Annotated in this window: 53 protein-coding genes (1 of these 53 running past the window's edge); 18 read left to right on the plus strand and 35 right to left on the minus strand. The window is 61.7% G+C overall.

The annotated features are described in order from the left end of the window. Window positions 1–336: 336 nt before the first annotated feature. A complete protein-coding gene (locus LPW39_RS06770; RefSeq protein ID WP_021028139.1) occupies window positions 337–1,110 on the plus strand; it encodes an enoyl-CoA hydratase/isomerase family protein in 774 nt (257 codons plus the stop codon). 352 nt (window positions 1,111–1,462) lie between these two features. Continuing rightward, the gene (locus LPW39_RS06775; RefSeq protein WP_230772954.1) at window positions 1,463–2,110 is read left to right on the plus strand and encodes a TetR/AcrR family transcriptional regulator; all 648 of its coding nucleotides are present in this window, start codon (window positions 1,463–1,465) and stop codon (window positions 2,108–2,110) included. A 66-nt stretch (window positions 2,111–2,176) separates the two neighbouring features. Here LPW39_RS06775 and LPW39_RS06780 read toward each other — a convergent pair whose 3' ends face one another. From LPW39_RS06780 to LPW39_RS06835, 12 genes are all read right to left on the minus strand, one after another. Continuing rightward, entirely contained in the window at window positions 2,177–3,370 is a 1,194-nt protein-coding gene (locus LPW39_RS06780) for a porin (RefSeq protein ID WP_230772904.1), read from the minus strand. Between the two features lie 195 nt (window positions 3,371–3,565). After that, complete coding sequence (locus LPW39_RS06785) at window positions 3,566–4,141, minus strand: nuclear transport factor 2 family protein (RefSeq protein ID WP_230772905.1); 576 nt, start codon at window positions 4,139–4,141, stop codon at window positions 3,566–3,568. Beyond that, a complete protein-coding gene (locus tag LPW39_RS06790) occupies window positions 4,138–6,255 on the minus strand; it encodes an acetate--CoA ligase family protein (RefSeq protein ID WP_230772906.1) in 2,118 nt (705 codons plus the stop codon). Before LPW39_RS06790 ends, LPW39_RS06785 begins: the two co-directional genes overlap by 4 nt. An 11-nt stretch (window positions 6,256–6,266) precedes the next feature. Then, a complete protein-coding gene (locus LPW39_RS06795) occupies window positions 6,267–7,418 on the minus strand; it encodes an acyl-CoA dehydrogenase family protein (RefSeq protein ID WP_230772907.1) in 1,152 nt (383 codons plus the stop codon). Window positions 7,419–7,421: 3 nt separating this feature from the next. Continuing rightward, entirely contained in the window at window positions 7,422–8,600 is a 1,179-nt protein-coding gene (locus LPW39_RS06800) for an acyl-CoA dehydrogenase family protein (RefSeq protein WP_230772908.1), read from the minus strand. A 63-nt stretch (window positions 8,601–8,663) separates the two neighbouring features. Further along, window positions 8,664–9,647, minus strand: a complete 984-nt coding sequence (locus tag LPW39_RS06805) for a Bug family tripartite tricarboxylate transporter substrate binding protein (protein WP_230772909.1) — start codon at window positions 9,645–9,647, stop codon at window positions 8,664–8,666. Window positions 9,648–9,699: 52 nt separating this feature from the next. Beyond that, window positions 9,700–10,530, minus strand: a complete 831-nt coding sequence (locus tag LPW39_RS06810; protein WP_230772910.1) for an SDR family NAD(P)-dependent oxidoreductase — start codon at window positions 10,528–10,530, stop codon at window positions 9,700–9,702. Then, a complete protein-coding gene (locus tag LPW39_RS06815; protein WP_230772911.1) occupies window positions 10,530–11,753 on the minus strand; it encodes an ABC transporter substrate-binding protein in 1,224 nt (407 codons plus the stop codon). The genes LPW39_RS06810 and LPW39_RS06815 overlap by 1 nt, the downstream gene beginning before the upstream one ends. Window positions 11,754–12,203: 450 nt before the next feature. Next, window positions 12,204–13,370: a mandelate racemase/muconate lactonizing enzyme family protein gene (locus LPW39_RS06820; protein WP_230772955.1), complete on the minus strand. Its 1,167-nt coding sequence runs from the start codon at window positions 13,368–13,370 to the stop codon at window positions 12,204–12,206. A gap of 35 nt (window positions 13,371–13,405) precedes the next feature. Next, entirely contained in the window at window positions 13,406–14,104 is a 699-nt protein-coding gene (locus LPW39_RS06825) for an SDR family NAD(P)-dependent oxidoreductase (protein ID WP_230772912.1), read from the minus strand. Further along, window positions 14,094–15,068 carry a Bug family tripartite tricarboxylate transporter substrate binding protein gene (locus tag LPW39_RS06830; protein ID WP_230772913.1) on the minus strand — a complete coding sequence of 325 codons (975 nt, stop codon included), beginning with the start codon at window positions 15,066–15,068 and terminating at the stop codon, window positions 14,094–14,096. Before LPW39_RS06830 ends, LPW39_RS06825 begins: the two co-directional genes overlap by 11 nt. Before the next feature lie 86 nt (window positions 15,069–15,154). Beyond that, window positions 15,155–16,093, minus strand: coding sequence for a dihydrodipicolinate synthase family protein (locus tag LPW39_RS06835; protein WP_230772914.1), 939 nt, complete (start codon window positions 16,091–16,093; stop codon window positions 15,155–15,157). Window positions 16,094–16,216: 123 nt separating this feature from the next. Here LPW39_RS06835 and LPW39_RS06840 point away from each other — a divergent pair, with 123 nt between their 5' ends. Together LPW39_RS06840 and LPW39_RS06845 are read left to right on the plus strand one after the other, a co-directional pair. Next, entirely contained in the window at window positions 16,217–17,218 is a 1,002-nt protein-coding gene (locus tag LPW39_RS06840) for a LysR family transcriptional regulator (protein ID WP_230772915.1), read from the plus strand. A 29-nt stretch (window positions 17,219–17,247) separates the two neighbouring features. Beyond that, window positions 17,248–17,805: a GNAT family N-acetyltransferase gene (locus LPW39_RS06845; protein ID WP_230772916.1), complete on the plus strand. Its 558-nt coding sequence runs from the start codon at window positions 17,248–17,250 to the stop codon at window positions 17,803–17,805. Window positions 17,806–17,935: 130 nt separating this feature from the next. On the opposite strand, the gene LPW39_RS06850 is transcribed toward LPW39_RS06845, so the two are convergent. From LPW39_RS06850 to LPW39_RS06875, 6 genes are all read right to left on the minus strand, one after another. After that, window positions 17,936–18,559 (minus strand): ANTAR domain-containing response regulator, encoded by a 624-nt coding sequence (locus LPW39_RS06850; RefSeq protein WP_230772917.1) that lies wholly within the window; start codon window positions 18,557–18,559, stop codon window positions 17,936–17,938. A 2-nt stretch (window positions 18,560–18,561) separates the two neighbouring features. Further along, window positions 18,562–19,707, minus strand: a complete 1,146-nt coding sequence (locus tag LPW39_RS06855; protein WP_230772918.1) for a transporter substrate-binding domain-containing protein — start codon at window positions 19,705–19,707, stop codon at window positions 18,562–18,564. Window positions 19,708–19,847: 140 nt separating this feature from the next. Beyond that, a complete protein-coding gene (locus LPW39_RS06860) occupies window positions 19,848–21,650 on the minus strand; it encodes a nitric oxide reductase activation protein NorD (RefSeq protein WP_230772919.1) in 1,803 nt (600 codons plus the stop codon). Window positions 21,651–21,663: 13 nt separating this feature from the next. Continuing rightward, a complete protein-coding gene (locus tag LPW39_RS06865; protein WP_230772920.1) occupies window positions 21,664–22,506 on the minus strand; it encodes a CbbQ/NirQ/NorQ/GpvN family protein in 843 nt (280 codons plus the stop codon). A gap of 5 nt (window positions 22,507–22,511) precedes the next feature. Continuing rightward, window positions 22,512–22,994, minus strand: a complete 483-nt coding sequence (locus LPW39_RS06870) for an AmiS/UreI family transporter (RefSeq protein WP_230772921.1) — start codon at window positions 22,992–22,994, stop codon at window positions 22,512–22,514. A gap of 74 nt (window positions 22,995–23,068) precedes the next feature. Next, window positions 23,069–24,106 carry an aliphatic amidase gene (locus LPW39_RS06875; RefSeq protein WP_230772922.1) on the minus strand — a complete coding sequence of 346 codons (1,038 nt, stop codon included), beginning with the start codon at window positions 24,104–24,106 and terminating at the stop codon, window positions 23,069–23,071. 415 nt (window positions 24,107–24,521) lie between these two features. On the opposite strand from LPW39_RS06875, the gene LPW39_RS06880 reads away from it, so the two are divergent. Next, the gene (locus LPW39_RS06880; protein WP_230772923.1) at window positions 24,522–24,950 is read left to right on the plus strand and encodes a hypothetical protein; all 429 of its coding nucleotides are present in this window, start codon (window positions 24,522–24,524) and stop codon (window positions 24,948–24,950) included. 87 nt (window positions 24,951–25,037) lie between these two features. Here LPW39_RS06880 and LPW39_RS06885 read toward each other — a convergent pair whose 3' ends face one another. After that, window positions 25,038–25,955 (minus strand): LysR family transcriptional regulator, encoded by a 918-nt coding sequence (locus LPW39_RS06885; protein ID WP_230772924.1) that lies wholly within the window; start codon window positions 25,953–25,955, stop codon window positions 25,038–25,040. A gap of 135 nt (window positions 25,956–26,090) precedes the next feature. Here LPW39_RS06885 and LPW39_RS06890 point away from each other — a divergent pair, with 135 nt between their 5' ends. Together LPW39_RS06890 and LPW39_RS06895 are read left to right on the plus strand one after the other, a co-directional pair. Next, entirely contained in the window at window positions 26,091–26,840 is a 750-nt protein-coding gene (locus tag LPW39_RS06890; RefSeq protein ID WP_230772925.1) for an SDR family oxidoreductase, read from the plus strand. Between the two features lie 132 nt (window positions 26,841–26,972). Then, window positions 26,973–27,464 carry a hypothetical protein gene (locus LPW39_RS06895; protein ID WP_230772926.1) on the plus strand — a complete coding sequence of 164 codons (492 nt, stop codon included), beginning with the start codon at window positions 26,973–26,975 and terminating at the stop codon, window positions 27,462–27,464. A gap of 62 nt (window positions 27,465–27,526) precedes the next feature. Here the strand turns inward: LPW39_RS06895 and LPW39_RS23505 are convergent, their stop codons facing one another. Further along, complete coding sequence (locus LPW39_RS23505; RefSeq protein WP_230772927.1) at window positions 27,527–27,649, minus strand: ASCH domain-containing protein; 123 nt, start codon at window positions 27,647–27,649, stop codon at window positions 27,527–27,529. Continuing rightward, window positions 27,597–28,043, minus strand: coding sequence for an ASCH domain-containing protein (locus tag LPW39_RS23510; RefSeq protein WP_330166593.1), 447 nt, complete (start codon window positions 28,041–28,043; stop codon window positions 27,597–27,599). The genes LPW39_RS23505 and LPW39_RS23510 overlap by 53 nt, the downstream gene beginning before the upstream one ends. 367 nt (window positions 28,044–28,410) lie before the next feature. Here LPW39_RS23510 and LPW39_RS06910 point away from each other — a divergent pair, with 367 nt between their 5' ends. Continuing rightward, window positions 28,411–28,851 (plus strand): hypothetical protein, encoded by a 441-nt coding sequence (locus LPW39_RS06910; RefSeq protein WP_230772928.1) that lies wholly within the window; start codon window positions 28,411–28,413, stop codon window positions 28,849–28,851. Window positions 28,852–28,992: 141 nt separating this feature from the next. Here LPW39_RS06910 and LPW39_RS06915 read toward each other — a convergent pair whose 3' ends face one another. The 3 genes from LPW39_RS06915 to LPW39_RS06925 all read right to left on the minus strand — a co-directional run bounded on the left by LPW39_RS06915 (window position 28,993) and on the right by LPW39_RS06925 (window position 33,297). Further along, the gene (locus LPW39_RS06915; protein ID WP_230772929.1) at window positions 28,993–30,585 is read right to left on the minus strand and encodes an aldehyde dehydrogenase (NADP(+)); all 1,593 of its coding nucleotides are present in this window, start codon (window positions 30,583–30,585) and stop codon (window positions 28,993–28,995) included. Window positions 30,586–30,719: 134 nt separating this feature from the next. Beyond that, window positions 30,720–32,051 carry an MFS transporter gene (locus tag LPW39_RS06920; RefSeq protein ID WP_230772930.1) on the minus strand — a complete coding sequence of 444 codons (1,332 nt, stop codon included), beginning with the start codon at window positions 32,049–32,051 and terminating at the stop codon, window positions 30,720–30,722. 112 nt (window positions 32,052–32,163) lie between these two features. Continuing rightward, window positions 32,164–33,297, minus strand: coding sequence for an iron-containing alcohol dehydrogenase (locus LPW39_RS06925; RefSeq protein ID WP_230772931.1), 1,134 nt, complete (start codon window positions 33,295–33,297; stop codon window positions 32,164–32,166). Window positions 33,298–33,401: 104 nt separating this feature from the next. On the opposite strand from LPW39_RS06925, the gene LPW39_RS06930 reads away from it, so the two are divergent. From LPW39_RS06930 to LPW39_RS06940, 3 genes are all read left to right on the plus strand, one after another. Further along, complete coding sequence (locus tag LPW39_RS06930) at window positions 33,402–34,343, plus strand: LysR family transcriptional regulator (RefSeq protein WP_407928802.1); 942 nt, start codon at window positions 33,402–33,404, stop codon at window positions 34,341–34,343. 316 nt (window positions 34,344–34,659) lie between these two features. After that, window positions 34,660–35,265 (plus strand): nucleotidyltransferase family protein, encoded by a 606-nt coding sequence (locus LPW39_RS06935; RefSeq protein ID WP_230772932.1) that lies wholly within the window; start codon window positions 34,660–34,662, stop codon window positions 35,263–35,265. Continuing rightward, window positions 35,252–36,223, plus strand: a complete 972-nt coding sequence (locus LPW39_RS06940) for an XdhC family protein (RefSeq protein WP_230772933.1) — start codon at window positions 35,252–35,254, stop codon at window positions 36,221–36,223. Before LPW39_RS06935 ends, LPW39_RS06940 begins: the two co-directional genes overlap by 14 nt. A 58-nt stretch (window positions 36,224–36,281) precedes the next feature. Here LPW39_RS06940 and LPW39_RS06945 read toward each other — a convergent pair whose 3' ends face one another. From LPW39_RS06945 to LPW39_RS06955, 3 genes are read right to left on the minus strand one after another with little or no spacing between them, the layout of a single operon-like run. Then, the gene (locus LPW39_RS06945) at window positions 36,282–38,468 is read right to left on the minus strand and encodes a xanthine dehydrogenase family protein molybdopterin-binding subunit (protein WP_230772934.1); all 2,187 of its coding nucleotides are present in this window, start codon (window positions 38,466–38,468) and stop codon (window positions 36,282–36,284) included. A gap of 18 nt (window positions 38,469–38,486) precedes the next feature. After that, complete coding sequence (locus LPW39_RS06950) at window positions 38,487–39,479, minus strand: FAD binding domain-containing protein (RefSeq protein WP_230772935.1); 993 nt, start codon at window positions 39,477–39,479, stop codon at window positions 38,487–38,489. Next, a complete protein-coding gene (locus LPW39_RS06955) occupies window positions 39,466–40,287 on the minus strand; it encodes a 2Fe-2S iron-sulfur cluster-binding protein (RefSeq protein ID WP_230772936.1) in 822 nt (273 codons plus the stop codon). Before LPW39_RS06955 ends, LPW39_RS06950 begins: the two co-directional genes overlap by 14 nt. Before the next feature lie 397 nt (window positions 40,288–40,684). On the opposite strand from LPW39_RS06955, the gene LPW39_RS06960 reads away from it, so the two are divergent. After that, the gene (locus LPW39_RS06960; protein WP_230772937.1) at window positions 40,685–41,617 is read left to right on the plus strand and encodes a LysR family transcriptional regulator; all 933 of its coding nucleotides are present in this window, start codon (window positions 40,685–40,687) and stop codon (window positions 41,615–41,617) included. 8 nt (window positions 41,618–41,625) lie between these two features. Here LPW39_RS06960 and LPW39_RS06965 read toward each other — a convergent pair whose 3' ends face one another. Beyond that, window positions 41,626–42,231: a TetR/AcrR family transcriptional regulator gene (locus tag LPW39_RS06965; protein ID WP_230772938.1), complete on the minus strand. Its 606-nt coding sequence runs from the start codon at window positions 42,229–42,231 to the stop codon at window positions 41,626–41,628. Beyond that, the gene (locus tag LPW39_RS06970) at window positions 42,228–42,824 is read right to left on the minus strand and encodes an NAD(P)H-dependent oxidoreductase (protein WP_230772939.1); all 597 of its coding nucleotides are present in this window, start codon (window positions 42,822–42,824) and stop codon (window positions 42,228–42,230) included. The genes LPW39_RS06965 and LPW39_RS06970 overlap by 4 nt, the downstream gene beginning before the upstream one ends. A 523-nt stretch (window positions 42,825–43,347) precedes the next feature. On the opposite strand from LPW39_RS06970, the gene proP reads away from it, so the two are divergent. The 3 genes from proP (at window position 43,348) to LPW39_RS06985 (ending at window position 48,883) form a co-directional block, all read left to right on the plus strand. Next, window positions 43,348–44,919, plus strand: coding sequence for a glycine betaine/L-proline transporter ProP (gene proP, locus LPW39_RS06975; protein WP_230772940.1), 1,572 nt, complete (start codon window positions 43,348–43,350; stop codon window positions 44,917–44,919). A gap of 317 nt (window positions 44,920–45,236) precedes the next feature. Further along, window positions 45,237–46,202, plus strand: coding sequence for a hypothetical protein (locus tag LPW39_RS06980; RefSeq protein WP_230772941.1), 966 nt, complete (start codon window positions 45,237–45,239; stop codon window positions 46,200–46,202). Between the two features lie 638 nt (window positions 46,203–46,840). Continuing rightward, a complete protein-coding gene (locus LPW39_RS06985; RefSeq protein WP_230772942.1) occupies window positions 46,841–48,883 on the plus strand; it encodes an autotransporter outer membrane beta-barrel domain-containing protein in 2,043 nt (680 codons plus the stop codon). Window positions 48,884–49,433: 550 nt separating this feature from the next. On the opposite strand, the gene LPW39_RS06990 is transcribed toward LPW39_RS06985, so the two are convergent. Further along, complete coding sequence (locus LPW39_RS06990) at window positions 49,434–49,601, minus strand: hypothetical protein (protein ID WP_230772943.1); 168 nt, start codon at window positions 49,599–49,601, stop codon at window positions 49,434–49,436. 170 nt (window positions 49,602–49,771) lie between these two features. Between LPW39_RS06990 and LPW39_RS06995 the strand changes: the two genes are divergently transcribed. Continuing rightward, the gene (locus LPW39_RS06995) at window positions 49,772–50,062 is read left to right on the plus strand and encodes a hypothetical protein (protein ID WP_230772944.1); all 291 of its coding nucleotides are present in this window, start codon (window positions 49,772–49,774) and stop codon (window positions 50,060–50,062) included. Window positions 50,063–50,569: 507 nt separating this feature from the next. Then, complete coding sequence (locus tag LPW39_RS07000; RefSeq protein WP_230772945.1) at window positions 50,570–51,121, plus strand: CHRD domain-containing protein; 552 nt, start codon at window positions 50,570–50,572, stop codon at window positions 51,119–51,121. 711 nt (window positions 51,122–51,832) lie between these two features. On the opposite strand, the gene LPW39_RS07005 is transcribed toward LPW39_RS07000, so the two are convergent. The 3 genes from LPW39_RS07005 to LPW39_RS07015 form a co-directional block, all read right to left on the minus strand. Then, complete coding sequence (locus LPW39_RS07005; RefSeq protein WP_230772946.1) at window positions 51,833–52,078, minus strand: hypothetical protein; 246 nt, start codon at window positions 52,076–52,078, stop codon at window positions 51,833–51,835. 110 nt (window positions 52,079–52,188) lie between these two features. After that, a complete protein-coding gene (locus LPW39_RS07010; RefSeq protein WP_230772947.1) occupies window positions 52,189–52,353 on the minus strand; it encodes a hypothetical protein in 165 nt (54 codons plus the stop codon). A gap of 34 nt (window positions 52,354–52,387) precedes the next feature. Further along, window positions 52,388–52,663 (minus strand): hypothetical protein, encoded by a 276-nt coding sequence (locus LPW39_RS07015; protein ID WP_230772948.1) that lies wholly within the window; start codon window positions 52,661–52,663, stop codon window positions 52,388–52,390. Between the two features lie 1,016 nt (window positions 52,664–53,679). On the opposite strand from LPW39_RS07015, the gene LPW39_RS07020 reads away from it, so the two are divergent. Beyond that, entirely contained in the window at window positions 53,680–55,038 is a 1,359-nt protein-coding gene (locus tag LPW39_RS07020) for a DUF5979 domain-containing protein (RefSeq protein WP_230772949.1), read from the plus strand. 1,196 nt (window positions 55,039–56,234) lie between these two features. On the opposite strand, the gene LPW39_RS23570 is transcribed toward LPW39_RS07020, so the two are convergent. Together LPW39_RS23570 and LPW39_RS07025 are read right to left on the minus strand one after the other, a co-directional pair. Continuing rightward, the gene (locus LPW39_RS23570) at window positions 56,235–56,555 is read right to left on the minus strand and encodes an FHA domain-containing protein (RefSeq protein ID WP_407928803.1); all 321 of its coding nucleotides are present in this window, start codon (window positions 56,553–56,555) and stop codon (window positions 56,235–56,237) included. Window positions 56,556–56,852: 297 nt separating this feature from the next. Beyond that, window positions 56,853–56,903, minus strand: partial view of a hypothetical protein gene (locus LPW39_RS07025; protein ID WP_230772950.1) — the final stretch only. Its footprint extends 489 nt past the window's final position; only the last 51 of its 540 coding nucleotides appear in the window; its start codon lies beyond the right edge, outside the window; the stop codon is at window positions 56,853–56,855.

Below are 56,903 nucleotides of genomic sequence, written 5' to 3' on the forward strand. Positions count from 1 at the left end.
TGGCATATTCGCCTCCTAAACGCATCATGTCATTCGATGTGTCCGGAAAACCGGGGGAAGCCCACTAGCGTGCCAACGACGAATGCGAGTTCCCTGAAGCCTCTAAACGCGCATACGTCCAGTTCAAATCCTGGCGCGAAAAAATCAAATATCTTCAAGCGTTGGCGCGCATAGCCACCCAGACGACACCCTGCTTCGGCCCGCCTGCAGTACCCCAATCACCTGAGCGACACCCCCACCCCTCCCCCGTACCAACCCGCTTGAGCCCTCCGCCGTTATTCGCTAATATTTACTTGCCGACCGGTAAATTACTAGTATTCAACCAGGAGACCCTGCATGGCCTACAACACGCTCATCGTCGACATCAAAGACAAGATTGCCGTTGTCACCCTCAACCGCCCTCCCGTCAACGCGCAGAACAAGGAGTTCCGCAACGAGATCATGGAGCTGTTTGACGAGCTGTCTGACCGCGACGATGTGGCCTGCATCGTGCTCACGGGCACGGGCAAGGTGTTCTCGGCCGGTGCCGACATTCGCGAGCGCCCCAACCTGGCGGGTGAGCCGGGTGCCTATGGCCGCCACAACCGCCTGGTGCGCGAGTCGAACAACGCGATCATGGAATGCTCCAAGCCCATCATTGCGGCGATCAACGGCCCAGCGCTGGGGGCTGGATTTGGGCTGGTGATGGCTTCGGACATCTGGGTGGCCTCGGAAGACGCCTATTTCTCGATGCCTGAAATCAATGTGGGGCTGGCTGGGGGTGTCACCTTCTTGCAGCGCTATTTCAGCCAATCGCGCGCACGCCGCATGTTCTTTACCGGCATGAAGGTGTCGGCGCAAGAGATGTACCGCCTGGGCCTGATCGAAGCCTGCCTGCCCGCCGACCAGCTGATGCCCTATGCGATGGAGATGGCGCGCGAGATTGCCTCCAAGAGCCCTATCGCCTTGCGCCTGGCCAAGGAAGCCGCGCGCATGACCTTGTTGATGCCCACGCGTGATGCCTACCGCTATGAGCAAGGCAACACGGTGGCGCTGTCCAAGACGGAAGACACGCGCGAGGCGCAGCAGGCGTTTTTGGAGAAGCGCGAGCCTGTCTACAAGGGCCGCTGAGACTAGCCGGGTACCGCTGAGAGCCGCTGACACAGGCCTTGATAGGTTGTTGCTTCGCCGGCCGCGCCCTGTCTTGTCGGGGGGCGAGCCTCAACTGCAAACCATCGGTTTGCTGGGCCTTGTTAGCGGCCCCCCTTTCCCCCGTGCCGAGAATCATCGATCGCTGCCGCCCCTGGGCTACAACCCTGGGGCAACGCAGCCTTTGCGCCCCCTCCCTACAGCGTTGGGCTGGGCCCGGTGGATGGATGATTTTCGTTGAACTATGATGGTGCCACCGCCCAGAAGCCACAAGCAGCCGGGTGCGGATCGACCGTCTCCCGGGCGATATCAGGGCACATAAATTTTGGTGACTATGCAAAAAAACACGACGAAAACCTCCGACGCCCCCGAAGAAGGCAGCAGCACACGCATGCGTGTCGAAGACCGGAAAGAGCAACTGATAGAAATAGCGATGCGGCTGTTTGCCACCAAGGGCTTTGACGGCACCTCGCTGCGCGACATTGCCGAAGAAGCCCAGATCACCAAGGCCGCGCTGTACTACCACTTCCCCAACAAGGATGCGCTCTACGAGAGCATCCTGGTCGATGGCATGCGCACCCTCGTCAACTATGTATCTGCCGCCATGGGCAAGGTGACCAGCCCCGAGGCCAAGGTGCGCGAGTTCATGCTGTCCTCGGCCGACTATATGGAGCGCAACCGCGACTCCTGGATCGCCGGCTCCAACATGTTCTGGTTTGGCGACAATGCCAAGCCCCGCACCGAGAACCTGGCCCTGCGTGACGAGTATGAAAAACTGCTGCGCGACGCGGTCAAACAGGCCATTGACAGCCAGGTGTTCCAGAAGGTGGACCCCACCATTGCCAGCCGCATGCTGCTGGCGGTGCTGAACCAGCTGCCCCGCTGGCACTCGCCCACCGGGCGGCTCAGCACCCGCCAGGTGGTGCAGCAGTACATTGACATGATTTTCCAAGGGCTGCTGGCTAGCAATCCAACACGCTAAAGCTACTCCCCATCAAACAAGGCCCAGGCGCTTCAAACGCCTGGGCCTTGTTGCGTATTTCAGCCTTTAGAAGCTGTGGATGATGCCCACCCGGTAGGCATTGCTGTTGCCGTTGTTGGTAAAGCCCGCAGCGGTCACCGCACCGGTCAAGGTGTAGCCGGCGCCGTTCTTGTTCTTCACATAACCATAGTCCGTGTACAAGGTGGTGCGCTTGGACATGGGGTACAGGTAGGCCACGCCGTACTGGCGCGCATCGCGGTTCAGCGGGCCGGTGTCGTTCAGGTCGATGGCGTTGAGCAGCAAGGTGCCTGGGCCGAGCTTGACGGAGGCGCCGATCGAGAAGCTGCGGTCGTCCTGGCCTTCGTAGTAGCCCACGGAGGGGAAGCCGGCGAGCTGGCCGCTGTTGTCCAGGCCAGTGTTCACAGTGGGCGTGATGGCCGCGCCGGGGTTCTTGAAGGTGGCGAACGAGCCAAACAGCTTGAAGGCCTTGAAGTCATAGGCCAGCGCCGAGTTGAAATAGCGCACCGCCGATCCATCGCTGGGGTTGGTCATGCGCGTGGCCGATACGGCTGCGCTCCAGGCATCGTTCTTGTAGAACAGCGCCAGGGTGTACTGGTGGGCGCGGTGCTCGATGTCGATGTTCTGGCGCGTGTACTCGCTGATGGTGTAGGCCGCCTTGCCGATAAAGCCACCAAACGAGGGGCTTTGGTAGAGGATGTTGTTGTTCTGCCGGCCGGGCGATGGCTGGATGCCCTGCAGGTTGCCGCCGCCGCCCAGGCCAAAGGGGTCACCCACGGCCTGCACTTCGGTCGGCAGCGATGCCAGGGTACGGCCCATGCGCAGCTCGCCAAAGTTGCCGGTCAGGCTGATCAGCGAGCCCCGGCCAAAGGCCTTGGCGCCAAAGCCCTGGTTTTGCTGCTGCGCGCCGTTGGAGGTGTTGATGCCCATCTCCAGCTGGAAGTTGGCCCGCAGGCCGCCGCCCAGGTCCTCGCTGCCCTTGAAGCCCAGGCGCGAGCCCATCATGTGGCCGCTCTCCAGCTTGGTGGCGCGCTGGCCTTGCATGGATACGCTGGCCACGCTGCTGTCGATCAGGCCATAAACCTGTACCGAGCTGCTGCCGCCTGAGGCCAGCCCCCCGGCTGGCGAGGTGATCTGCTTGAGCTCCTGGGTCTGCGCGGTTTGCGCCGCTACTCCCCCTGCCGCTGTGGTGGCGATGAGTGCTGCGAGCAGCGGATGAAGTCTGGGCTTGTTGGCTTTCATGGTTTGTCTCCTGTAGTACTTTTGGAAAGACGTGGTCGGACCTGGCCCCATGCACGACCACGGTGAAAACGCTTTGCTGTTTTTTTAGACCGAGCAGATCCCCACCGCGCTAGGCAAGGCAGTGAGAAAAGGAGTCCCTGCTGTCAGATGCAGGGGCAGAAGGGGCGGAAGCGATCCGCCAGAGCGGGGTAGTGCTTAAGGACTGGCGGGCATGGCCACCTCGCGCATCAACGCGTACCAGGGGTCGTCAGGCGCCCTGGCGCCAATCGGCAGGCGCCGGCCAAAGCGCGCGGCTTCGTCCTGCGTGGGCGCGGCCCAGATGTCCTGCCAGTCGTAGACCACCACGCGCTTGGCCACCCGCCATTCGCGCGCGGCGGTGGTCGTGGCGCGGCAGGTAAACAGATCGACATAGCGGCCGCACAAGAAGGTGGCGCGCGGCGCGCCAACGGCATCGGTGTCGGTCTGGTAGGCCAGAAAATACGCCTCTACTGCTGCGGCATCGCCGTTCAGATGGATGGACAGGTTGGCGATGTTGTGGATGTAGCGCCCCTTGGCCAGCTGGGGCAGCGCCGCCTGGATAAAGCCTTCCGCACTGCCCTGGTAAGCGCCATGGCGGTCTGTGGCATCGGGCCAGTAGGCGGCGCGCAGGGCCGCTTCGTCGCCCCGGTCAATGCCCCGGCAGTAGGAGTAGAGGGCTTCGCGGATCGCCTCGCGGTCGCTCAGCGCCTGGAGCCGTGCCTCCAGCTGGGCCAGTCGTGCTTCGCTGCTCATGGCTGTTCCTCCTGCGCGCGCAGCTCGATCACCGCATCCAGGCACATGGCGCCCCGGGTGCGCACCATCAGCGGGTTGATGTCTACGCTCTGCACCCGGTCGGCATGCTGCATGGCAAACTCCGACAGCCGACACAGCGCCTGCACCAGCGCAGCCTCGTCATACTGCGGGCCGCCGCGCCAGCCGCGCAGCAGCTGGCTGGAGCGCACGGCATCGACCAGCGCCTGGGCACGGGCTGCCGTGAGCGGTGCCGATGCCAGCGCCACATCCTGGAACAGCTCCACCGCCGTGCCGCCGCTGCCATACATGACCATCTGGCCAAAGGTCGGGTCGCGGTGCAGGCCCAGGATCACCTCCACGCCGCCACTGAGCATCGGGGCGATCAACACGCCCTCCAGGCGGGCACCGGGCCGCGCTGTGCGGGCGCGGTCCATCAAGGTGCCAAAGGCGCGTTCGACGGCAGCGGCATCCTGCAGGTTGAGCATGACGCCGCCGACCTCGGTCTTGTGCGCGATGTCGGGCGAGACGATCTTGGCCACGACCGGGAAGCCCACCTGCGCTGCGGCAGCTGCCGCCTGGGCAGCGCTGCTGCACAGATGCTCGGGCGGCACCGGCAGGCCAGCGGCTGCCAGCGCGCGCTTGGCGCCGCTTTCGGTATGCACATCGTCCAGCGCCAAAGCCGGCGCGGCAGTCTGCGCACCGTCGGGCAGTTGGTACAGCGTCTGCCAGCGCTGGCGGATCTTGGCCAGGCTGGCAACGGCGCGCACCGCGCGGGTCGGGTCCTCAAACACGGCCACGCCCTGCTTTTCCAGCGCGCTGCGCACCTGGGGCAAGGCCAGCATCACCAGGATGGTCAGGCGCTCGCGGTGCTGCGCGGCCAGTTCCGCAATCTCTTGCTGGGTGCTGGCAAAGCGCTCGGGCGACAGGCCCACATGGGCCAGGTAGCCCAGCACCGCGCCATAGCGCGTGTGCTCCAGCATCACAGCCAGGGTGCGCGCGGTGCCACTGGCCACCGAGGTGACCTGGGCCGTCATGTCCAGCGGGTTGGCGGCCACCGCAAAGGGCAGCAGCGCCAAGGTGGCCTCGCGGGCGGGGGCGGGCAAGGGGGGCAGCTCCATGCCCTGTGCGCCCGCCTCGTCGGCCATCAGCACGCCAATGCCGCCCGAGCCGGTGAAGACACCCAGCTCGTCATTGGCCGGCAGCACGCCGCTGACGGTGTAGAGGTAGGCGATGTCCAGCATCTCCTCGATGGACTCGGGCCGCAGGGCGCCGCATTCGCGGAACACCGTGTCGTAGACCTTGTCATTGCCGGCCAGCGAGCCGGTGTGGGTGGAGGCAGCAGCGGCACCCAGCTCGGTCCGCCCTACCTTCATGATCAGCACCGGCTTGCCGGCACGCGCCGCCTTGAGCAAGGCGCGGCGCAGGCGGTTGCCATCGCGGCAGGATTCGACCGCCGCGCAGATGATGCGCGTGTCGGGGTCGTCTGCCAGGTAGTCGATGCTCTCGGCCACATCAACATCGGCCTCGTTGCCGGTGGCGATGATCTTGCTGAAACCCAGGCCGCGCAAGGTGGCCAGGCCATAGGCGGCCGAGCCAAAGGCGCCGCTTTGCGTGGCCAACGAGATGGAGCCCGGCTGGGGCTGGGCGCCGTTGAGAAAGGTGGAGAAGGTCGAGAAAAAGCGCGCCGGCACATTCAGCAGGCCCAGCGAGTTGGGGCCCAGCATGCGCACACCTGCAGCGCGGCACAGGCCCACAATGCGGTCCTGCAGCGCACGGCCGGCTGCGTCAATCTCGGCAAAGCCGGCTGTCATCACCTGGATGGCCTTGACGCCCTTGGCAATGGCATCGCGCACAGCCTCTTCCACCCCGGCCACCGGCACGCAGATGATGGCCTGGTCGACCGGAAACGGGATATCCGACACCTTTTGGTAGGACTGCAGGCCCTGGATCAGCGCGCCGCTGCGGTTGACTGGGTAGATGGGCGCGGCAAAGCCGGCTTCGAGCATGAAGCGCAGCGGCCGGCCGCCAATGCGCTCGGGATCGGACGAGGCGCCCACCAGCGCCACCGAACGGGGGTGGAACAAGGCGTCGAGGGACGAAGATGCGTGGCTCATGGCGGGTCCTCTCAGGCGCGGGCGGCGGTAGGGGCGGATTCGGCAGCCACTTCGGCCGCGATCTCGGCGGCCATGTCGGCGGCCAGGCTGTCGAGCTGCTCGTAGCGGTCGCCCCACTGCAGGCTGCAGCCAATCGCATGCATGGCCAGGCGGGCGGCGGGCAGCTCGCGCGACATACCGATGCCGCCATGCAGCTGGATCGCCGACTCGCCCACCTGGCGGGCCGCGATCGACAGGTAGTGCTTGAGCAATGCCACCGCATGCGCATCGCCATCCCCCAGGTCAAAGGCCACCACGCGCTCGCGCACCATGCCGCGCACGCTCTCATAGGCCACATACATCTCTACCGTGCGGTGGCGCAGCGCCTGGAAGGTGGAGAGCTGCACGCCAAACTGCTGGCGGGTGTTCAGGTATTCAATCGTCTGCTCCACCATCGCGCCAATGGCGCCGACGATCTGCGCGCAGCAGACCAGCGCGCCCACGGTACCGGCGCGCTCGGCCGCAGCCACTGCCGCCCGGCCCCTTTGCAGCACGGTGCTGGCGGGCAGGCGTGTGGCTTTCAGCGCCAGGTCGGCGGTCAGCCGGCCGTCATGGCCGGCCCAGCTTTGCAGGCTGCCGCCTAATTGGTCGCGGCTGGCCAGCAGCAGCAAGGCTTCGCCAGCAGCGCTGCGGGCCAGGAAGAGCAGATGGCTGGCCGGCTCGCTCAGGTCGATGCCGCGCAGGCTGCCCTGCAGTTGCACGCCTTCGGCATCGACCATCGCCGTCAGGCTGCAGCTGCCGTCATGCGCAAACACGGGGGCGATGGAGACTTCGCCGGCGGCCAGCAGGCCCAGCATCTGCGCCACATCGTCGCGGCCGGGGATGGCGCCCAGCACCGCTGGCACCACGGCGCAGCGTGCAACCAGCGGCGTGGTCAGGCCATAGCGGCCAGCGGCCTCTGCGATCGAGGCCACATCGGCGAAGGTGGAGCCCGCGCCGCCACTGGCCTCGGGCACCAGCACGGCTTGCCAGCCGAGCTCCAAAAACTGCTGCCAGCTGTCACTGGCCTGGTCGGTGGCCTGGGCTTCGGTCAAAGCGGCATTGACCGCCACAGCATCGGCTGCCACCCGCAGCGTTGTGTCGTACAAATCGCCCGGAAACATGGGAGAGGCTTGAAAAGGCATGGGTCAGGCTCCAAAGATATCGCGTGCAATCACGTTTTTTTGTACTTCGCTGGTACCACCGGCCAGGGTGCGTGAGCGGTAGAAGAGGTAGGTGTGGATCAGCTCGCGCTTGAGCTCCACATCGGCGGGGCTGTCCTCGGGCAGGCTCGGAATCAGGCGCGCTGCGTAGTCGGGGCTCATGTCAAAGGCAATGCCGATGATCTGCTGGGCCAGGTCGGAGCAGAACAGCTTGAGCGCCGAGGATTTGGACGAGGCCAGGGTGCCCTGCATCTCTTCGTCGATGGCGCTGATCAGCATCTCCTTGGCGCCAGCCACGGCCGCCTGCGCCAGGAACAAGCGCTCCAGCAGCATGTGCTGGCTGGCGCCTTGTTGCGTACGGCCGCGCTCGCGCAGCGGCTGCTCGATCTGCTCCAGCAGGCGCACCAGGCGCGGTACGGTAGCGGGCGACAGGCGCTCGCGGTCAAGCAGGAACTTGGCGCAGGCCCAGCCACCGCCCTCTTCGCCAATCAGGTTGGCCACGGGCACGCGCACATCGCGCAGGAACACCTCGTTGACATGGTGCCAGTGGTCAATCGTCGGGATGGGGCGCACCTCGATACCGGGCGCATTCATTGGCACCAGCAGCAAGGAGATGCCGGCCTGCTTCTTGCCTTCTTTGGAGGTGCGCACGAGGGTGTACATCATGTCCGCCTCCTGCGCATGGGAGGTCCAGATCTTCTGGCCGTTGATGACATAGTCATCGCCGTCGCGCACTGCTGCCGTGCGCAGCGAGGCCAGGTCGGAGCCGGCGCCGGGCTCGGAGTAGCCCTGGCACCACCATTCGCTGCCGTCCACAATGCGCGGCAGGTAGCGCTCCTTTTGTGCGGGCGTGCCAAAGTGCATGATCACCGGGCCAATATGGCCGATGCCATGGTGGTAGAGCGGCGGGCAGTCTTGCTGCGCCATCACCTCTTCAAACAGGTAGCGCTGCTGCATGTCCCAGCCGGTGCCGCCCCATTCGATCGGCCAGTTGGGCGCGCTCCAGCCCTTGCGCTGCAGGATCTTGGCCCACTCGCTCATCTCGGCGCGGCCCAGCTTCTCGTTGGCGCGGACCTTGGCTTTCAGCGCGGGCGGGCAGTGCTGCTGCGCAAAGTCGCGCAGGGTTTGTCGAAAGTCGGCATAGGGATCGGTGGTTGCTGTCATGTTTCCGGGTTCAAGGTCAAATCAAACGACAAGGGGCAGGCAGGGGCTGGGCGCCCCCTGCCCTCATTCCTGGGTAATGTGCTTTTCTCGGATCACGGCGGCCCAGCGCGGGCGCTGGGCATCCAGGTAGGCGGTGAAGTCTTCGGGGCCGAGCAGGTGTAGCTCGCCGCCGGGGCGGGTGACGCCCTCGGCCACCGTGGGCACTTCCACCACCGCGCGCAGATCGCGGTAGATTCGCTGCTGCAGTGCGGCGGGCACCTTGGCGGGCATGAAGAAGCCAAAGAAGCTGCTGCAGCTGTAGGGCTTGAGCTCGGGCGCGGACGACTGGGAGAACGGGGTCAGCGGCAGTGCGCTGCGCACGGGTTTGTCACTGGCAACGCCCAGCACCTTCATGCGCCCGGCCTGCACATAGCTGACCGAGCTGGGCGCATCCAGCAAGGCAGCCACCTCGCCGGCCATCAAGGCATTCAAGGCCGGGGCATTGCCCCGGTAGGGCGCGTGGATGATGTGCGCGCCGACGGCCGAGGCCAGCATCTCGGCGCAGATATGCGGGCTGGAACCCACACCGGATGACGCAAAGGCCACCTTGCCATCGTTGGCGCGCATATAGCTGGCGAACTCGGCCAGGTTGTTGGCGGGCACTTGCTTGCCCACATAGAGCACGCTGGGCGACTCGGACACCATCATCAGCGGCTTGAGGTCCTGCGGGTCATAGGGCAGGCGCGGCATCATCAGCGGATTGGTCAAATAACCCAGGCTGCTCAGCAACAGGGTATGGCCATCGGCGGGGGCCCGGGCGACCAGGGCCGTGCCAATGGTGGTGCCGCCGCCGGGGCGGTTGTCGATCACCACCGGCTTGCCCCATTTCTCGGCCAGCACCGGTGCAATGGCGCGGGCCACCTGGTCGGTAAAACCGCCGGCCGCATAGGGCACGACGATGGTGACCTGCTTGTCAGGGAACTCCGCCGCCTGCACCACGGCCCCGGCCCAGGCGCCGATGAGCACGCCCCAGGTGGCGGCCCGCTTGAATTTTTGAGAGATAGACACGGCAGGTCTCCATCACAAAATACGTTGTTGCTAGGGGCTGGCCCGTTGCGGCCTAGCCTGCGGCAGCGGTCTGGGGCAAGCGGCGCTGCGCCGCCTGGTCCTGCCAGGCCTGCTGGGGCAGCGAGGCCATCATGGTGTGGGTCAGTCCGCCATCGACCACCAGCTCGGCACCGTTGATGTAGGCAGCCGCATCGCTCAGCAAGAAGCTGACGGCACCGGCTATATCGCCGGGCTCACCAATGCGGCGCAGCGGCACGCGCTGCTCGCGGTGGGCCTTGGCGGCCGGATCGGCATAGGCCAGCGCAGTACCGGGCGTGGCAATCAAACCGGGCGAGAGCGCATTGATGCGCAGACCCAGCGGCCCCCACTCGGTCGCCAGCTGGCGCACCAGCATCAGCGCGGCTGCCTTGCTGGCGCTGTAGGCGCCCAGTGGTGGGGTGGCATGGCTGGCCGATACCGAGGTGATGACCACGATGCTGCCGCCACTGGCACGCAGCGGCGCCAGCGCCGCCTGGGCCAGCAGCAACGGCGCCCGCGTATTGAGCGCAAAGGTCCGGTCCCAGTCGGCGACTGGGTAGTCGCTCAAGGCACCAGGGAAAGCCGCGCCGGCATTGCTGACCAGGCCATCGAGCCCGCCCCAGTGCTGCACGGCAGCGGCCACCGCCTGGGCGGCAAAGTCCAGTCCTGACAGATCACCCGCCAGCACCTGGACCCGGGCGCCCAGGGCTTGCAACTCGGCAGCCACCACATCCAGCTCGGCGGCATGCTGGTCCAGCAGGGTCAGCTGCGCCCTAGCGCCCTGGTCATGGGCGTCTTGGGCCAGCCGCAGCGCAATGGCACGGCCAATGCCGCGTGCGGCACCGGTGACGAGAATGCCGCCCATCACTGCCCCTTGAGGAGGTCGCAGGCGCTTTCGGAGGCGCGGCGCCAGGCCTCTTCAGGCGCGATGGTGCCGATGATCTTGTAGTAGTCGAACTTGGCCTTGGACTCCGCCGGGGTCTTGACCTGCACCGCATAGAGCGGGCGCAGCACCTGGCCATCGGCCCGCACCTTGACCTGCTTGGAGAAGAAGTCGTTGACCGGCAGCTCGCGGATCTTGGCCGCCACGGCCTTGCCCTCGTCGGTGCCAGCGGCCTGCACGGCCTGCAGGTAGTGCATGGTGGCGCTGTAGGCACCGGCCATCAGATAGGTGGGCGCGCCATTGTTGTAGCGCGCCATGAAGCGCTTGGACCAGGCCCGGGTCTCGTCGTTCTGGTCCCAGTAGAAGGGCAGCGCGAGCTGCAGGCCCTGGGCCACATCCAGGCCCATGGCGGTGACGCTGTTGATGGTCATGCCAAACACCGCTACCTTCTGCCCACCGCGCGCAATGCGGTACTCAGCCGCTTGCTTGAGCGCGTTGGACAGGTCCAGCCCGGCGTTGATGATGACGATCGCCTCGGCACCGCTGGCCTGCGCCTGCAGCAGGTAGGACGAGAAATCGGCCGTGCCCAGCGGGTGGCGTGTGACCCCGGTCACTTTACCGCCGCCCTCTTTGATAAAGCGCGTGGCCTCGTCCAAGTAGGCCTGGCCAAACGCATAGTCCACCGCGATGAAGTAGAAGCTCTTGACGCCCTGCTTCATCAGCGCCTTCACCCCTGCCTTGGGCATGGCGTAGGAGTCGGCAACGAAGTTGAAATTCATCGGCGAGCAGGCCTTGTTGGTCAGGTCGGCCGTCGTGGTGCCTGCGATCAGGTAGGGCTTGCTGCGCTCTTTCATCAGCTGGGCCACCGTCAGCGCGATCGACGAGGCGGAGTTGCCGACGATCGTGTCGAACTTCTCCACATCCAGCCAGCGGCGGGTGATGCTCAAGCCAATGTCGGGCTTGTTCTGGTCATCCGCTACCACCACCTCGATGGGCTTGCCCAGCACCTTGCCACCAAAATCCTCGACCGCCATCTTGACGGCCAGCGCATGGCCAGGACCGCCGTTGCCCGAGTAAGGGCCCGTCTGGTCCCCCATCACTCCGATGCGGACCACGTCATCACTGACCTGGGCCCAGGACGCGGACGGCGCGGCCATGGCCGCGAATAACGACAAAAGCAATGCATGCGGGCGTACAGATTTCACGTTGTCTCCTTGATCAGCTCTTTTTTTGCGATGAACCGTGTCTTTGGCCGGCCGTCCAGATCTTGGTGTTGGACTACATACCTGCCGACAGGTAAATAGTACAAACAAAAGCCTGAATGGCTTTCAGTGCTAACCCTTGGTCGCTGGGCGCTGTGTGTTTTTGCCCCTGCTGGATGGGGCTTGGGAGGCCTATGCACAGGCGGTGCTGGCTGGCGTCAAAGGCCTAAGAAACCGCCGAGGCATCCCCTGCTCTCAGCGATAGTTGCGCATGCCCCAGCAGGCATGGCCCAAAAAGAAAACGCCTCGGCTTTGGATAAGCAGAGGCGCGAAAGCGCATAGAAAGCGCGGCTGGGGAAGGCAGTGGCAAGCGTTGCCTGGCGCGACCACTTGCCTATTCTCAAAATAATTGCTGCAAGCGCCCTATTCCAAAGCACTTGCCGCAGGACACAATCAAGACGCCAGCGCCCGCATCTCCGCGATCAGATCGGACTTGCCTTCAAAGCCAATGCCCGGCAGCGCTGGCAGGGTGACATAGCCGTTGTCCACCTCCACGCCATCGGGGAAGCCGCCATAGGGCTGGAACAGGTCCGGGTAGCTCTCGTTGCCGCCCAGGCCCAGGCCTGCGGCGATGGCCAGCGACATCTGGTGGCCGCCGTGGGGAATGCAGCGGCTGGGCGACCAGCCGTATTCCTTGAGCATGTCCAAGGTGCGCAGGTACTCCACCAGGCCATAGCTCAGCGCGCAGTCAAACTGCAGCCAGTCGCGGTCCTTGTGCATGCCGCCGTGGCGGATCAGGTTGCGGGCATCCTGCATCGAGAACAGATTTTCGCCAGTGGCCATCGGGCCTTTGTAGACCTCACCCAGTTTGGCCTGCAGTTCAAAATCCAGCGGGTCACCGGCCTCTTCGTACCAGAACAGCGGGTACTGCGACAGCGCCTTGCCGTAGTCAATGGCGGTCTTCAAGTCAAAGCGGCCATTGGCATCCACCGCCAGTTGCTGGCCCGGGCCCAGGATCTTCAGCACCGATTCAATGCGCTCGCAGTCCTCGGCCAGGGTGGCGCCGCCGATCTTCATCTTGACCACCGAGTAGCCGCGCGCCAGGTAGCTTTCCATTTCCTTCGTCAAACCATCCAGGCCCTTGCCGGGGTAGTAGTAGCCACCGGCGGCATAGACAAACACGCGCGGGTTGGGCGTGCCATTGCCATAGCGTTCGGCCAGCAGCTGGAACAAGGGCTTGCCGGCGATCTTGGCCGTGGCATCCCAGACAGCCATGTCGATGGTGCCGACAGCCACCGAGCGCTCGCCGTGGCCGCCTGGCTTTTCATTGATCATCATGCGGGCCCAAACCTTGTGCGGGTCCAGGTTCTCGCCGGTCTCGTCCAGCAGGCTGCCGGGCTCGGCCTCCAGCACGCGGGGGATAAAGCGGTCGCGCATCAGCGCGCCCTGCCCGTAGCGGCCGTTGGAGTTGAAGCCATAGCCAATGACGGGCTTGCCATCGCGGATCACATCGGTGACCACAGCGACCAGGCTCAAGGTCATCTTGGAGAAGTCGATGTAGGCGTTGCGGATGTCCGACTTGATGGGACGGGTGGATTCGAGGATGTTGACGATCTTCATGGTGGTCATCGGTTGTGAAAATGGTGGATGAAATATCAGCGGGCCAGAGACGAGCCACCACAGATGGCGATGTCCTGCCCGGTAATGGCTGCCGCCGCCGGAGACAAAAGAAAGCCCACCAGGGCGGCGATCTCGGCCGGCTCGATCAGGCGGCCGATGGGTGGCAGGCGCGGCGCACTGCCGGCGCGGGCCGGGTCGTTCAACATGCCGGTCGCCGTGGCTGCGGGCGAGACCACATTTACCGTCACGCCTTGCGCAGCCACCTCGGCCGCCCAGCTGCGCGCCAGCGCGATCAAGGCCGCCTTGGTGGCCGCATACTGGCCGCGCCCGGCCATGCCCTGCGCCACCCGGCTGCCAATAAACACGACCCGGCCAAGGCCGCGCTGCGCCATGCGGGGCACGATGGCATCGGCCAGGCGCGTGGCGGCATCCACATGCAGGCGCCACATCAGCGCGCCGCCGTCGTGGTCCAGCTGGCCCAGCGCGCCCACGCGCAGCACGCCGGCGGCATGCACCAGTGCATCGACGGCGGGCAGATCAGCAGCGGTACGCGCAATGGCGGCGCCATCCGTCAGATCGACCGGCACATGCGCATAGCTGCCATGCACGATGGCGGCCGGCGCCAGGTCCAGCCCCGTGACGCGCCAGCCCGCCGCCAGCAGCGCCTGGGCGATGGCGCAGCCAATGCCGCTGCTGGCACCGGTCACGACGACATGGCTGGCGTCATTCGGCACGGATGTTCCCTTCGCTCACGATCTTTTGCGCCCGCTCGATCTCGCTGCGCTGGAACTTGGCAAAGTCCTCCACGCTGCCGGGGGTGGACAGCAGGCCCTGCTCCTTGAGCTTGGGGCCCATCTCGGCCAGGGCCTTGTTGACCTCGGCGTTCAGGCGCTGCACCAGCGCGGGCGGCGTCTTGGCCGGTGCCCAGAGGCCATACCAGCTGTAGAACGCATAGCCGGGAATGGTCTCGGCGACGGTGGGCACATCCGGCAGGCTGGGCACGCGCTGGGCCGAGGTAACGGCCACCACGCGCAGCATGCCGCCCTTGTGGTACTGGAGCGAGCCAAGGATGGGGTCGATAAAGCCGTCGATCTGACCGCCGATCAAATCCTGTAACGCGGGTGCCGTGCCCTTGTAGGGAACGATCAGGTAATCCAGCCCGCCCGCACGTTTAAGCAGCTCGGTCGACAAATGCCCCGCCGAGCCCAGCGAACCCACGGCAAAGGTCATCTTGCCGGGGTTGGCCTTGCCATAGGCGATGAGCGACTTGATATCGGTCACCGGCAGGTTCTTGTTGATGGCCACCGACAGCGGGGCCTTGGCCACCAGCGCAACCGGCGCAAAGTCCTGCGTCACGTTGTAGGGCACAGACTTGAGGGTCAGCGGCGCCGTGACATGCGTGGAGGCACTGAACAGCAAGGTGTAGCCATCGGCCGGCGCGCGGGCCACCGTCTCACCGCCGATCACGCCGCTGGCACCGGGCTTGTTCTCGATGACAAAGGGCTGGCCCAGCTGGTCGGCCAGCTTTTGCCCCAGCATGCGGCCCACCGCATCGAGCGTGCCGCCCGGCGGAAAGGGGATCACGACCCGCACCGGCTTGGCCGGGTAGGTCTGCGCAAAGCCGCTGGCGGCCAGGGCCAAGGCGGCAGCGCCAATGGCGCTGCGCAAGGCAGTACGGATGAATGCTTGGCGTTGCATGGTGTCTTGTCTCCTGTCGGTTTTTTTTAGATGTAGGACCCCAGGAGCAGAGGACTCATAATCCTCTGCCCCGCTTCAACGGCGGCTTAGCGCTTGAGCAGCCCGGCTTGCTTGACGGCGGCGCGCAGTGCCTCCACTTCCTTCGCATTGGGCGCTTCGGTCGGTGGGCGCACGGTGGCGTCGTCGATCACACCGGCCAGGTACATGCCGCCCTTCATGCGGGCATGGGCCTCGCCGGTGGGCTCGCCCCCGCCATACACGGCATCCTTGAGCGGGGTGATGATGGCCTGCACCTCCATGGCCTTCTTCAGGTCGCCTGCCTTCACGGCGTTCCACAGGTCGATGATCAGCTGCGGAATAAACGTTGCAAAGCCCACCAGCGCGCCGTCCACGCCCTGCACCATCGAGGCGAGCAGGTACTCGTCATGGCAGGTCAGGATGGCCTTGGAGGCATCGGCCTCGCGGATCGCCTGGATGTCGCGGGCGTACTTGTTCATGTCGCGCTGGCCTACCTTGAAGGCCTGCAGGTAGGGCAGCTTGGCCAGGTCGGCCAGCAGCTGCGACGAGTAGGAAGCACGCGTCCAGGCCGGGTACACATGGCAGACCAGGTCGGCATTCGGGGCAGCTTTGTGGATGGCTTCGAAATACTGCAGCGCATGGCCGGAGGTAAAACCAAAGCGCAGCCAGTGGTGCGGGGGCATCACATCCAGCGCGACGGCACCGGCTTCCACCGCAGCGCGGGCATGTTCGGCCGCATCGGCCAGGCCTTCGCAAACGATGGACGAGATCACCGGCATGCGGCCCTTGAGTTCGTCGGCCACAATGCGCGTCACCTCAGCGCGCTCGGCCGGGGTCAGCGAGAACACCTCGCCGGTGTGGCCGTTGGTCATGATCGCGACGACGCCGTCGTGGCCGGCTAGCCAGGATGCGAGCTTGCTCAGTGCGGGCTCGTCAATGCGGTGGTCCGGGGTGAAAGGGCAAGAGATGGCAGGAATAATTCCACGATAATTCGCGATGGCAGGCATGTTTTTGTCTCCGTTAGGGGTGCTGGTGGTCAACGGTGTTCATCATTTCCTAGCGGGTCCCTGCTGTCCAATACCCGAAACGCATACAACTATCTACGAGCCAGGCAGGCTCCAAGGAAACCCATGGGACCCGGCAACCGCCCGCTCGATCTGGAGTGGCTCGAAGACTTCATGGCACTGGCCGATACCGGCAACTTCTCGCGCGCCGCCGAGGCCCGCGCCATCGCCCAGCCCGCCTTCAGCCGCCATATCCGTTCGCTGGAAGACTGGGTTGGCGTGGAGCTGTTTGACCGCAGCGCCCACCCTGCCGCACTCACCCCCGCCGGCCAGCGCTTTCTGCCACTGCTGCAAAACGTGCTGGCCAACCTGGAGGCCGCCCGCATCAAGGCACGCGCCGCGCACGACGCAGCGGCCGCCAGCCTGCGCTTTGCCGCCACCCATGTGCTGTCGCTCACTTTCTTTCCGCGCTGGCTGGTCGGCATGGAAGCGCAGCTGCGCATGGGCCCGATCCAGACGATGAGCGACAGCTCCCTCGCCTGCGAAGACTTGATGCTGCAGCGCCGCGTGCAGTTTGTGCTGTGCCACGGCCACGCCGCCGTGCCCGGCCGCCTGGACGAAGGCCAGTACCCCGTGCTGCGCCTGTCCGATGATTTGCTGTGCCCCGTCAGCGCCGCCGCGCCCGATGCCCCCGGCCAGCCGCTGCACCGCATCGGCCAGCACAGCGCCGTCCCCGTCCTCGCCTACAGCGAAGCCTCGGGCCTGGGCCGCATCATGCGATCGCGCATGCGCGGCATGTTTGCCGACGGTGCCGACGCCGTGCACGCCGCCCAGCCCGGCATGGAGCATGGCGTCGCTGTCGTGTTCACCGCTCACCACGCTGCCTTACTCAAAACCATGGCCCTGGAAGGCCGAGGCGTTGCCTGGCTGCCCCACAGCCTCATCACCGAAGAGCTGCGCAACGGCAGCCTGGTGCCCGCTGGCGACGAGAGCTGGAACGTACCGGTGGAGATCCGCCTGTACCGACAGCGGTCGGAGATGGCACCAGCGGCGGAGGCTTTGTGGGCGCTGGTGCAGGGGCAAAATTCAATCCCCGGCAGCAACCCCCAGCCCATCACAGGCGCCTGAACTCCCGCTGCATTCCAGCGATACCACCAATGTTTCCTGACCGTGTCGACGCCCCCATTCATACACCCCGCCTGAGCTTGCGCCTTGCCGGCCCCGGCGATGGCAAGGCTGTGTATGCTGCCGTCGTAGAAAGCCTGGACAGCCTGCGCGCCTGGCCCACCTCGCTGCCCTGGGCGCTGTATGAGCCATCGGTATCCGCCTCCGAAGACTTCTGCCTGGCGAGCTTGCGCGATCGCGAAAACGGCACGGGCCTGGCCTTTCTGGTGTGGGACCGCGAGCAGCGATTGGTCGGCAGCGTGGGCCTGCACACGATCCGCTGGGACATTCCCAGCAGGGAGATGGGTTTTTGGATGCGCACTGGCATGCACCGAAACGGATTTGCGAAGGAAGCGGTCACGGCAGTGCTGCACTTGGCATTCACGCGTTTGAAAGCGCAGCGGGTGTTTGCGCGCACCGATGAAGACAACGCGGGCAGCCGCGCGACCTGCGCCAGCGCGGGGATGCTGCTGGAGGGGGTGCTGAAAAATGAACGCATCACTCCGTCGGGGCAATTGAAGAACGGCTGTGTCTATGCCTCTACACGGTAGCCGGTGATGGCCGTGATGGGAGGGGCGTAGTTCCAGAGCGATCTTGCTGCTGCGGGCCCTCAACCTCGCCTGGATGCCCTGCGCTCCATAGCCATCTCTGCAGCAGCCCGAGGGTTCTCCGCTGCTGTCACTACTCCGGCTTGCCTTTCATCCCCAACAATTCGCTCGCGCCGATGATGGCCTGGGCGATGTCTTCGACGGATACGCGCTTTTTCATGGCCTGCTCGCGCAGCATTTCGTAGGCGCGGTCTTCGCTGACCTGGTGGGTGGCGATGAGGATGGCTTTGGCGTCGGTCACACGGCGTTGGCCCAGCAGCTTGTTTTGCAGTTTGTGGACATGTTGCTGCATCTGCCGGTGCTCCTTGTGGATCTGCCGCGCAACGACCAGGGTGGAGAGCAGGCCAAAGGAGCGTATCGGCGAAGGCAGGACGGCCTGGGCCTTGAGCTCCAGCACGGCAGACACAATGGTGGGGTTTTCATAGTTCACCACCGCGACCAGCGCAGGCGCCTGCTCGCCGCTCGCCCAAGGCATGCGCAGGTGTAAAAAATCAGGGCGTACCGCCAACAGGACGATGTCCGCGTCGTCCGGCAATTGCTGCACCGGTGGCCAGACGCTGCGCACCTGGCAGCCGATACGCTGGAGCTGCTGGGCCAGCAGCAAGCCATCGGCATCCTCGGGGTGCATCAGGATGATGTGGAGTTGCCGCAGCTCCTTGAGGTGCTGCGAGGTGGCGCGGGGCTGCTGCTGGTTCACGCTCAGACCTCGATCTTCGCCGTCCAGTCGCCCAAGGAATGGGTGACCAGATAAGGGTCCGGCGATACAGCGCGTTTGGCCTCGCGCAGTATGGTGAACGCGCCTTGCGCATTGGCCCGCCCAATGCGCGGGTAGACCCAGGTGTGGTGGTTGCCTGGATCGATGCGCACACGCCCCTGCGGGGCATCAAACTCGCTGCCCAGCAGGTGAGGCAGCAACTCGCTGATGGTGTCGCTGCCCGAACGGCGAAAGGCATTGGCAAACATATGCATCTGAAAATACGAGGCTTCCCAGCACAGATTGGGGCGGCAGTCATCGCCGAACAGCCGTTTGAGGTGGGCCAGGCAGCGCTGGTTGGCGGCAGATGGGATCGACTGGAAATAAGGCGCCGAGGTGATATGGCCAGCAGCGATGTCAAAGCCCATTTGGCCGATCTCGGCCTCCGACGTGGTGAGGCTGCAAATCGGCATTTCTTTGGTGTCGAAGCCCGCATCGGCATAGGCGCGGTAGAGCTTGGCGGTGGAGTCGCCGACCACCGTGGAGAAGATGAAGTCAGGGCGTTTCTGGCGTACATCCTCCATGACGATTTGGTAGTCCTGCTCGGTGGCCGCCAGCGGCAGGTAGCGCTCGCCGAGGATGTCGCCCTCGGGGTGCTGCAGAACCAACTCGCGCAGTATGCGGTTGGATTCATAGGGGTAGATGTAGTCCGAGCCGATGAGGTACACACGCGCACCAAAGCTGCTGGTCATGAAATCGGCCAACTGCACGCTGTTCTGGTTGGGGGCGGCGCCGGTGTAGATGATGTTCGCCGAGAACTCGAAGCCTTCGTAGAGCGTGGGGTAGAACAAGAGCTTGTTCCACTTCTCGACCACGGGAAGCACGGCCTTGCGGCTGCTGGACATATAGCAGCCAAAGATGGTGTTGACGCGGTCGTGCATGATCAGCTGCTCGGCCAGGCGCGCGTACTCGGCAGGGTTGGACGCCGGGTCATAGCGCACGGCCACCAGCTCACGCCCAAGCACGCCGCCGGCGTTGTTGATTTCGTCGATGGCCAGCAAGCTGCCTTGCAGCTGCGATTGACCGATGGTGGACGTGGTGCCGGTTTCCGAAAAGAGAATGCCGACGCGCAAGGGATCGTTGTTTGCCAAAACCTGTCTCCTGGTCTGTCCCCCACCATGCTTTGGGCGATGGAGCGGGCACGGTGAAATGGCTGCAAGCCAGCCAGCTTAGCGCAACTGCGGGCGCCGGCATGCCTGTTCTGTGCCAGGCTGGACAGCGCCCTGCGCATCTAACGCCCAGCGGCCAGGCGCGCGCCCATCCTGGTCAGGCGCGGCACCAGTTGCGGGGCGTCGTCCGCGATGTCGTAACCCCGCCAGCCAAAGATGTGGCGCACATAGGCATCGGCCTGGGCATCGACGGCCAGACAGCAAATGCGCACACCGGCACGCTTGGCCTCTTGAACAGCATGCCGCGCGTCTTCGATCAGGTAGCGCTTGTCGTGCACATCGATATCGTGGGGCGCGCCGTCGGTGACCACCAACAGGCTGCGCTGCCCTTCGGGTTCGTTGCGCAGCAGGCTGCTGGCGTGGCGCAGGGCCGCGCCCATGCGCGTGGAATAGCGCCCGCGCACCGCCTGGATCATCGCGGCCGTGGCGCTGCTGTGCACCTGGCCAAAATCCAGCAGGCGGTAGTAGTTGACTTCGGCACGGGTGTTGGACGAGAACGCATGGATGGCCAGGCGTTGCGCGCTGCCCAAGCTGGCCTGCGCCAGCAGCAATGCGGCCTGCTTCTCCAACGCCAGCAGGCTCTGGCCCTGCGGGCCGATGTCGTTGACCGATTCGGAAATGTCCAGCAGCACCAACATGCTGCCAGGGCGTGGACCCTTGCCGCTGCGCATGAAAAGGCGCGGGTCGGGGCGCAGCTGCATACGCATGTCCACCTGCACCTCAATGGCCGCATTGAGGTCCAGCGCATCGCCCTCCCACTGGCGGCGGAGCCGGTGGTGCCGGTCGAGCACGCGGGGATGGGGCAACGCCAGACGGTCGACTCTGCTGGTACTGGAGAGGCGCGATCCGCTGATCTCGCTCAGCCCCTGCCAGGCGGGGAGTTTTTCGATCACCTGGCACCAATCGGGCTTCATGTGTTCGCGCTGGCAGTCCCATTCCGGGTAGTGAAAGCGGGCAATCTCGAACTCTTCGGCCGCCTGGGGCGTTTGCGCAGGCTCGGGTGGCTGTTGCGCGTCTCTTGGGCGCGCCGCCCGCAATTGCGCGGCGGTCTGGGGCAGATGCAAGGCCTCGTCCTGGTTGTCTTCGGATTCGGGATGTTCCCAGAGGTAGCTGTTGTCATCCCGGTAGAGCGTGGGCCCGGCGTAGTGCTGTGGATCCATCCGCACGCGCATCTGGCCAAGGTCATTGGCGAGGATGGAGGAGATGGCACGGAATGCCGCATAGTCTTCAAGCCCATGCCTTTGCACCGTGTCTTCAAAAAGCTGCTGCGCCTTGCTGACCCAGTGGTTGGCGCTGTGGCTGCCCGCCAGCAGCAAGATCCGGTCCAGCCGCGCCATGAAGGCGACGAAACCCAGGTTGTCAGCCTCGGGCTCAGGCGCGATCTGCGTCTGGAACCAAGGGCGTATGCCGGGGTAGTCGCGCAGCAACAGGCGCTCGGCGCGGGCGTCTTCTATCGCAGAGACGACCGCCAGGCCCATGGGCTTCAAGGCCTGGCTAGGCTGGCGCGCTGGCGAATGCAGCAGATGCGCCGCAGCATGCGCGACCATCGCGGTGTGCCGGTGGCTACGCTCAGCGTCGGGCACACCGTGCAGCGGCGGTAGCACCAAGCGCACTGCGCTTGAAGATGCCCCCTCGTCTGCAGGCAGCACAATGGCACGCTGCGCGGAGGCAGGTGGGGCCGCTGCGCCACCCAGCAGTCCGCCCGCCTGCTGACGCGGGCTGACAACCTGCAACGGATGGACTTGCACCTGCGTCAACGCCAGACAGGATGCCAGCCTGGCCAGGCGCTCAAAAGCCGGTGTGTCGTCGTCGATCCAGGTGGGGGCGGAGCGCTCGCTGTACAGAGGCGCGGATGGTGGGGCCATGGCGGTGTGCGTCCTAGTTACCAAATTTGGCTTGCACGAGTTTCTTCAGCGCCTCGGTGGTGTCAGGGTCATCCGTCAAGGCCTGGGTGATCGTCATGTCGCAGCTGTCGGCGGGCGATACGCCATCGCGTATCAGCAAGCCGGCATAGATGAGCATGCGGGTGGAGGCGCCTTCATCCAGGCCATGGTGTTTGAGCGCGCGCGTGCTGTGGGCCAGCGCGACCAGCCGCTCGGCCTGCGCACGTTCAATGCCCGCTTCGTGCGCGACGATGTCGGATTCGGTGGCGGCGTCGGGGTAGTCAAACTCCAAGGCTGCAAATCGCTGCCGCGTCGAGGGCTTCATGTCCTTGGCGCTGCTCTGGTAGCCGGGGTTGTACGAGACCACCAGCTGAAAATCCGGATGTGCATGCACCACTTCCCCCTTCTTGTCGAGTGGAAGCACGCGGCGCGCGTCAGTCAGCGGATGGATGACGACCGTCGTGTCCTGCCTGGCTTCCACCACCTCATCGAGGTAGCAGATGGCACCGTAGCGCACGGCCATGGTGAGCGGCCCGTCATGCCAGGCCGTGCCATCGGCATCGAGCAGGTAGCGGCCGACCAGGTCAGAGGCGGTCATGTCTTCATTGCAGGCCAGGGTAATGAGCGGGCGCTGGAGCGCCCAGGCCATGCGCTCGACAAAGCGCGTCTTTCCGCAGCCCGTGGGGCCTTTCAGAATCAGCGGCATACGGTGCCGGTAGGCTTGCTCGTAGAGCGCGATCTCATTGCGGGCGGGCCGGTAAAACGGCTCTTGGGCCAGACGGTACCCGGCCAGCGGGTCGTCGCCGCGAGCGGCTAGCAGAGGGTCTTTTGCGTTCATCATGTTCACCATTTCCCCATCAACAACATCAAGCCTGGAATCCAGCAGGTCCCTATGCCCACCAGCACCATGTAGGCCGGCAGAAAGCGCAGCTGCCAGCCGAGCCCCAGCGCAAGAAAGAAGAAAAACCACAGGCTCGACCAGACCAGCCACATGGCGATGACGCGGACATCTGCTGCGGCTGCGGCAAAGGCCAGCGCACTGAGCGCTACAAACAGGCAGTACCAGCCCAAGCCCACGCCTTTGAGCGCCCACCACTGCACCACCGCCAAATACAGGTAGGTGAAAGCAAAAAGCAGGCCGCCTGCGGCAGCAAAATAACCAGCGTCCGAATCTGCACGAAGCATGCCCATGGCATTGAGGAACAAGGCTAGCAAACCCACGAGCAGATTGAAAGGCGCAGAGTCCCGCGCGTCGATGCGGCCGCTCAGGCCCACACCGTTGACGATCAGCACCGCGCCAATGAAAAAAAGTGCAATACCCAGCATATTTGTCTCCTTGTTTTTTATCTGGCGGCATGGCTGTTCGGTACCGAGCGGCCATGCCCACTGGGGTTGCGGCTTTAGCGGTGCTGGGGCGCTTCGTGTGGAATCCCTTCTATGGGGCATTCAGGCGTGCCCACCGTCGTGCGCGTGAACGACTCGACCATCTCCCGCGTTCCCTCGGGGTCGTTGACCCACTGGCTGTAAAAGCTGTAGGGGCAGGCGGCAACGCCCTTGTCGCCATCGCCCGAATTGATCGTGCCGGTGTAGCCGCGGTGCACCAATTTGAAGAGGTGGTTCTGCGACTGGCCGTTCTTGCGTGCATCGCGGATCAGTGATTTGGACAGCTCCGCGTACTGGATGCCCATTTCCTCTTCGCCGGTCTCGCCCAAGGTGCGGCCGTCAAAACCGATGATGGCCGAGTGACCGAAATAGGAGTAGACACCGTCAAAGCCAGCCGCATTGGCCACCGCCACGTAGGTGTTGTTCATGAACGCCATGGCCTTGGACACCATGATTTGCTGCTCTTTGGCCGGGTACATATAGCCTTGGCAGCGGACGATCAGCTCGGCGCCACGCATCGCACAGTCGCGCCAGATCTCCGGGTAGTTGCCGTCGTCGCAGATGATCAGGCTGATCTTCATCCCCTTGGGGCCTTCGCTGACGTAGGTGCAGTCGCCGGGATACCAGCCTTCGATAGGCACCCAGGGCATGATCTTGCGGTACTTCTGCACGATCTCGCCCTGGTTGTTCATGAGGATCAGGGTGTTGTAGGGCGCTTTGTTGGGATGCTCTTCATGGCGCTCGCCAGTGAGCGAGAAAATCCCCCAGACATTGGCCTTGCGGCAGGCATCGGCAAAGATGGCCGTCTCTTCACCGGGAATGGCAGAGGCGGTCTCGTACATCTCCTTGGCGTCGTACATGATGCCGTGCGTCGAATACTCGGGGAACACCACCAGGTCCATGCCCGGCAGCCCTCGCTTCATGCCCACCACCATGTCTGCGATCTTGCGGCAGTTCTCCAGCACCTCCGCCTTGGTGTGCAGGCGGGGCATCTTGTAGTTGACGACGGCAACCCCTACGCAATCATTGCTGCTCGAAATATCTCCGTGTCTCATGGCTGTGCTCCAAGTTAAGTAGAAAAAAGTGCGGTGCGACCTGTCCGGCTGGCAGCCGCCGCGCAGGGGTTTCAGAGCAGCGAAGGCAAAGCTCCGCCAGCGAACCAAAGGCCTGGTCCGAAAAACGGGAATGCAAAAGCGGACAAAAAAAAGCCCGAACCGACTCTGGAATGAGTCGATTCGGGCTTTATTGCCGGACATCTGCGCTGGCAACCTTGGCAGCTGATGTCAATATCTGCAACGAAATCTGCGTGGCGTTTGTCCGCCGCCAGACCATGTTAGAGCGATTGTGGCGATGGCCGCCTAGAACATCTACCGGTTGCAGCCGCCTAGCGATGGTGGTAATCGGCAAGGGGCGCAACGAGAAAATGGGCAAGCACAAAGCGAACCTGGAACAAAACCATGGCGCATCTGCGTGCAGCGTCACGCTTCGAATCCACCGGACATCTTGTTGATCGGCTACATTCGCGATCGTGCCCTGCAGCAGTTGGCCAGCCATCTGCCAATGGCATCACCCCTAAATCACCGCAAGGGAATCTCTTCCACCATGAGCCTTGTCACCGATCTTCTCGCCGGCGTTGCGGAGTTCTTCGCCGATGTATGGTTGTTCAGGCGCCAGCGCCAAAAGCGGGGCCATGCCGAGCGCCCTATCGCCGATGACGCCATGGCAGTCGCGCATTTCGATGTCGTTGCCTTGCTGTGGATTGCACTGGTCTGCGTTGGCTTGATGTTTCTGCTGATCTTTGGCTTTGGCGTGCCGGTGGTTTGGGGCGTCGGCATTGGTGTGGTGGTTGCTGCGGTATGGGGCTACAGAAAATACGCCCAGATGCTCCGCGATGCGTGAGAGCAGTGGGATCCAAGCGCAGCCGGGCTGACATCGCCACTTGACCACACCGAGGCCCTCATCTTGGCGCTGTACCAACCCGCCATGTCAGTAGTTCCTATGCAGCAGCGGCGCCACCAGGCGCGGATCACGCAGCTTCTCCACCCACCACTGCAGCGCAGGCCCTGCGCGGTGCGAATGCCATCCAACAAACAGCAGATTGGGTTCGCGCGGGTCTTGTGTAGCCAGGGCTACCAGGCTGCCATCGGCCAGGTGATCGCGCACCTTCTCCAGCGGTAGCCAGCCAACGCCCAGGCCTGCGACCTGGGCAGCGATCTTGGCGCGCATGCTGGGCATGGCCAGGCGCTCCTGGTGCGTCTGCACGCCGTAGCTGCGGGCAACAGCCAGGCGCGAGGTATCGGCCACGACGACCGAGCGGTGCGCGGCGATGGCCTCCACTGACAGGGGTTGACCGTCTTTTGCCGCGCGCGCCAGCGGGTGGCGCGGCGACACGGCAAACACCCATTCCAGCTGCGCCAGCTCAAACCATTGCAAATGCGCCATCGCGGGCGGCTCGTTCGTGGCGGCCACCACCAGGTCGGCGCGCTGGTCCAGCAAGGCCTCCCAGGTGCCGCCCAGCACCTCATGGGCAATGCGCAGGCGCACGCCGCTGTTCAGCGCATCAAAGTCGGCGATCAGCGGCAGCAGCGCCTCGATGTTGGCCAGCTCATCGGTGACGATGCGCAGCTCGGACTCCCAGCCCCGTGCCACCTGCTTGACCCGCTCCGTCAGCCGCTGCGCCTGGGCGTGCAGCTGCGCGCCCTGCTCCACCAGCAGCAAGCCGGCAGGCGTGAGCGCGATGCGGTAGCCCGCACGGTCAAACAGCAGGGCATCGAGCCGCTCTTCCAGCTGGCGCGCCGCATAGGACACGGTGGATGCGGCCTTGCCCAGGCGCTCTGCCGCGCGCGACAAGCTGCCGGTGGCACGCACCGCTTCGAGTAGCTGTAAATCTTCGAGACTCAACATGTTCGATATTTTTGCACGAGTTCATCGAAATGATGGTGTCTGTAGCGCCATCCATCGTTAGATACTTCATTCATCGGCTCTACAACTGGGCTGATAAGACAGTAAGACATCAACGAAACAACTGAAGGAAATACCATGAACCGCTTTGAAGGAAAGAATATTTTGGTCACCGGTGGCAGCAGTGGCATTGGCGCTGCAGCCGCTATCGCCTTTGCCCGTGAAGGCGCCCGGGTAGCGATCACCGCCCGCGATGCCGACAGCCTGGCCCGCGTCAAGGCCGAGCTGGGCCCCAACGCGCTGGCCCTGGTCAGTGAAGCGGGTGACGTATCCGCCCAAGCCGCACTGGTGGCCGAGTTGCAAACGCAGATGGGCGTGATCGATGGCGTGTTCATCAACGCCGGCGTGGCCAAGTTCGGCCCGCTGCCGCAGATCGACGAAGCACTGTGGGACAGCAGCTTTGACACCAATGTCAAAGGCCCCTACTTCCTGATCCAACGCCTGGCAGCGCTGATGACGCGTGGCGGATCCATCGTGCTGAATGGCTCGATCAACGCCCACATCGGCATGCCCAACTCCAGCGTCTATGCCGCCAGCAAGGCCGCGCTGATCTCCTTGGCCAAGACCTTGTCGGCCGAACTGCTGCCCCAAGGCGTGCGCGTGAATGTCGTGAGTCCCGGCCCCGTCAGCACCCCGCTCTACGACAAGCTGGGCCTGGCCCCCGACCAGGCCAAGGCCATGGCCGCAGGCATCCAGACGCAGATTCCGCTGGGCCGCTTTGGCACGCCAGAAGAAATCGCCGCGACGGTGCTGCATCTGGTGTCGAAGGAGTCTGGGTTTATTGTGGGGACGGAGATTATTGCGGATGGGGGCATGAGCCAGATGTGAGTTGGGGGCAGCAGCTGCCGGCGCGATGGGCTCTTCTGAAGCCGACACCCTTCTGAAAAGACCCAAGCACGCAAAACTGTATGCATAGACAGTAAAATTTTGCCCTTGATAGTTTTCACAAAGGCCCAAAAAATGTCCGAAGAGCTCCAACAAGAAGCTGCGTCTGTCTTCGAAGACCGCCTTTGGCACCACAACGGCTGGGAGGCACGCGTCATCAAGAATGAAGACGACGATGGCTGGGCGGTTGCCATGACCCAGGACGGCCAGGCCGAGCCAAGCCTGGTGGGGCCATGGACGATGGGCCGCGACAAGAAAAATCCCAAGCCGCTTGACGTTTCTGCCTTCAACACCCTCGTCAAGACCGCCCACGAAGTCATGCGGCGGCATGAGCAGCACCTGGCGGCTCAGTTGCACAAGGACATCCAGATCCTGGTGAATGGATCGCGCGTGACCGTCTCTCTCGATATTGAGCCTGACGAGGACAATCCCTCCGCGACCCTCACCGCCACCGCAGAGGATGGCAACGAGTTGGCCAAGGTTCGCGTCAGGCCGGACCATAGCCTCAGCCGAGCGTCTGCGCAACGTTGGGCAGAAGCAGGCTATCCGCGTCCCGGCGAGGACTGAGCTTCAAGCCGCGCCAGCTCGCGCGGATGCTTGGATCGGCAACGCTTGTTTTGAGGGAAGGGTCAGCCCCTGCTGCGCCGCACTCCAGGATAGACCACGCGGAATCGCTCGCAGGCCAGCAGCATGTCTTCATCAAACGAGCGACCTGTGCTTTCGCATTCTCTGCTGAAGTACTCGACATGCACTTGACGCCAGTAGGCCAGAGAGCCATCCCCCCTCTCCCTCCGTTGCTGCAAATTCCTCAGTGACAGCGCTAAACGGCACGATATCGACTTGAACCGTCTCGATGATACACAGCGGGATGTCATTGGAGTCGGTGACCACGCTCAAGTCACCGGGCTTGGGCACACCTTTGCCAGATGACTCGTAGGACCAGACGGATCCGGCAGTGGCGCGCTTGATGCCGGACAGCACGAGCTGCCCTAGTTCATCGGCCAATGCCGGAGAGTCGCCAAAGCCGAAGGCTTCGTAGAATCTCTCCTCTGGGATCCCGCCTTGCTCCAAAGAGAATGCGGACCACATAGTCATCACGTGAGATGGGATAGCCATGGTGCTGGTTGTAGAGCGTTGCTGCCTCATGTAGACCGCAATGCCTGCGGCATGTTCTGGTCGCTGATGACGCCTGTAAGTCGCCAGGTTTGGAAAGGGGGCGACGGTGTGAACGTCGAAGTATAAGTATTCAGGCTGAGCTCGGCAGTCCTCAACTCCGAGCCATATGGCCTGCTAGCAGCGAAATACCAGGCGCTCCAACAGCTGCCCTCCGACTGCGATTCTGGATCCTCTGCAAACCCTCGCCAGATGGGGTGACCGCAGATTACGCTGAACCGCTTGGGCCCCCCTACCCCTTTGCGCCGATCCACCCTGCATTCAGGCAAAATCCAGCCAATCGAGGCAGCCTGGTATCAGGTCTGCCGGTAAGCCCACCTTGAAGAATGGAACAACACCAATGGCACTGACGAAAAAGGGCGATTTCATGTACGGGACGACGTCCGGCGACACCCAGGCCGAGCTGCGCAGCTACAGCGTTGCGAATGGCTATGAAGCCACCCGGTTTGCCTCGTCCAAATGCGATTGCGGGAGCCGGACTTTTGCGCTGCAAAGCGATGAAGAAGCCGGCGTGGCCATCCGCACCTGCAGTGACTGCGGGCAGGAACACCTGATGGGTGACAGCGCCGACTACATTGAAGAGGCTACCCCCGAGGGGCATGCCTGCGTGTGTGAGAACGAGGTGTTCGAGCTGGTGTCCGGCGTCTCCGTTTACCAGGGCACACATGATGTGCGCTGGTACTACATCGCTTGCCACTGCGTGGAATGCAATCTGGTGGGGGTCTTCGCAGACTGGAAGTGTGAAGCGGGTGATGCGGCGGCCTTCCTCGCCAAGGTATAAGCGCTCCAGGTGGTTGCGGCAGCATGCGCGCTACCGAATACAGACTCTCTAGCCCAGAAATAAAGCCAGGCGCCCCATGTACTTGGATCGCCTGGCTTGTTCCTAAAGAGAGCCTTCACAGCTCCCTACAAAACCCAACCCTCAGCCAACCGCCCCCTGGCTAGGCGCGCCATCCACCAACCGCCACAGCCCCAGCGCATTCCCATTCTGCAAAGCCTCGGGCCGCAGCGCATCGGGCAGGTCCTGGTAGCAGACCGGGCGCAGAAAGCGGTCGATCGCACTTGCTCCGACGGAGGTGTACATCGCATTGGAGGTCGCGGGGAAGGGGCCGCCGTGGACCATGGCATGGCTCACTTCCACGCCGGTGGGGAAGCCATTGACGAGGATGCGGCCGCACTTGCGCTCCAGCACCGGCAGCAGGGCGCGGGCGCTGTCGTGGTCGCCCTGCTCCAGGTGCAAGGTGGCGGTGAGCTGGCCTTCCAGGTGCTGGGCGACCTGCAGCAACTCCTCCACACTGGTGGCTTTGACGACGATGGAGGCGGGGCCAAACATCTCCGACTGCAAGGCCTCGTTCGCCAACAAGGTCTGGGCGCTGGTCACATACAGCGCGGCTTGGGCGGCGTTGGCATGGTCTGCAGTTACGCCAGCGGCCAGCTGCTCCACGCCGGCAGCGGCTTGCAGCTGCGCACGGCCGGCCTCATAGGCCTGGTGGATGCCGGCGGTCAGCATGGTTTGCGCGCCCTTGGCGCGGATAGCGGTGGCTGCCGCGCTGATGAAGGTCGTGAGCGCGGGGCTGTCGATGGCCAGCACCAGGCCGGGGTTGGTACAGAACTGCCCTGCCCCCATCGCCAGCGAATCGGCAAAGCCCTGGGCCAGGGCCTCGGGCCGCGCGGCAAGCGCCTGGGGCAGCAAGAAGACGGGGTTGATGCTGCTCATCTCCGCATAGACGGGGATGGGCTCCGCGCGGCTGTTGGCGATGCGCAAGAGCGCCAGCCCGCCTTGGCGCGAGCCGGTAAAGCCAACGGCCTTGATCTCGGGGTGGGCCACCAGGGCCTCGCCCAGCTCACGGCCTGCGCCCACCAGCAGCGAGAAAACGCCCTCGGGCATGCCTTGGCGTTGCGCGGCCTTTTGCACGGCCCGCGCCACCATCTCCGAGGTGCCCAGGTGTGCGCTATGCGCCTTCACGATCACCGGTGCGCCAGCGGCCAGAGCCGATGCGGTATCGCCACCGGCCACCGAGAATGCCAGCGGAAAATTGCTGGCACCAAACACCGCCACCGGGCCGAGCGGGATCTTGGTCAGGCGCAGATCGGCACGGGGCAGCGGCTGGCGATCAGGCTGGGCGGTGTCGATGGTGGCGCTCAAAAAATGCCCGTCACGCACGACCTGGGCAAACAGGCGCAGTTGGCCCACGGTGCGACCGCGCTCGCCCGTCAGCCGCGCGATGGGCAGGCCGCTTTCCGCATGGGCACGCTCAATCAGCGCATCGCCCAGCTGCAGGATTTCTTCGGCAATCGCTTCCAAAAAGGCAGCACGCTGCGCCAGCGGCAGATGGCGGTAAGGGTCGAAAGCGGCAGCGGCCAGGCTGGCGGCCAGCTCGACCTCGTTTTTGCCGCCCAGGCCAAACTCAGGCTCGGCGATGGGGGCGTTCAGCGTGGGGTTGAAGGCGCGTTGGCTGCCGCTGGTGCCGCGCAGGCTGCGGTAGCCAATGACCATGTCTCCAGTGATCTGCATGGAGGGTTTCCTCAAGAAGTTGCGTTTGGGGGAAAAGATGAAAGGGATGCGCGAAGCGCGCCCAGCATGGCAAGACCCACCGCAGGCCAGCAGCGCTGCGGCAGGTCCGGCCACTTAGGCAGGCATTCAGGCCATCACTCGTCCAGCGGCAGGCCGCTGCGGTCGCGGGCAACGCCGACGGCGACGATGGACACCAGCGCACAGAGCACCAGGAAGATGACCACCGGCACATAGCTGCCGCTGTAGTAGGCGATCAGCGCGGTGGCAATCAGCGGCATCGGGCCGCCCACCAGGGCTGCACCAATCTGGTAGCCCAGCGACATGCCGGTGTAGCGGATGTCCGGCGGGAAGGCCTCGGCCAACAGGGTGCCGATCATCGCGCCATAGCTGGACCAGATGATGCCCAGGCCCACACCGACGGCCAGCGCTGCTGCCCCGACGGATTTCTGGTCGAGCAGCCAGAAGTACGGGAAGATCCAGAGCATGAAGGCGATGCTGCCGCCAATGAAGACCTTCTTGCGGCCGATCTTGTCCGACAGGTGCCCGAAGAACAGCATGCAGGGGAAGGCGATCAGCGCGCAGACCAGCACGATATTAAGAATGGTCGCGCGGGCAAAGCCGTGGTCCATCATGTACGAGATGGTGAAGGTGGCGTAGAGGAAGAAGGTCGAGGTCTCCACCACCTTGGCGCCGATGGCGATCAGCACTTCGCGCCAGTGGAACTGCAGGGTCTGCTTGATCGGAATGGGCGCGCTGCTGCGGCTGGCCTGGATTTTCTTGAACGATGGCGTCTCGCCCACTGCATTGCGGATCCACATGCCCACCATCACCAGCACGATGGAGCCCACAAACGGAATGCGCCAGCCCCAGGACAGGAAGGCCTCTTCGCTCATGCTCGCGCTCAGCAGCGAGGTGATGATATTGCCCAGTGCCAGGCCAAGCACCGCACCGGTCTGTGGCACCGCGCCGTAGAAGCCGCGCTTCTTGCGGGGCGAGTACTCGACCGCCAGCAGCACGCCACCGCCCCACTCGCCGCCCAGCGCCAGGCCTTGCAGCAGGCGTAACACCGTCAGCAGGATGGGCGCCAAGATCCCAATCTGCGCGTAATTGGGCAGCAGGCCCATCAGCACGGTTGACAGGCCCATCATCGACAAGGTCATCGCCAAGGTCTTCTTGCGGCCAATGCGGTCGCCGATGTGGGAGAAGATCACGCCGCCAATCGGGCGGATCAGGAAGGCCAGCGCAAACGTGGCCAGCGACAGCATCTGGCTGACCAGCGCGTTGTCGCTGGGGAAGAACTGCTTGGCAAAAATGATGGACGACATGGTTCCGTAGAGGAAATAGTCGTACCACTCGATGGTGCTGCCCACGGCGCTGCCAATCAGCGCGCGCCTGCGTTCCGCATCCGGAACCATGGTTTCCTTGTCGGCCATCGTGGCCGTGTGATTCAGAGAGCTGCTGCCCATGTCTCCACCTCGGGTTGTTGATTTATGAATGTCTGCCTGTGCGCAAGCCTGCGGCCTGCCGGCCGTTGCGGCGGCGGGCCGGGCTTGCATCTGTTTTGTAGAAAAAGCCGGATTACATCGACTGGCGCAGCATCTCGACGTAGTCGTCTGCGCTGGCCTCACGCGGGTTGGTGCGGTGGCTGTGGTCGGCCAGCGCGCCCTTCACGATGCGCTCGAACAGGTCTTCGGTCACACCCAGCTCGGCCAGGCCCGTGGGCAGCTGCAGGGCGCGGGATTTGGTGACCAGGGCCTCTTCCACCGACATGCCATCGGGCAGGCCCATGGCCTGCGCCAGGCGCGCGATCTTGTCTTCGCGCACCACCGACTCTGCGCCCCGGTTGAAGCGGATCACCGCTGGCAGCAGGATGGCGTTGAGGGTGCCGTGGTGCAGCTTGGGGTTGATGCCGCCCAGCGAATGGCTGAGGCTGTGCACGCAGCCCAGGCCCTTCTGGAAGGCCAGCGCCCCTTGCAGCGAGGCACTCATCATGTTGGTGCGCGCCTCCACATCGGTGGGATCGCGGAAGGCCACTTTGATATGGCGCCAGGCGCGCCAGAGGCCATCGAGCGCAATGCCATCGGCCGGCGGGTTGAAGGACGGCGCCAGAAAGGTCTCGATGCAGTGCGCAATCGCATCCATGCCGGTGGCAGCCGTCAGGCCTGCAGGCAGACCCAGGGTCAGGTTGGGGTCGCAGAGGGCGACCTTCGGGATAACATGGGGCGAGAGGATGCCGACCTTGCGGCCATCGTCCAGGATGATGATGGCGCCACGCCCTACTTCGCTGCCGGTGCCCGCCGTGGTGGGCACTGCAATGATGGGCAAGGTGGCGGTGATCTTGAGCGCGCCGCCCTCGATCAGCGCAAACTGGCGCAGCGGGCCTTCATGGCGGGCCGATACCGCCACCGCCTTGGCCAGGTCAATCGACGAGCCGCCGCCCACGGCGATGATGCCGTCGCAGGCGCTGCTGTTAAGCGCTTCGACGCCAGCGCGCACTGCCGTCTCCGACGGATTGGGCGGCGTGCCGTTGAACAGGCCGAACCTGGCCGTGCCCAGCGCCTGCTTGACCTGGTCGATGATGCCAGCGGCCTCCACCCCTTTGTCGGTCACGATCAAAGGATTGGTAATACCCAGCTTCTCGCACACTTCCTTCAGTTCCGCCAGCACACCGGCGCCAAAGCGCACTTCGGTCACATAGTTGATCAGAGCCATAACGTTTTACCAGTTATATCCATTGCTATCAGAAGGCCCGAAGTCTAGGCAGCACGGCCTATTCGGTACACTGACGGCTTCCCATACCGATATAACTTTTATTCATGGCCAGCGGCATCCCCAGCCTCAATTCCGTCATGTCGCGCCTGCATGCCAAGCAGCTTCGCCTGCTCATTGCCATCGAGGAAAGCGGCTCCCTGCTTGGCGCTGCGGACAAAGTCGGCCTCACACAGCCGGGCGCCAGCAAGGCGCTGCGCGAGCTGGAGTCGACGTTGCAGGTAGACCTGTTCGAGCGCACAAACCGAGGGTTAATCCCGACGGAGGCCGGGCACTGCGCGCTGCGTTTCGCCCGCCTGATCCAGTCGGACATCAACCAGCTGCGCTTTGAGCTCGATGCCATCGCCAGCGGCGTCGGCGGCCACCTGGCCATCGGCACCATCATGGGCGCGGTACCGCTGCTGTCCGATGCGCTGTCGAACGTGCTGGCGCGCCAGCCGCATATGTCGGTGGAGATCATCGAGGACACCAGCGAGACCTTGCTGGGCATGATCGAGCGCGGCCAGATCCATGCGGCGATCTGCCGCTCGTCCGTCAGCCGCACGCCCGAGGTCTATGACTCGCTGTTCATCAAGCAGGAGTCGCTGTCGGTGATTGCCAGCGTTCGCCACCCTGCGATGGGCGCCAAGGCCGTGCAACTGCAGGATCTGCAGGACAGCCGCTGGCTGGTGTACCGCGCCCGCATGCCCATGCGCCGCCTGCTGGAGCGCGAGTTCCACGAGGCGGGACTGCACTTCCCCTCGCACCTGATCGAAACCACCTCGGCGCTGGCCACCGTCACCATGCTCGGCCGCAACAACGACCTGGTGGCCCTGGTCTCCGACGACATCGCGAACTACTTCTCGCGCAATGGCCTGGTCGGCATCATCGATCTGACCCTGCAATCGCGCAGCGAGCCCTATGAGCTGGTGCTGCGCAAGGGCGCGCCGCGCAGCGCTGCGCTGGGGCTGTTGGTGGATGCGCTGTGCGGCGGCACGCCAGCGATGTGAAGAACGGAGCGCATGCGGGCTGAACAAGGCTGCCAAGCGACCACGCCACTGTCCATCTGGTCTGACAGACACTGCCTCGGTTCGGGACATCGCCGGCTGATGGGCACTTAATACACTTATTAGCTTCACTAATGAGTTCCTGCGATCGCTTCCATCAGAATCGAGCAGGAGAACCACCTGGGGCGCAGCATGGATCGCGCCCTTCCCACGAAAGACTTGTCTGTGCTCCAGCCACCATTCAACGCCCAGCCCCACACCGGCTGGCAGCCGGTCTGCCTGCCGCCTGGGCCATTCAGCTATGCCGAGGTCTAGCCCGATGTTGCAAGCTTTCAGCCCTAGCATCCTGGTTCTGGCTGCCGGCCACGGGCGGCGCTTTGCGCAATCGGGTGGCACAACACACAAGCTCGACGCGATGCTTGGCGACGTGACGGTGCTGGACCATGTGCTGCGTAGCGTTGTGGCTTCCGGCCTGCCCTACCACGTCGTCCGCCCTGTGGCGGATGGTTCGCCCCCCGAGAGGGATGGCATGGGCGATTCCATCGCCCGGGGCGTGGCGGCGACGGCAGACGCCGATGGCTGGCTGATCCTGCCCGGCGATCTGCCTTTGGTCCGCGCGCAAAGCCTGGTGGCGGTGGCGCAAAGCCTGGCCACGCACGCGGTGGTGGTACCGCAATGCGGCGATCACCACGGCCACCCGGTGGGCTTTGCCAGGATATGCCGTGAGGCACTGCTGAAACTGCAGGGCGACACGGGGGCCAGTGCCATTGTGCGCAGCCACAGACAAGCGGGAACGGCCCATTCCTTGCAGCTTGATGATCCCGGCATCGCCATCGATATCGACACCTGCGAGGACCTGGCGCGGGCACAAGCGCTGCTGGCCAGCGGGGACTTTGGGCAGGAGGCCAGCCTTGGAAAACGTTGATGCACGGGTGCTGCGCAGCGCGCGCGATTGGCTGGCGAGCGGACACCGGGTGATGCTCGTCACCGTCGTCAAAACCTGGGGCTCATCGCCCAGGCCCGTCGGCTCGATGATGGCGCTACGCGAAGATGGCCCCTGCGTCGGTTCGGTGTCGGGTGGCTGCATTGAGGATGATCTGGTGCACCGCTACACCAGCGCCTATGGCGCCAGCAGCATCTTGCAGTCCACGCCGGAGCTGCTGCGCTATGGCATCACCGCAGACGAGGCCCACCGCTTTGGCCTGCCCTGTGGCGGCACCTTGGAGCTGCTGCTGGAGTTTGCGCCTGCGCTGGACGTGATGATCGAGCTGGTGCAGCGCCTGGAGGCGGGGCAACTGGTGCAGCGCAAGGTCGATTGCAACACTGGCGCGGTCAGCCTGACAGATGCCTCAGCGCCGGAGGCCGTGCAATTTGATGGCACGAGCCTTTCGATCACCCTGGGGCCGCAGTACCGCATGCTGCTGATCGGCGCGGGTGCGCTGGCCGAGTATGTGGCCATGATGGCCCTGTTCAACCATTTCGAGGTAACGGTCTGCGATCCGCGCATTGAGCACCGCGAAACCTGGTCGGTGGCAGGCGCCAAGCTCAGCACCGAGATGCCGGACGATGCCGTGCGCAGTATGCAGCCGGACACGCGCACATGCATCCTGGCGCTGAGCCATGACCCTAAGTTGGATGACCTGGCGCTGCTGGAAGCACTGCACAGCCCTGCTTTCTATGTCGGCGCCATCGGATCGCGGCGCAACGCCGACAGCCGCAAGCAGCGCTTTATAGAGCACTTTGACGAGACAGAGCAGTCATTGCAGAAATTGCATTCACCAGTGGGCCTGCATATTGGCAGCAAGACCCCGGCGGAGATCGCAGTGAGCGCCATGGCCGAGGTGCTGGCGGTGAAGAACGGCATCTTGCAACACCGCTCCTAGGGACACCCAACGCGGTCGCAGCGGGCCGGTGCGCGGCCCGCTGCTCTTCGCGCTGGGTTTACAGCAGTTTTTCCGGGGTGATCGGAAGACTGCGGATGCGCTTGCCCGTCGCGTGGTACACGGCATTGGCGATGGCCGCCGGGATGCCGACCATGCCGAGTTCGCCCATGCCCTTGACGCCGAGCGGGTTGACGATGGTGTCGTCCTCTTCGACAAACACCGTCTCGATGGCATGGATGTCCGCGTTCACCGGCACATGGTAGTGCTGCAAATTAGCGGTCATCATGCGCCCCGTGCGGTGGTCCACCTCGGTCGCCTCTTCCAGCGCCATGCCAATGCCCCAGACCACACCGCCGATCTCCTGGCTGTGCGAAGCGAGGGGGTTGAGGATCTTGCCGCAGGCAGTGATCTCAATCACCCGGGTGACCTTGACGGTTCCCAGATCAGGGTCCACCTTCACCTCGACAAACTGCGCGCCATGGGCGAGCGATGCGTACTTGTCACGCTCGGGCGACGGGGTTGATTTGTAGACCTCAGTGATCTCGTCCGTGCCCGTGCTGCGCATGAGCTCGGCAATATCCACCCCGCGCGACGTATCGCCCTTGAGCCGCAAGCGGCCGTCGAGCATCTCCACATCATCAGCGCTGGCGCCTTGCAATGGCGATGCGGCATCGCGCTTGGCCAGATCGAGCAGCTTGGCGGTGATGGTCAGCGCCGCGCCGCGCACGGCCGAGCCGACGCTGGAGGTCGTCCAGGAGCCGCCTTGCGCCGGCGCCTGGGGTTGGCGCGTATCACCGAGCTCAAAGGTCACCTGGTCCATCCGCAAGCCCAGGAACTCCGCTGCAATCATGCTCATCACGGTATAGGTGCCCGGGCCGATATCGCTGGTGGCGCTGGAGACCATCGCCGTCCCATCCTGCCGGAAAGTGATCTTCGCGCTCGCCGGCATCTGCATGGCACCCCAGACGCTCGATGCCATGCCCCAGCCGACCAGCAGCTTGCCGTCACGCATCGAGCGTGGCTCGGGCTTGCGGTTTTTCCAGCCAAACTTCTCGGCGCCCAGGCGGTAGCACTCACGCAGCGCCTTGCTGGAGAACGGCTTGCCGCTGACCGGATCGACCTCGGCATAGTTGACCAGGCGCAGCTCCATCGGATCCATTTTCAGCGCGTAGGCCAGCTCGTCCATCGCGCTCTCCAGCGCGAACATGCCGCTCACGGCGCCGGGCGCACGCATCCAGGTAGGAGTGGCCAGGTCGGTGGCAGCCACCTTCAGCGGCATATCCAGGTTCTCGCAGGCGTAGACCTGCTTGAGGAATCCGGTCGTGTTGTCCGAGAAGGTTTCGAACGACGAGGTGTTGTGGAAGGCCTCCTGAATCATGGCCTGCAGCTTGCCGTTGGCGTCCGCTCCCAGCCTGACCTTCTGAATCGTTTGCGGCCGGTAGCCATGGCCGGTGAACATTTGCGTGCGCGTCAGCACCAGCTTGACCGGCCGCTTCAGCTCGCGGGCCGCCATCGCTGTCAGTGAAGGGTAGTAGTTGGGTTTGAGCGATGAGCCAAAGGCGCCGCCCACAAAGGGTGACACCACGCGGATGTCTTCTGCCGGCACGCCCAGCCCTTCGGCCAGGTGCTTTTGCACGCCATACACGTTCTGGGTCTTGTCAAAGACGGTGAGCTTGTCAGCTTCCCAAAACGCAATCGCGGCATGCGGCTCGATGGGGTTGTGGTGGTTGATGGGGATGTGGTATTCGGCGTCCACCTTGACTGCCGCTGCTTGCAGTGCTTTGGCAGGGTCACCGCGTGGGGGCGTATTGTCAGATGAGGGCTTGGCCTGGTCCAGCACCGTCTCCAACGCGGTGGTATGGGGCTCGCTCTGGTAGCTGGCCTTGACCAGACGCGCCGCATAGCGCGCCTGCTCGTAGCTCTCGGCCACCACCAGCGCTATTGGCTGGCCGTTGAAAAACACCCGGTCCGATTGCAGCGGCCAGGCCCATTGCGGGGCAGCATCGGCAGCGGGCTTTTTGCCCAAGCGGCCCGCATTGAGGTGGGTGAACACGCGCACCACGCCTGCGGCCTGCTCGGCTTCCCGGGTGTCAATGGCGGTGATGCGCCCCTTGGCCACCGTGCTGAGCACGACAAAGCCATAGGCGACATGCGGCACCTGGAATTCGGCCGTGTACTTGGCCTTGCCGGTGACTTTGGCGACCCCGTCCACGCGGGTGGTCTCTTTACCTAGATAACGTGCCATGGTGATTCTCCTTCGCCCTCAAACCAATTGGGCAGCACGCATCAGCGCACGCGCCACGGAACGTTGGCCCAGCTCCACCTTGTAGCCGTTGTGGGCCAAGGGCCTGGCACCACTCAGCGCCGCCTGGGAAGCCTTGGCAAAGGTCGCTTCGGTGGGACGCTGGCCCACCAGGGCCGCCTCGGCCTCTGCACTGCGCCAGGGCTTGTGGGCAACACTGCCCAGCACCACGCGCGCCTGGCGGATGGTGCCACCTTCCAGTTGCAGGGCTGCAGCCACCGCCACCATTGCAAAGGCATAGGAGCTGCGATCCCGCACCTTAAGGTAGTGCGAATGCTTGGCAAACGCAGCGGCCGATACCGGCAACTCGATGGCCAGGATCAGATCGCCATGCTCCAGGTTGTGGTCCCGCTGCGGTGTATCGCCCGGCAGGCGGTGGAAGTCGGCAATCGGGATCAGGCGCTCGCTCCCGTCTGTCGCCCGCACACTCACGCTGGCATCCAGCGCATACAGCGCATTGGCCATATCGCCCGGGTAGGTGGCAACGCAGGCCTCACTCCACCCGAACACGGCATGGATCTTGTTCAGCCCTTCGCGCGCGCCGCATCCGCTGCCGGGCTCGCGCTTGTTGCAGGGTGTGGCCGTGTCGTAAAAGTAATTGCAGCGCGTGCGCTGCAGCAGATTGCCGCCATTGGTCGCCATATTGCGCAATTGCCCCGAGGCGCCAGCCACGATGGCCTGGGTCAGCAGCGGGTAGTTCTCGCGCACCAGCGTATGGTTGGCCGTCTCGGTATTGGTGGCCAGCGCGCCCAGCGACAAGCCCGCGCGGCTGCGCTGGATCTGGCGCAACGGCAGTTGACGGATGTCGACCAGGCGCGTGGGCCGCTCCACATCTTCCTTCATCAGATCAACCAGGTTGGAACCGCCAGCGAGAAACTTGGCGCCCGGCACACCGACCATGGCGGACGAGACGGCGGCGGCATCGGCCACCCGCAGGTATTCAAATGGTCGCATGGCCATCCTCCTTGTGTGCGGATGCGGTTTGCGTATCAGTGGCATAGCCCCAGGTCTGCGCGGCTTGCCGGCCCGAATGGACCTCTTGCACGGCAGCGACGATGCCCGGGTAGGCACCGCAGCGGCAGATGTTGCCGCTCATGCGCTCCTTGATCTCCTCGTCCGTCAGGCGTGTCGTGGTTTTGCGCACGTCGCCAGTGACATGGCTGACATGGCCGCTTTGGGCCTCCGCCAGCACACCAACGGCCGAACAGATCTGCCCCGGCGTGCAGTAGCCGCACTGAAAGCCATCATGCTTGATGAATGCGGCTTGCACCGGGTGCAGCTGGTCGCCCTGGGCCAGGCCCTCGATGGTGGTCACCTCGCGCCCTTCCAGGGTCGCCGCCAAGGTCAGGCAGGACAGCACGCGTTGGCCATCTACCAGCACGGTGCAGGCGCCGCATTGCCCTTGGTCGCAGCCTTTCTTGGAGCCCGTCAGCGCCAGGTGCTCGCGCAGCGCATCGAGCAGTACTACGCGCGAATCGAGTTCCAGCGTCTGCGCAACGCCATTCACCTGCAAGGCTACCTTGACGACGTTCTGAGCCTTGGTGGCTGCCACCGCCGCGCCTTCGGCCAGCGGCATCTGCGCCAGTGCCGCCTCCTGCGCCAGCAGGTCAGCGGCAAACAGACCCACGCTGCCGGCGGCAGAGCTGATCATGAAGGTTCGCCTGGCCTGGCCCACCCCCTGGAGTTGCGGCATGTCTTTGAGCAAAGCCGCTTCGTCGGCGCTTAGCTCGACGGGAAAATCAGCATCGTCGGTATGTTTCATCGTGGGTTCCTTGATGGCGCGCCGGGGGAAGGCGCATGCGGGGGGATAGGGCTGACCAGACGGCTGCGTTCTCAGCGACGCATGCAGGCTTGGCGTTCAGGAGGCAATCGATGTCCAGAGGTGGTAGCTGCGGTCTCCCATGTCAAAACAGCCCCCCTTAGGCTTGGGCCGTGTGGCTTGCGAGCCAGGGTGCAACAGCAGCGCACACCAGCCCATCCTAGTGACTCATGCGGACGAAGCGGGTCGGACGGGAGCGCTGTTTGTGCGGCAGCGTGGTCGTACACCTCCAAACTTGGCAAAGGCCTATCTTGGGATGCCAAGGCTTCTTTGACTAGCTAATAAATCCTTCTAGACCTTATTAGCTTTGCTAATCAATAGCCTGTGCCAAACTTTCGCGATGGTTAAACGCAACCTCAACGATCTGCTGTACTTTGTCACCGTCGCCCGTGAGGGGAGCTTTACACGTGCGGCCTCGGTGCTCGGCGTGACCCAATCCGCCCTCAGCCAGGCCGTCAGCGCTCTGGAGGCGAGGCTGCACATTCGGCTGCTTACCCGCACCACGCGCAGCGTGTCACCCACGGCCGCAGGCGAGCGGCTGCTGAGCGCCATCGGGCATCGTTTTGACGAAATCGATGCGGAGCTGCACCAGCTGACGGAGATGCGGGACAAGCCCAGCGGCATGGTGCGCATCACCTGTGGCGAGCATGTGGCGCGCGCCCTATTGGTGCCAAAGCTGGCGCCCCTGCTGTTGGACTACCCGGACATCAAGGTCGAGTTCGACGTCAACTACGCTTTGCGGGACATCGTGGCGGACCGTTTCGATGCTGGGGTGCGTTTTGGCGACACCATCGACAAAGACATGATCGCCGTCCCCATCGGACCGAAGTTGCGCATGGCCGCCGCCGCATCGCCGGCCTACTTCAAACGCCATCCGCTGCCCAAGACACCCAGCGACTTGGTGCAGCACAACTGCATCAACATGCGTATGCAGACCGCCGGAGGCTTATGGACCTGGGACTTTGAGCGCCGGGGCAAGCAGCTGAGCGTTCGGGTGGACGGGCAGGTCATCTTCAATACCTCTCCCAGCATCGTCGATGCAGCACTGGCCGGCATGGGCATTGCGCATTTGCCCGAAGACGAGTTTGCCCCGTACTTGGAGCAAGGCCGCTTGATACGGGTACTGGACGACTGGTGCCCGCCCTTCCCGGGCTATTACCTGTACTACCCCAGCCGCAGGCAGCCGTCCCTGGCCTTCTCGTTGGTGCTCAATGCGCTGCGGGTGACGCCGCTGCCGCTGGCCATCCACCAGCGTTTGGCAGAAGCAGGCTGATCGTCGGCCTAGGTCTGGCCCCGCTGCGCCAGCAACACCACCATATCCCGCAACTCATCCTGTGCTTGGCTGGGGGTGATGTCCCCCACCATGGCCGCTTGCGACAGCGCATCGGCCGCGCCGAGCATGGCCCAGAGGCTGGCTTTGGGCAGGCTTGGCGTAGCCACCCAGGGCGCCAGTGCTGCCTGGCATTTATCCAGAAACCCCAGCTGGCACTGGCGCTTGAGCAGGGCCAGCTCGGGCGAGCCTTGCAGCGCTGCCAGCACACCGGGGATCTCGCGGCCCTCGGCCAAGCAGCAGCCGATATAGCTGCTGGCGATCACTTCGGCCCGCTGTTGCAGCGTTGGGCCACTGGCCGCGATGGCGGCGTCGATGATCTTGTTTTGGCGCGCATCGAAATCGCGGTACAGGGCCGCCAGCAAGCCCTGGCGCCTGCCGAAATGGTCATAGACCGTTGGCTTGGTGATGCCCGCCGCCTCGGCCAGGCGCCCCAGGCTGAGCGCGTCGGTGCCTTCGCTGGCAACCAGCTGCCAGGCCACATCGAGCAGCTGCGCCAGGCGCTGCTCCTTGGTAAAGCGCTTGCGGGGGCCTGTCGTGGCGGTGGTTTCAGTCATGGCGTGGTGGTGGTCTCGGCCGCGAAAAGCGCCGCACCGATGCGGCGCGCCTCGTCAAAATGCGATTGCGCAAAGCCCTCGTCAGACTGGCTCAGCAAGTGGGCGCTGGCCACCCGTGCGCCACAGTAGTCAAATATGCCGTGCTCGATTTGCGTCTTCATCGCGGTATCGTAGCCGCGTTTGGCATAGGTCTTTCTGCTGGCGGCCCCCAGCGCCACCAGATGCACCGGCAGGCGCTGCAAAATGCCGCGCTCCTCATGGTCATAGGCCCAGCCGTTGGTAAAGACCCGGTCGATCCAGCCCTTGAGCAGCCCCGGGAAGGACCACCAGTACACCGGATAGACGAGCACCAGCGCATCGGCCCGGTCCATGCGCGCCTGCTCGGCGGCGATCTCGGCCGGCAAAGGACCCTGGTTGCGAAAGTAGGCCAGGTCGGCCACCGTCTGCCGGGGGTCAAAGCCTTCGGCTGCCAGATCGGCCATCTCAAAGCTGTTCTGCGGATCAGCGGCGCTGATGCCCCGGGCCAGCTCGGCCGCCACGGCATGGGTCAGGGAGGACAGTTCGGGATGGGCGACGACGATCAATGCATGCATGGAAACTCCTGGGGTGGGTAGTTGGGGAGGTCTTATCCAGACCAGAGGCAGCCTCGACCGGAACGCGTACACCGGGATATGCAGGAGCGTTTTTGGACCAGGCCAATAACATACCAAGAGTAGGATACTTTTAGTATTTAATATTTCTGCAGTGATGAAAGCCCTACGGCGTTCACTGGAAAGTCTGGTCGCAAGCCCGAGGGCAGCCCATCTGCTTCAACGCTTGCCCCATTTAAAAAAGGCCGAAAACCCGAGCTTGCAGCCTTTGCTTTCGGGCGCCAGCCAAGCCAGGCCACCCGAATGTGTCCGCCCGTGCTCAGGCCACCGAGCGCGCCGCATCGCGGCGGATCGATAGCACGCCCACCAGGCCAATGATGGCCGCTGCAATCACGACCACCTGAGCCAACACCACTTGAAGCGGGGCGTGCCGGCGAAGTTTGGTGGCAGCGCACAGCCCCCTCGTCCTACAGACGGCCGGACGGCGATTGGCGAAGATGGCGACCCATAATTACCGGGGAACCGCATGGATACCATCAACAACAATACAGCGGCTGATCCGACGCCTCCTTCGCCGCCTCTGATCCCCACCCAAAGCGGCACTTTGGAGCTGCACGACATCACCATCGTCGACAAGGTCAAGCTCAAAAAGGCGATTTCTGCCGCCGCGCTGGGCAATGCCATGGAGTGGTTCGACTTTGGCGTCTATGGCTTTGTCGCCTTTGCGCTGGGCAAGGTCTTTTTCCCCGATGCATCGCCCAGTGTGCAGATGATTGCCGCGCTGGGCACTTTCTCGATTCCCTTCCTGGTGCGGCCGCTGGGCGGCCTGTTCTTTGGCGTGATGGGTGACAAGTTCGGGCGCCAGAAGGTGCTGTCGATCACCATCATCATCATGGCTGCCAGTACCTTCTGCATCGGGCTGATACCGTCCTACGCCAGCATTGGCATATGGGCGCCCATCCTATTGTTGCTGTGCAAGCTGGCGCAGGGCTTCTCGGTCGGCGGGGAATACACCGGCGCGGCCATCTTTGTGGCCGAGTTTGCGCCGGACCGCAAGCGCGGCTTTCTTGGCAGCTTTCTGGACTTCGGCTCCATCGTGGGTTTTGTCACCGGCGCGGGCGTCGTGGTCTTGCTGCAAAGCCTGCTGAGCGAGGCGAGCTTTCTGGACTGGGGCTGGCGTGTTCCCTTCTTCATGGCCGCGCCCTTGGGCCTGGTAGGCCTGTACCTGCGCCATGCGGCAGAAGAAACGCCTGCGTTTCAGCAGCAGCTGGACCAGATGGAAAAGGACGACCAGGAGGATGTGGAGAACCGCCCGCGCATCTCCTTCAAGGAAATCGCGACGCGCTACTGGCGCCCCCTGCTGGTATCGGTGGGCCTGGTGCTGACCACCAATATCACCTACTACATGTTGCTGACCTACATGCCCAGCTACCTGTCGCACAACCTGCACTACTCCGAAGACCATGGCGTGCTGATCATCATTGCCGTGATGATCGGCATGCTCTTTGTGCAGCCGGTGATTGGCCTGGCCAGCGACCGCTTTGGCCGCAAACCCTTTGTCATCTTTGGCTCTATCGGCCTGTTGGTGCTGTCCATCCCGGCGTTCAAACTGATCATCAACGGCCAGATCGCGCTGATCTTTGTCGGCCTGTTCATGCTGGCGATTGTGCTGAACTGCTTTACCGGTGTGATGGCCTCCACCTTGCCCGCCATGTTCCCGACCCGCATCCGCTACAGCGCGCTGGCCGCATCATTCAATATCGCCATCATCGTCGCCGGCCTCACGCCCACCATCACCGCCGCGTTGGTTGATTCGACCGGCAGCCTGTACCTGCCCGCGTACTACCTGATGTTTGTCGCAGTCGTCGGCATCATCACCGGCATCTTCATGAAGGAAACCGCCAACCGCCCCCTGCGCGGCGCCACCCCAGCGGCCTCCAGCAAGCAGGAGGCCAAGGAGCTGCTGATCCAGACGCTGGACCACATCGAGCAAAGCGTGGAAGACATCGATGGCGAGATTGCCAAGCTGCAAGAGCAGATTGCAGCGCTGGAGCTGCGCAAGCAGAAGTACGTTGATTTGCATCCGCGGCTGGATTGAGGTGCAGACCTAGGTCCAAAGGCTTGGCGGCGCCGACGCATTCTCCAATCCTGTGCCGCCTGGATATGACATACACATACGCCCGTACTTCAACCCTTTTTAAGCGATTAAAAATATTAATTTATCTTTTGAAAATATCTAATTGAAAGATATTCTCAATGAGATTTTACTAAGCAACTCCTGACGCAGACAAATAAAAGATTGGCCAGAATAGACTTTTAGAAGCAAGCTGATTATGGTACGCTGAACACACAACACTATGTCGGCATCTTCCGATGGCGAATACTGAGGTTTAAACACGATCTATGGAATCTCGTATGAAATCCTATGAATTGCATGTGATGGGCCAGAAGGTAGCGAACATACAGCGCTGTTTGTCTCAGTTGTCGTCGCCGGAGCTCAAGAGTGCGCGGCTTGAGACATCAAGAAGATCGAGTGTGTTGTTTGCAATGATTTCTGGATCCGCTCTTTCCCTGGCAACCCCTGTGATCGCACAGGTTTGCGGCCCCACCGGCACCTTCAAGACCTTTGCTGCCTACAACAACAGCCCCGGCACCAGCATGGAGGTGGTCAACAACAACACGCTCAAGGTAGAGAATTCGCTGCTCAAGATCAGCAACCAGACCACCGGTAATGCCGTAAGCAGTTCTGACCGTATCAGTGACACACAGTACAGTGGCGAGCCCGGCATTTATTTAGGCCATGCGCGAGGAGACACCGATTCTCCAAACGACACCATAAATACTGTTCTCGGATTTTATGACCCCGTCAACAGTTTGGAGTATCTCCCGGTCAGCAACCTTACATTCAGGCTGCACGATGTAGACGCTGGCGACAATGTCATTGTGAATGCCTATGATGAAAATGGGGTACTCATCCCATTGTCGGAATCCAATTTCAGCTTGTACGATGCTTCGTATGCCAGTTATGTGGGAGGTAACCATTTCACATCGCGTGGCAGTAATGATGCGCCAACAAATAGTCGCCTGGCCACCATTGACCTCAATTTTGCAGGGCTACGCGTGCAACGTGTGGAATTGAGCTACTGGGATACAACAGCTTCTGGCAGCTACACGATCGCGGAGCTGATTGGCTGCCTGCCGTCTCCGCCTGCACCACCACCGCCGCCACCACCACCGCCGCCGCCGCCACCACCGCCTCCTCCCCCCAGTCCCGCTCCCGTAGCCGTGCCAGCCTTTTCCGGATGGTCTGTGCTCCTGACGACATTTCTATTGCCCATCATGGCATTGCGTTATAGAAAGCGCGTTAAAAAGAACCCTTGACCCGCTGCCGGCAGGCCAGGGGGGTCTTTTGTCGTCAGGTGGTTGCGCCTCCCGGGCACGCCAGTATGTCCAGCTGGCACCGAATGCCCGACACCGTACTCTTGCGGCCGACTAAGCTGAGGCATTCGCACAAATCCCAGCTCCACCACTAAGGGTCAAAGAACGATGAGCGCTTCGTATGGCATCGGCCATGCGAGCCAGTGCAATTGCTGCGCCTATCGCTGCGCGCACGGCGTATCCCTGCCCCCTACGCATCTCCGTCCGGCCCCCTGTATGGCGCACGGCAGATTCAAACACCTCCCCGGCCAACGTGGGCAGCACTTGGCCCGTTTGGCTATCCCCCTCCGAGCAGCATCGCCGCTATAGCGGGCGCTTCCGATACAGGCTCGGCCGCCTCCGGCTAAAAGCCGTCCAACTTGTTGCGTTCGCAATCAATTGTGAACTTACATTGTTAGATCAAATATCTTTATAAGAATTTCCTAGAATACAGAAACTCTGTTGGCGACTTCATATCGAAATTTGATCCGAATCAAATGTTCAAATATCGATCCAGTTGCCACCCAAACTCTGGAAGCTATTTTCAAATCCATGGGCTTTGGATTAATACATTTAGCTCCTTGATATTGCAGACCTCTATTATGATTTATCCTAACCATCAATTTCTACCCACTTTTTTTACCCTCCTATCCAGTTGTATCGCAGCAGGGGGAGTCCATGCCCAGTCTATCCATTTCACAGGAGATACGAATCCCACAGGGGACCTCGGGGCCGTCTACAGCTCTGAAAATATTACCGTGGGTAATACTGCAGACGGTTCACTGAACATTTCATCCGGGGCCGTACTCACCACTACCAATATGGCTTCCATTGCAGCGACCGCAACCAGTTCGGGCACCGCTACGGTATCCGATCCCGGATCGCTTTGGAATGTCCGCACTGTGGGGGTAGGAAGATTGGGACAAGGTACCCTGAATATCAGGAATGAAGGAAAAATAATTTCCAGGGAGGGCTATATCGGCCAGTTGGCCGGCAGTACTGGCACTGTGACCGTTGACGGCAAAGGCACATCCTGGACGATCCCTTTAGACTATAACGGCGATTTCTGGATTGGTAATATGGGAGGCGCGGGCACGCTCACGGTATCCAACGGAGCCACTGTGAGCACGACCAGCGACATTTACACTGCGGTATCGGGGTCTAATGTGTCTGCCCTCGTGCAAGTGGACGGCATGGGCTCTACATTGAATGCCGATGCCCTCTGCTATCTGGGCATGTCTGGGACATCCACCGTCCACGTCACCAACGGTGCGGAGTTCAACTGTGGAGGCCAATCCTTCATCAACTTCGGAACTGTTTCGGTCACAGGGCAAGGGTCAAAATGGACCCTAGGTTCTACCCTGAGTATTGGAAACAGCAGCAATCTTAGCAATGGCGCACTGACAGTGGGAGACGGTGGCACTGTAGAAGTCTCAAGTACAGTCAGCCTTCCATATATTTTTAGCGCCACCGCCAATAGCACTGGCACACTCAATATCGAGGGTACGAGCCAGCCTGGCGCCTTCTCTGCGCCCAGCTTGGCTTTTGGCTCCAACAACCTAGGTACTGTCAATTTCAATCACACTGATGACTCTGGCGACTATATTTTCTCGACACCAATGTCCGGTCCCGGCACGGTGAATATAAATGGCTCCGGCATTACCAGTCTCTCGGGTACCAATGTCTACTCAGGCACAACCGACATCAAAGCGGGAGTGCTCCGTGCAGCATCGACTGCAGGACTGAGCAACGCCTCTGACTTCGTCCTTCACTCCGGAGGAACTCTGGATAGCAACACCTTCAGCCCTACCGTCAAAAGCCTCGTCAATGGCGGCGTGGTTACGATGCTGTCGGGAGGCACAGCAGGCGCATTGACTGTCAACCGCAATTATGTTGGCAATGGCGGCACCGTAGCGCTGAACACAGCACTAGGAGACAGCACAGCAGCCACAGAGCGCCTCCTCATTCAAGGTGACACCAGCGGCACGACCACATTGGACATTCATAATCTGGGCGGCTCAGGCGCCCAGACCACCGGCAACGGTATTTTGGTCGTGCAAGTGGCAGGTGCATCCGATGGCCTGTTCAAACTCCCCGCTCCGGGTTTTATCGATGTAGGTAGCTATCGTTACACCTTGCTGAAAGTCGGCCGTGACTGGTATCTGCAATCGGAAGGGTTAGCTGCTGCTCCAGAGGCGAATGTGGTTTGTGTGCCTGCTGAACTGGTGGATGCAGACAACCAGGTCAGCACCTGCACGGTGACCCTGAACTCTGCGCCGCTGCAGGATCTGCCCGTCAATCTGAACGTGGCGCCTCCGCATGCCCGCTACACCACATCCTGTGTATCGCCCATCGTCGTGCCTGCTCATTCCACGCAGTCCACATGCACTGTTACCGCGGTCCCCAACAATGTTGCTGGCGATGGCGATGTAATCGCTGAAATGTCCGTGGCCGCGCCCACGTTGCCTGGCGCCTATACAACCAGCGGCCCAGCAGCCCAGGTGTTGATCAAAGACGACGATGCCCCATCCACAACCACTGCGGTCCCCGTTCCCCAGTTTGGCTGGGCGGGTTTGGTCTCGCTATCAGCCCTGCTTTCTGTGTTTGCATTCGGTCAGAGCCGCCACCGCAGGCCACGTCAGTAAGCTCACTATCATTAATGCCGGTTATCAATCGAGGAGATGGGTAACTGGCTCTTCGCATAACCTCATAAAATTTAGAAAGCTACTTTATGATATCAGTCGGCGGCAGCGTTTAGGCAACGCTAAATTATGCGGGAGGTCAAAGCTCAGGAGAAATAACTTATGCTGCCGAAGAATTCTCCTTCAAACCCAATGCCATTGACAACCTCACCAAAGGGCTCGCCCCCAAAAGCAATCGTCAAAACTGCACATTTCGATGCGATGGAATAATATCTTTAAAAAACGGAGGATTTTTGTTCTTCAAGGTCATCAACATTTGACTAAGAAATCCTGACGACTCCGAAGAAGATTTGAGCTTTTTTACCCGCCGGCCCAATGAAGTATTTACATTCTTGAAGTCAAGAGTACCCCACGAATTTATTCGCTAACGCATCTTATTACCACTGCGCATTTCACGCCAGAGCATAAACCGCCCCTCAATAATCTACAACAGCTCGGTTGCTCAATCGACTAAAACAAGCTTAGCATTCGATAAAACCCCTTATAGTTCTGCTTATTTCAACCACCCCACAGCGCCATCGATGAATTCGATTACTACGCTTTTAGCTGCCGAATAAACAGAAAAATTGAATCCAGCTTTTTCCAAGATGACTGTCGCCTGCGGCATAACAGGACTCTCCAGCGCCCCTATTTTTTCGTGAAAGCCGATGACGGAAATCATGGCCTCGGCAGTCTTATCTCCATGCGTCGACATACAACCTCGACATCTACCAGCCCCACACTGAAACCATAGCAGCAAACTTTAAAAAAGGAAATCTTCAACTGTTTTGAAATAAATCAAGTTATCCGGAAACTCTTTTTCAGCGGCTGTAGAGCATGCGACAATGTGACATGAGAGAAATAAAACAAATTCCACAAGAGGACGCAGTTTTAATCGGAAAGCTGCTTCGACGTCAAGTTATCTACGCACTTGCCAGAGAGGGAATCCATACGATTGAGGATATCAAAGCCAATTATCCTAAGCAATTGCTGAAAGTTCGTGGCTTCGGCTTTCTATCACTCCGGCGACTTGAACTAGAGCTTTTCAAGGAGCCTGATTTCACCCCCTATCAACCCAGACATATTGTTCGGGAAGAAAAAATATCGCCAGCCACTAAAAATTATTCCAAGGCAATAGAATAGGCCGCCATCTTTCCAGACTCAATAGAAATAAGACCTAAACGCTTTGCAATCCAAAAGTGCGTCTAACGAACTTCTACACGCCCAGCGTTGAACCTGTCATATTCTGGTATAGCCCTATTCGAGCCTTCATTGGCAGCCCGCCACACCAGCGGGCTACACAGTAGCTTCATGGCAGTTCATGGTCCTGTCTCTTGCACGGCTGTACTGCGCCATCACTGAGACAAGGCCGGTTTCGCAAAATCTGAATTCTAGGCTAAGCTGCAGCTGCAAGACGTCGCCGCTGAAGAGTAATGCCAGGCATCCAAGTCGGCAATTCTGCAGCAGACATCCAAAATAACATAAAAATATAAAATTCTAATAAACAGTACCCAACCCATTCATGCCTTAAAATATATCGCAACGAAATTTTGACACCGGCTATATACACCATTAACTCAGCTAATCTGCAGATAATACCCCTCAAGTGAGTAATCACAAAATAACTTTAAAGCCGGGTTTCAGCATAGAATGGATTCACTTCAGGAGAGTATTTTCATGCTTGACCGACGCAAAACGTTATTCACATTCACTAGCGCGGCAGCCCTGATCACCCTCTCCGCCTTCACGCTTCGTGCCTCTATGGCACGATCTACCTCACAGGCACAGCGGCCAAAATACGCAAGCTTCTACGCACATTTAGATGCTAAATATGTGCTGCCGCCCATCAAGGCCCAAGCGGGCGGCTCTTTGCGCAGCACCCTGGACACTGATTCCGGGATCTTCAGATGGGAAATCTTTTTAGCTCGTATGACCGGTCCTGAAACACAAGCGGCATTTCATGGTCCTGCGTCCAAACACCAGAATGCCCCCGCCCTCATCGTGCTACCTCGTTTCATGCCTGCTCGTGAGGGTCAACCCACTGACACGCTAGAACTGAGCGGCACCAGCACGCTAACCTCCGAGCAGATGGACGACTTGCTTGCTGGTCGCTGGTATATCAGCGCATCCTCCGCCGCGTATCCCAATGGAGAACTACGCGGGCAGCTTACACGCTATGCAGGAGGAGTCCACGGCGTTTGATTGCGCTGGACCCTATGGATCCAGGGTAGTCCAGCGAACTTATGACCAAGTGATGCAAGGGCTGATATGAAGCGTTTCGCGGCTGCACAGCCATCCGAGAAGGCATAGGTGCCGGCCGGTCTATGGGACGCCCGGCCCACGCCCGTAGTTCTGGCTCAGGTGGTCTGTACGCATCCCCGCATTGTCATCGGTTCGCCAGCGGATACGCGCCAAGGCCTTAACCACCAAGTTGTGAGCGCCTGGCCATGCCCCATGGGTACTCTTGTGCAGGTAATGATGCGTAAGGGTGCAAAGTGGACTCCGTCAGCCGAGGCACCATGTCGCAGCGGCCAATGCGCCGACACCCCACATTCCACACCCACGCAAAGAAAAACCCCTGAGTGAGAACACTCAGGGGTTTGATTCTTGGCGGAAACGGAGGGATTCGAACCCTAGAGAGTGAGTTTTAGAGCGTACCTGAGCGGCTTTTTCAGAGGTAGGCTATCCGCCCAAGTACGCTGGAATTGGCTCTTTTTGGGGCAGATTTAGGGATGGCGAATGCTGGACCAGCGGACGCTGGCTAGGTCTGCGTCACCCGCCAGCGGCTCCAGCGCCAGGCTACCATCGCTCCTGCGCGGTGCCAGAGCGAGGCACCTGCCGCCCTAACCCGGCGCCCCCCCCACCCCTCCGCCAGCATGGCCCCTGCCGGTGAAGCCTTCAGACGATTTCTGCTCAGTTGGTAATATGGAGCGTAGAAGTCTTGCTGGTAATCGTGTATCCATAATCACGAAGCCGCTCCTCAGGAGTTGCGCCCGGGAATCCATCCGGGATGATGCCAAGTTCATCCTGAGCTTTAATAACCAACTGCCGAGCGAAATGCTCTTTCGAAGGCTCAATGCCATTTTCAACAATTTCTGAGTGTCTTAGAGGAGACTTGGTTTCATGTGTGGCGATATAAGTCACCATTGATTTAGACATGTCATTTCCTTTAGAAGATATAAAGTCAACTTACATTCACATCAGCGCCGGACATGAATATTAAAAGCTACCGACCAAAAGACCTAGCGAATGACTCGATGAAGAGGCTCTTACAGTTCTGCATAGAGAAAGCCTTCTGTCATTTCTGAGGCGACCTCAGTACGACAAACAGGACAGTAGGCGGTTTCTCGATCTTTCCCGCCAAGCCCGATGCCGGGATCTTCAGTGATGACCAGCAGCACCTCACAGCCTGGGCAGTTTTTTTCGTAGCTCATAGTGAATGAATGGAAGCACGGGCACTAGGTGTGCTCATCCTGTGCACGTAGAAAGTGCAAGTTTATCCAAATTGTTTTTTGCACCAGGCGATAACCAGTGGATCCACAGCCCTTTCATCCAGGCCAGCGCATACAGCACGCTCACAGCGAAGATGCCCCATTGCTCGGCCTTCCATGAGGCGTAGAACCAGAACGGCTGGCCCAGCATGCCGAAGATGCCCGCCCAGCGCCTGAAGCTCTCAGAACGGGCTTGCGACAGCCAAGCGGCAGCTGCACCTAGCACCGCGATGGCAACCTGATCTATCTGCATGAGCCATTCCGCAATACTGTACAAAAGAACAGTTTAGAAGGTGCGCATTGCCACCACAACCAAAATAGGTTCCACCCGGGGCCGTGTTGGCGCCAGTGTGGCTCTTTCAATGCGACTTAACGAAGTCACGCCAGTTCGCATGCGCATCAATCTGGTCAAATATTGACACTTAGAAACATTTCATGGACATTCTTTAACTATTGCTTCAGGAAGGTGAGAGCACTTTGTTAACTAGTATTTATAGTGCGCGCTCGTCGTAGAACAATTGTCATCTCTTTGTTCAACCTAGGCCTTTGCGATTTAAGCAATGAACATTAGCTATCGGTCAATGGTATAAATATTGAAAATTTTTGGACACAGGAGTGATCATGCTAAGTATTTTTCGGACTTTAGGTGCCGTTCTAGCCGCAGTGTTGATGTGGGGAGGTAGCCAGCAAGCCTTTGCGCAAAAGGTCCTGTTGCTGACGACCAATGAGGTTGCCAGCGACGCGGTGCAAGCCAACAACAATCTGGAAGCGGAGTTCGTTGGTGTTGTTGGAGCTGCAAACTTGACGCGGATGACCGTCCTCACCAATCCTAATGCGATCTCTCAAGCGACATTCACATCGGCTCCAGGCCCATACGACATTGTGGTTGTTGCAAGCACCTATCGTCCCATCGACAACACCAACTGGACGATCCTGCAAAGCGCAATAGCGAACCGTTGGGCCAACTCCATTGTCTTTTTTGTGGATGGCTGCTGTGAGGCGACCAACGGTGCTAATGCCGCCAAGATGGTAAGCGCATTAAACGCGGGGGCAGCGACCTCATTCTCACTGGGTAGCAGCTTACCCGGATTCGCTAGATTTCCGTTGAACACGAACTCTCCTTATGCACCAACTTTTGCCGGGCTTAATCCTTTCGCTGGAGGAGACATCACTTATATCAACAACGTTCCCGCAAACAATGCACTATATTTAGCAGCAGGGACACCTCCGGCTAGCTTTCCTCCAGCTGGGTCGACGCCGACCAACAACGTGTATGGCCTTCTGATTCCTACTGTTCAGTCGAACTCAGGCAATGGTGCTTGTGTATTCGCGGTAGTCGATGTTTCGCCGTTCATTAACGCGGCGCCCGGCTACACTCCATGGACCGAAAACCAAGGCAAGGTAGGCCCAGCCTTCATCACTGCCGCCACCTCCGAGAATGGCGCCTGTGGCCTGCCCAAGGTCAGCAAGAGCTTTGACAAGACCGATCTCTATCTGGGTGGCAGCGACAACAGCACCGTCCTGACCATCTCCTTGTCCAACGGCACTCCGAACCCCATCACCAACGTCAACCTGACCGACAACCTGCCCGCACCGCTGGTGGTGGGCACCGGCACCGTGGGCAGCACCTGCACCGCCAACAGCCTCAGTGCGTCACCCGGCTCGAACGTGGTCAGCAACAGCGCCTTCACGATTCCGTCGGGCGGCTGCACCATCACCGTGCCGGTCGTCTGGCCCAACACCGTAGCCGGCCGCCAGGCTTGCATCGATACCCCGTCAGTAACCAATACCATCACGCCGGGCACCGACTTTGTCTCGCCCACTGGCCAGGTCAATACGCCAGCTACAGCATCGCTCGCCTGCCATGCTGCGCAACTCGCGATCTCCAAGCAGGTGGTCTGGCCTGCCAATATCACGCCCGTCGATCTGACCGGCACCAGCTTCCCGGTCTCGGTGGTCTGCACCGGCACTGATGGCGTGGCCGCACCGGCGATCAACGCCAGCATCACGCTGAACACGGCAACGACGGGCAGCGTCTCGGTCACCCCGGTGATCTCCAGCGGCAGCTGCGTCGTGGCCGAAGGCACACGGCCTGCACCCCCCGCCAACCACCTCTGGGTCGAAGACCCGGCGCCCAGCGTCTCCGTCACGATGGCAGCGCCCCCGGCAGCCAACACCGCGCAACTGGTCAACACCCTGGCGCGTGCCAACACCGACATCACCATCAGCAAGAGCGTGGCTGGTGGCCCCGCAGTGGGCGTTACTGGCAGCTTCAGCTTTACCGCCAACTGCGGTGCAGACGGCAGCTTCACGACGGCCGTGACCTTGAGTGGTAGCAACGCGGGTGCGATCGCCATCACCAATGTGCCCCAGGGTGCGAGCTGCACAGTGAGTGAAGATCCGACGATGCCGACTGCCCCTGCAGAATATGCTTGGAGCACTAACTTGCCAGCGCCAGTGACTCTGATGACCGTCGCGTCAGGTAACACTGCCTCCTTTGTTAACACACTGGTGCGTACGACTAGTACTCCAACCGCAGTGCCTTCCCTCAAGGAATGGAGCTTGTTTGCACTGTCCCTTATATTTGTACTGTTCGGTGCCAACTTTCTGCCAAGAAGCCGCAGCTAATGAACTAAGCCGCCTCCGGGTGGCTTTTCTTTTGCCTGGTTGCTCACCTCTCCATCAGGATCACCCGACATTGGCCCAATGTTGTTCAACGATGTGACACTAGTTGACATCAATCAATGCAAAGCCATCGATATATTTGTTATATTTGGCTGACTTCTCTGGAGGGAGGAGTACTTCGGGGATATGTCCCACGGCCCGCCTTGTGCGGGCTTTTTTTTGAGCCACGCAGCAGCGACACGTCCGAGACTCATTGACTAAAAGAATTGGTCTATGATGCATCCATAGTTTTTATGCCGAGGTCGTGCGCATCCTCCCTCCCTCTCTTAACAATTGCACGCCAACCTAGCAAACTAGGATCGGCCTTTTTATTTCCAACGTTAGCCACCCGTAGGGGTGGCATTTTTTTGCTTATCCGGGCTTGTCTCTGTGGAAGAGAGGTTCTCTCTGGGAGAGATCGGCGGCCACCTGTACCGTGAGGGGCTCCGGCGGAAGATGACTTTAGGCATCAAATGACACTCTGCCCGCACGAATACCAAATAAGCCTGCAAACTCGATTGAACTGTGCTAACCTGAATTTCTGATCAGGGCATGCTTGCCCTCTGATTCGTCAAAACGTTGAGCCTTCGAGCCTCGACAACTCCATCTTAGGCAAGCTCTCTGGGCCTCACCAGCATCCTAAGGTCGGCTCCCCTCTTTTTCATTTTCCTCTCGCGCTGCGTGAGGGACTTGAGACCGATCTCTCAAGATAGTTTCCTGTATTTTCCAAGCAACGGCCTGTAAAGGCCGATTCCTATGCGTGCTCCTAGAGCCTGCCTACCCATTCAATTTAAAGGCTTACGGCTATGCAAAAAGCACCATGGACCGATTTCTGCGGTCATGAGATATTGGAGGGTGACGTGCTAAGACACCCCTCTGGAGAAACAGGGCGAGTCGTCTATGACCTGTCACAGATGGACGAACTTGATCAATGGAGAGTTGAATACTCAGACGGTGTTGTAGAGAGGCTCTGTGACCAGATAGGGATCAAGGGTCAAGCCGTGGTTGTCCGAAGCACTGATCGAAACTAACGCTTCACCCAACCACCTCCAGGCCTTCTCTGCTCGTTGTTGCCACAAGCGAGAAGGCCCCGCTTGTGCGAGGCCCAGGCTGGGGAGGTAGGTCAGCTACCAAGCGTGAGAGGGTAGCTCTTAAAAAAGCTACGCCGCTAGATCTTGAGAAGGCACAGTTCCCTGCTTCACATAGATCTCAAAGGGGCCGACGGTTAGGCGATCTCCTTCATACAGGACCCGCCGTTTGGTCCTCAGCCCATCCATAAAAATGCCGTTGGAGCTTTGGTGATCTACTACCACCAAAACGCCGGAACGCAATAAAAACGCTCCATGGTCTCTGCTCACCGTTGGATCATCAAGGCAAATCTGGCTGCCCGTATACCGACCAAAGGTGGTGTACCCCTCATGAAGCGTGTACGAACGAAGCATCATTGATGCCTCATGAGTCACAACAATTTCTGGGAACATTTCGCTGTCAATGGTAAATAACTAACAAAGAAACCAGATGATCTATGAGATCTCGAGAAGTTTCAATGCTAATGACCTATCCTTATCGATAGCTTAAAGCAAGAATGAGCACTCATGGTGGAGCGCGTTATCACCGAGTTTTGAGGACATTGCCCCACCCTCCAAAAGTCTCCCCAGTTCTGTTCGCATTAGACAAGCACCGATTTTGGAAGCTACTTGAAACACCTTCCCACGACCCGTTGCTGATGCGCCTCCGCAGTCTGTAGCCCCTAACCCCAACCGCCTCCGGGCGGTTTTTTATCGCCCGATGCAGGCCTGATCGCTATCGTCACCGCTCAGCCGGCGCTC

It is taken from the genome of Comamonas koreensis, assembly GCF_021026195.1.
Classification (GTDB): Bacteria; Pseudomonadota; Gammaproteobacteria; order Burkholderiales; family Burkholderiaceae_C; genus Comamonas; species Comamonas koreensis.

Bases quoted from the DNA above. Each gene is read 5' to 3' on its own strand.
- LPW39_RS07010 (WP_230772947.1), bottom strand. From the start codon at position 52,353: ATGAGCTACGAAAAAAACTGCCCAGGCTGTGAGGTGCTGCTGGTCATC.
- LPW39_RS06920 (WP_230772930.1), bottom strand. From the start codon at position 32,051: ATGGGCAGCAGCTCTCTGAATCACACGGCCACGATGGCCGACAAGGAA.
- LPW39_RS07000 (WP_230772945.1), top strand. From the start codon at position 50,570: ATGGATTCACTTCAGGAGAGTATTTTCATGCTTGACCGACGCAAAACG.
- LPW39_RS06950 (WP_230772935.1), bottom strand. From the start codon at position 39,479: ATGCGACCATTTGAATACCTGCGGGTGGCCGATGCCGCCGCCGTCTCG.
- LPW39_RS06845 (WP_230772916.1), top strand. From the start codon at position 17,248: ATGTTTCCTGACCGTGTCGACGCCCCCATTCATACACCCCGCCTGAGC.
- LPW39_RS06800 (WP_230772908.1), bottom strand. From the start codon at position 8,600: ATGACAGCAACCACCGATCCCTATGCCGACTTTCGACAAACCCTGCGC.
- LPW39_RS06935 (WP_230772932.1), top strand. From the start codon at position 34,660: ATGTTGCAAGCTTTCAGCCCTAGCATCCTGGTTCTGGCTGCCGGCCAC.
- LPW39_RS06980 (WP_230772941.1), top strand. From the start codon at position 45,237: ATGAAATCCTATGAATTGCATGTGATGGGCCAGAAGGTAGCGAACATA.
- LPW39_RS06960 (WP_230772937.1), top strand. From the start codon at position 40,685: ATGGTTAAACGCAACCTCAACGATCTGCTGTACTTTGTCACCGTCGCC.
- LPW39_RS06945 (WP_230772934.1), bottom strand. From the start codon at position 38,468: ATGGCACGTTATCTAGGTAAAGAGACCACCCGCGTGGACGGGGTCGCC.
- LPW39_RS06885 (WP_230772924.1), bottom strand. From the start codon at position 25,955: ATGTTGAGTCTCGAAGATTTACAGCTACTCGAAGCGGTGCGTGCCACC.
- LPW39_RS06775 (WP_230772954.1), top strand. From the start codon at position 1,463: ATGCAAAAAAACACGACGAAAACCTCCGACGCCCCCGAAGAAGGCAGC.
- proP (WP_230772940.1), top strand. From the start codon at position 43,348: ATGGATACCATCAACAACAATACAGCGGCTGATCCGACGCCTCCTTCG.
- LPW39_RS06875 (WP_230772922.1), bottom strand. From the start codon at position 24,106: ATGAGACACGGAGATATTTCGAGCAGCAATGATTGCGTAGGGGTTGCC.
- LPW39_RS06955 (WP_230772936.1), bottom strand. From the start codon at position 40,287: ATGAAACATACCGACGATGCTGATTTTCCCGTCGAGCTAAGCGCCGAC.
- LPW39_RS06835 (WP_230772914.1), bottom strand. From the start codon at position 16,093: ATGCCTGCCATCGCGAATTATCGTGGAATTATTCCTGCCATCTCTTGC.
- LPW39_RS06770 (WP_021028139.1), top strand. From the start codon at position 337: ATGGCCTACAACACGCTCATCGTCGACATCAAAGACAAGATTGCCGTT.
- LPW39_RS06995 (WP_230772944.1), top strand. From the start codon at position 49,772: ATGAGAGAAATAAAACAAATTCCACAAGAGGACGCAGTTTTAATCGGA.
- LPW39_RS06970 (WP_230772939.1), bottom strand. From the start codon at position 42,824: ATGCATGCATTGATCGTCGTCGCCCATCCCGAACTGTCCTCCCTGACC.
- LPW39_RS06915 (WP_230772929.1), bottom strand. From the start codon at position 30,585: ATGCAGATCACTGGAGACATGGTCATTGGCTACCGCAGCCTGCGCGGC.
- LPW39_RS06785 (WP_230772905.1), bottom strand. From the start codon at position 4,141: ATGAGCAGCGAAGCACGACTGGCCCAGCTGGAGGCACGGCTCCAGGCG.
- LPW39_RS06795 (WP_230772907.1), bottom strand. From the start codon at position 7,418: ATGCCTTTTCAAGCCTCTCCCATGTTTCCGGGCGATTTGTACGACACA.
- LPW39_RS06895 (WP_230772926.1), top strand. From the start codon at position 26,973: ATGTCCGAAGAGCTCCAACAAGAAGCTGCGTCTGTCTTCGAAGACCGC.
- LPW39_RS06925 (WP_230772931.1), bottom strand. From the start codon at position 33,297: ATGGCTCTGATCAACTATGTGACCGAAGTGCGCTTTGGCGCCGGTGTG.
- LPW39_RS06870 (WP_230772921.1), bottom strand. From the start codon at position 22,994: ATGCTGGGTATTGCACTTTTTTTCATTGGCGCGGTGCTGATCGTCAAC.
- LPW39_RS06965 (WP_230772938.1), bottom strand. From the start codon at position 42,231: ATGACTGAAACCACCGCCACGACAGGCCCCCGCAAGCGCTTTACCAAG.
- LPW39_RS06985 (WP_230772942.1), top strand. From the start codon at position 46,841: ATGATTTATCCTAACCATCAATTTCTACCCACTTTTTTTACCCTCCTA.
- LPW39_RS06810 (WP_230772910.1), bottom strand. From the start codon at position 10,530: ATGGGCGGCATTCTCGTCACCGGTGCCGCACGCGGCATTGGCCGTGCC.
- LPW39_RS06780 (WP_230772904.1), bottom strand. From the start codon at position 3,370: ATGAAAGCCAACAAGCCCAGACTTCATCCGCTGCTCGCAGCACTCATC.
- LPW39_RS06910 (WP_230772928.1), top strand. From the start codon at position 28,411: ATGGCACTGACGAAAAAGGGCGATTTCATGTACGGGACGACGTCCGGC.
- LPW39_RS07015 (WP_230772948.1), bottom strand. From the start codon at position 52,663: ATGCAGATAGATCAGGTTGCCATCGCGGTGCTAGGTGCAGCTGCCGCT.
- LPW39_RS06840 (WP_230772915.1), top strand. From the start codon at position 16,217: ATGGGACCCGGCAACCGCCCGCTCGATCTGGAGTGGCTCGAAGACTTC.
- LPW39_RS06830 (WP_230772913.1), bottom strand. From the start codon at position 15,068: ATGCAACGCCAAGCATTCATCCGTACTGCCTTGCGCAGCGCCATTGGC.
- LPW39_RS23570 (WP_407928803.1), bottom strand. From the start codon at position 56,555: ATGTTCCCAGAAATTGTTGTGACTCATGAGGCATCAATGATGCTTCGT.
- LPW39_RS06890 (WP_230772925.1), top strand. From the start codon at position 26,091: ATGAACCGCTTTGAAGGAAAGAATATTTTGGTCACCGGTGGCAGCAGT.
- LPW39_RS06820 (WP_230772955.1), bottom strand. From the start codon at position 13,370: ATGAAGATCGTCAACATCCTCGAATCCACCCGTCCCATCAAGTCGGAC.
- LPW39_RS23510 (WP_330166593.1), bottom strand. From the start codon at position 28,043: ATGAGGCAGCAACGCTCTACAACCAGCACCATGGCTATCCCATCTCAC.
- LPW39_RS06790 (WP_230772906.1), bottom strand. From the start codon at position 6,255: ATGAGCCACGCATCTTCGTCCCTCGACGCCTTGTTCCACCCCCGTTCG.
- LPW39_RS07005 (WP_230772946.1), bottom strand. From the start codon at position 52,078: ATGTCTAAATCAATGGTGACTTATATCGCCACACATGAAACCAAGTCT.
- LPW39_RS06860 (WP_230772919.1), bottom strand. From the start codon at position 21,650: ATGGCCCCACCATCCGCGCCTCTGTACAGCGAGCGCTCCGCCCCCACC.
- LPW39_RS06865 (WP_230772920.1), bottom strand. From the start codon at position 22,506: ATGAACGCAAAAGACCCTCTGCTAGCCGCTCGCGGCGACGACCCGCTG.
- LPW39_RS06930 (WP_407928802.1), top strand. From the start codon at position 33,402: ATGGCCAGCGGCATCCCCAGCCTCAATTCCGTCATGTCGCGCCTGCAT.
- LPW39_RS06990 (WP_230772943.1), bottom strand. From the start codon at position 49,601: ATGATTTCCGTCATCGGCTTTCACGAAAAAATAGGGGCGCTGGAGAGT.